The sequence below is a fragment of the Sphingobium sp. 15-1 genome, assembly GCF_013375535.1.
Taxonomy (GTDB): domain Bacteria; phylum Pseudomonadota; class Alphaproteobacteria; order Sphingomonadales; family Sphingomonadaceae; genus Sphingobium; species Sphingobium aromaticivastans.
Window position 1 is genome coordinate 1,594,691 of sequence record NZ_JABXJG010000001.1, and the last position, 56,141, is coordinate 1,650,831.

The 56,141-nt window shown below is 66.4% G+C and carries 52 protein-coding genes, 1 tRNA gene and 1 riboswitch (2 of these 54 running past the window's edge); of the genes, 29 read left to right on the top strand and 24 right to left on the bottom strand.

Going from position 1 to position 56,141, the window contains the following annotated elements; genetic code table 11:
- From HUK72_RS07535 to HUK72_RS07575, 9 genes are all read left to right on the top strand, one after another.
- Window positions 1–1,461: the 3' portion of an NAD(P)/FAD-dependent oxidoreductase gene (locus HUK72_RS07535; RefSeq protein WP_176596236.1), read on the top strand. Its footprint begins 150 nt before the window's first position; the window shows 1,461 of its 1,611 coding nt (coding positions 151–1,611); its start codon lies beyond the left edge, outside the window; its stop codon occupies window positions 1,459–1,461.
- A gap of 42 nt (window positions 1,462–1,503) precedes the next feature.
- Window positions 1,504–2,514, top strand: a complete 1,011-nt coding sequence (locus HUK72_RS07540; RefSeq protein ID WP_255325643.1) for an aspartate carbamoyltransferase catalytic subunit — start codon at window positions 1,504–1,506, stop codon at window positions 2,512–2,514.
- A gap of 127 nt (window positions 2,515–2,641) precedes the next feature.
- Complete coding sequence (locus HUK72_RS07545; protein ID WP_176596237.1) at window positions 2,642–3,865, top strand: dihydroorotase family protein; 1,224 nt, start codon at window positions 2,642–2,644, stop codon at window positions 3,863–3,865.
- A 66-nt stretch (window positions 3,866–3,931) separates the two neighbouring features.
- Window positions 3,932–4,007 (top strand) — tRNA-Trp (locus HUK72_RS07550).
- Between the two features lie 170 nt (window positions 4,008–4,177).
- Window positions 4,178–4,384, top strand: coding sequence for a preprotein translocase subunit SecE (gene secE, locus HUK72_RS07555; protein WP_176596238.1), 207 nt, complete (start codon window positions 4,178–4,180; stop codon window positions 4,382–4,384).
- A gap of 27 nt (window positions 4,385–4,411) precedes the next feature.
- Entirely contained in the window at window positions 4,412–4,948 is a 537-nt protein-coding gene (gene nusG / locus HUK72_RS07560) for a transcription termination/antitermination protein NusG (RefSeq protein ID WP_133654610.1), read from the top strand.
- Between the two features lie 245 nt (window positions 4,949–5,193).
- On the top strand, window positions 5,194–5,625 hold the full coding sequence (rplK, locus tag HUK72_RS07565; RefSeq protein WP_007709087.1) for a 50S ribosomal protein L11: 432 nt from the start codon (window positions 5,194–5,196) through the stop codon (window positions 5,623–5,625).
- A gap of 4 nt (window positions 5,626–5,629) precedes the next feature.
- Complete coding sequence (gene rplA / locus HUK72_RS07570) at window positions 5,630–6,328, top strand: 50S ribosomal protein L1 (protein ID WP_176596239.1); 699 nt, start codon at window positions 5,630–5,632, stop codon at window positions 6,326–6,328.
- A gap of 307 nt (window positions 6,329–6,635) precedes the next feature.
- Window positions 6,636–8,384 carry a DEAD/DEAH box helicase gene (locus HUK72_RS07575; RefSeq protein ID WP_176596240.1) on the top strand — a complete coding sequence of 583 codons (1,749 nt, stop codon included), beginning with the start codon at window positions 6,636–6,638 and terminating at the stop codon, window positions 8,382–8,384.
- 141 nt (window positions 8,385–8,525) lie between these two features.
- Here the strand turns inward: HUK72_RS07575 and ybaL are convergent, their stop codons facing one another.
- From ybaL to HUK72_RS07590, 3 genes are all read right to left on the bottom strand, one after another.
- Complete coding sequence (gene ybaL, locus HUK72_RS07580; RefSeq protein ID WP_176596241.1) at window positions 8,526–10,160, bottom strand: YbaL family putative K(+) efflux transporter; 1,635 nt, start codon at window positions 10,158–10,160, stop codon at window positions 8,526–8,528.
- Window positions 10,161–10,227: 67 nt separating this feature from the next.
- The gene (locus HUK72_RS07585; protein WP_176596242.1) at window positions 10,228–10,365 is read right to left on the bottom strand and encodes a hypothetical protein; all 138 of its coding nucleotides are present in this window, start codon (window positions 10,363–10,365) and stop codon (window positions 10,228–10,230) included.
- Between the two features lie 56 nt (window positions 10,366–10,421).
- On the bottom strand, window positions 10,422–10,820 hold the full coding sequence (locus tag HUK72_RS07590; protein ID WP_176596243.1) for a hypothetical protein: 399 nt from the start codon (window positions 10,818–10,820) through the stop codon (window positions 10,422–10,424).
- A gap of 188 nt (window positions 10,821–11,008) precedes the next feature.
- Here HUK72_RS07590 and rplU point away from each other — a divergent pair, with 188 nt between their 5' ends.
- The 6 genes from rplU (at window position 11,009) to HUK72_RS07620 (ending at window position 15,769) form a co-directional block, all read left to right on the top strand.
- Window positions 11,009–11,305 carry a 50S ribosomal protein L21 gene (rplU, locus tag HUK72_RS07595; protein ID WP_176596244.1) on the top strand — a complete coding sequence of 99 codons (297 nt, stop codon included), beginning with the start codon at window positions 11,009–11,011 and terminating at the stop codon, window positions 11,303–11,305.
- Between the two features lie 28 nt (window positions 11,306–11,333).
- Window positions 11,334–11,603, top strand: coding sequence for a 50S ribosomal protein L27 (gene rpmA / locus HUK72_RS07600; RefSeq protein WP_022683124.1), 270 nt, complete (start codon window positions 11,334–11,336; stop codon window positions 11,601–11,603).
- A gap of 275 nt (window positions 11,604–11,878) precedes the next feature.
- Window positions 11,879–12,469, top strand: coding sequence for a GNAT family N-acetyltransferase (locus HUK72_RS07605; protein WP_176596245.1), 591 nt, complete (start codon window positions 11,879–11,881; stop codon window positions 12,467–12,469).
- Between the two features lie 115 nt (window positions 12,470–12,584).
- A complete protein-coding gene (gene obgE / locus HUK72_RS07610) occupies window positions 12,585–13,679 on the top strand; it encodes a GTPase ObgE (RefSeq protein ID WP_176596246.1) in 1,095 nt (364 codons plus the stop codon).
- A 38-nt stretch (window positions 13,680–13,717) separates the two neighbouring features.
- Window positions 13,718–14,848 carry a glutamate 5-kinase gene (gene proB, locus HUK72_RS07615; protein ID WP_176596247.1) on the top strand — a complete coding sequence of 377 codons (1,131 nt, stop codon included), beginning with the start codon at window positions 13,718–13,720 and terminating at the stop codon, window positions 14,846–14,848.
- Window positions 14,849–14,851: 3 nt separating this feature from the next.
- Window positions 14,852–15,769 (top strand): NAD(P)-dependent oxidoreductase, encoded by a 918-nt coding sequence (locus tag HUK72_RS07620; RefSeq protein WP_176596248.1) that lies wholly within the window; start codon window positions 14,852–14,854, stop codon window positions 15,767–15,769.
- Window positions 15,770–15,966: 197 nt separating this feature from the next.
- Here HUK72_RS07620 and HUK72_RS07625 read toward each other — a convergent pair whose 3' ends face one another.
- From HUK72_RS07625 to radA, 5 genes are all read right to left on the bottom strand, one after another.
- Entirely contained in the window at window positions 15,967–19,443 is a 3,477-nt protein-coding gene (locus tag HUK72_RS07625; protein WP_176596249.1) for an error-prone DNA polymerase, read from the bottom strand.
- Entirely contained in the window at window positions 19,440–21,032 is a 1,593-nt protein-coding gene (locus HUK72_RS07630; RefSeq protein WP_176596250.1) for a DNA polymerase Y family protein, read from the bottom strand. Before HUK72_RS07630 ends, HUK72_RS07625 begins: the two co-directional genes overlap by 4 nt.
- Complete coding sequence (locus HUK72_RS07635) at window positions 20,929–21,789, bottom strand: ImuA family protein (RefSeq protein ID WP_176596251.1); 861 nt, start codon at window positions 21,787–21,789, stop codon at window positions 20,929–20,931. Before HUK72_RS07635 ends, HUK72_RS07630 begins: the two co-directional genes overlap by 104 nt.
- A 274-nt stretch (window positions 21,790–22,063) precedes the next feature.
- Complete coding sequence (locus tag HUK72_RS07640; protein WP_176596252.1) at window positions 22,064–22,579, bottom strand: CvpA family protein; 516 nt, start codon at window positions 22,577–22,579, stop codon at window positions 22,064–22,066.
- Window positions 22,580–22,590: 11 nt separating this feature from the next.
- Window positions 22,591–23,958: a DNA repair protein RadA gene (gene radA / locus HUK72_RS07645; protein WP_176596253.1), complete on the bottom strand. Its 1,368-nt coding sequence runs from the start codon at window positions 23,956–23,958 to the stop codon at window positions 22,591–22,593.
- Between the two features lie 88 nt (window positions 23,959–24,046).
- Between radA and HUK72_RS07650 the strand changes: the two genes are divergently transcribed.
- From HUK72_RS07650 to HUK72_RS07660, 3 genes are all read left to right on the top strand, one after another.
- Entirely contained in the window at window positions 24,047–24,745 is a 699-nt protein-coding gene (locus tag HUK72_RS07650; RefSeq protein WP_176596254.1) for an endonuclease/exonuclease/phosphatase family protein, read from the top strand.
- Window positions 24,746–24,915: 170 nt separating this feature from the next.
- Window positions 24,916–27,261: a patatin-like protein gene (locus tag HUK72_RS07655; protein ID WP_176596255.1), complete on the top strand. Its 2,346-nt coding sequence runs from the start codon at window positions 24,916–24,918 to the stop codon at window positions 27,259–27,261.
- Complete coding sequence (locus HUK72_RS07660) at window positions 27,258–27,860, top strand: hypothetical protein (RefSeq protein ID WP_176596256.1); 603 nt, start codon at window positions 27,258–27,260, stop codon at window positions 27,858–27,860. The genes HUK72_RS07655 and HUK72_RS07660 overlap by 4 nt, the downstream gene beginning before the upstream one ends.
- Here the strand turns inward: HUK72_RS07660 and HUK72_RS07665 are convergent.
- Window positions 27,852–28,139 carry a 4a-hydroxytetrahydrobiopterin dehydratase gene (locus HUK72_RS07665; RefSeq protein ID WP_176596257.1) on the bottom strand — a complete coding sequence of 96 codons (288 nt, stop codon included), beginning with the start codon at window positions 28,137–28,139 and terminating at the stop codon, window positions 27,852–27,854. The genes HUK72_RS07660 and HUK72_RS07665 overlap by 9 nt on opposite strands.
- Window positions 28,140–28,243: 104 nt before the next feature.
- Here HUK72_RS07665 and HUK72_RS07670 point away from each other — a divergent pair, with 104 nt between their 5' ends.
- The 4 genes from HUK72_RS07670 (at window position 28,244) to HUK72_RS07685 (ending at window position 30,991) form a co-directional block, all read left to right on the top strand.
- Complete coding sequence (locus HUK72_RS07670) at window positions 28,244–28,651, top strand: metallopeptidase family protein (RefSeq protein ID WP_176597782.1); 408 nt, start codon at window positions 28,244–28,246, stop codon at window positions 28,649–28,651.
- On the top strand, window positions 28,648–29,256 hold the full coding sequence (gene ccmA, locus HUK72_RS07675; RefSeq protein ID WP_176596258.1) for a heme ABC exporter ATP-binding protein CcmA: 609 nt from the start codon (window positions 28,648–28,650) through the stop codon (window positions 29,254–29,256). Before HUK72_RS07670 ends, ccmA begins: the two co-directional genes overlap by 4 nt.
- The gene (locus tag HUK72_RS07680; protein ID WP_066559326.1) at window positions 29,253–29,900 is read left to right on the top strand and encodes a heme exporter protein CcmB; all 648 of its coding nucleotides are present in this window, start codon (window positions 29,253–29,255) and stop codon (window positions 29,898–29,900) included. Before ccmA ends, HUK72_RS07680 begins: the two co-directional genes overlap by 4 nt.
- A 194-nt stretch (window positions 29,901–30,094) precedes the next feature.
- Entirely contained in the window at window positions 30,095–30,991 is an 897-nt protein-coding gene (locus tag HUK72_RS07685; protein ID WP_176596259.1) for a DMT family transporter, read from the top strand.
- Between the two features lie 2 nt (window positions 30,992–30,993).
- Here HUK72_RS07685 and HUK72_RS07690 read toward each other — a convergent pair whose 3' ends face one another.
- Window positions 30,994–31,278: a chorismate mutase gene (locus HUK72_RS07690; RefSeq protein WP_176596260.1), complete on the bottom strand. Its 285-nt coding sequence runs from the start codon at window positions 31,276–31,278 to the stop codon at window positions 30,994–30,996.
- 103 nt (window positions 31,279–31,381) lie between these two features.
- On the opposite strand from HUK72_RS07690, the gene HUK72_RS07695 reads away from it, so the two are divergent.
- The 4 genes from HUK72_RS07695 (at window position 31,382) to HUK72_RS07710 (ending at window position 36,241) form a co-directional block, all read left to right on the top strand.
- On the top strand, window positions 31,382–32,410 hold the full coding sequence (locus HUK72_RS07695) for a polyprenyl synthetase family protein (protein WP_176596261.1): 1,029 nt from the start codon (window positions 31,382–31,384) through the stop codon (window positions 32,408–32,410).
- 133 nt (window positions 32,411–32,543) lie between these two features.
- Window positions 32,544–33,323, top strand: coding sequence for a TSUP family transporter (locus tag HUK72_RS07700; RefSeq protein ID WP_176596262.1), 780 nt, complete (start codon window positions 32,544–32,546; stop codon window positions 33,321–33,323).
- A gap of 20 nt (window positions 33,324–33,343) precedes the next feature.
- Window positions 33,344–35,842 carry an ATP-dependent helicase HrpB gene (hrpB, locus tag HUK72_RS07705; protein ID WP_176596263.1) on the top strand — a complete coding sequence of 833 codons (2,499 nt, stop codon included), beginning with the start codon at window positions 33,344–33,346 and terminating at the stop codon, window positions 35,840–35,842.
- A gap of 120 nt (window positions 35,843–35,962) precedes the next feature.
- Window positions 35,963–36,241, top strand: coding sequence for an ETC complex I subunit (locus HUK72_RS07710; protein WP_176596264.1), 279 nt, complete (start codon window positions 35,963–35,965; stop codon window positions 36,239–36,241).
- Window positions 36,242–36,331: 90 nt separating this feature from the next.
- Here the strand turns inward: HUK72_RS07710 and HUK72_RS07715 are convergent, their stop codons facing one another.
- On the bottom strand, window positions 36,332–36,886 hold the full coding sequence (locus HUK72_RS07715) for a Pycsar system effector family protein (protein ID WP_176596265.1): 555 nt from the start codon (window positions 36,884–36,886) through the stop codon (window positions 36,332–36,334).
- Window positions 36,887–36,967: 81 nt separating this feature from the next.
- Between HUK72_RS07715 and HUK72_RS07720 the strand changes: the two genes are divergently transcribed.
- From HUK72_RS07720 to HUK72_RS07730, 3 genes are all read left to right on the top strand, one after another.
- Window positions 36,968–37,210, top strand: coding sequence for an acyl carrier protein (locus tag HUK72_RS07720; protein ID WP_176596266.1), 243 nt, complete (start codon window positions 36,968–36,970; stop codon window positions 37,208–37,210).
- A 141-nt stretch (window positions 37,211–37,351) separates the two neighbouring features.
- Window positions 37,352–38,575, top strand: a complete 1,224-nt coding sequence (locus tag HUK72_RS07725) for an aminotransferase class I/II-fold pyridoxal phosphate-dependent enzyme (protein ID WP_176596267.1) — start codon at window positions 37,352–37,354, stop codon at window positions 38,573–38,575.
- 140 nt (window positions 38,576–38,715) lie between these two features.
- Window positions 38,716–40,689 (top strand): ATP-binding protein, encoded by a 1,974-nt coding sequence (locus HUK72_RS07730; protein WP_369805931.1) that lies wholly within the window; start codon window positions 38,716–38,718, stop codon window positions 40,687–40,689.
- On the opposite strand, the gene HUK72_RS07735 is transcribed toward HUK72_RS07730, so the two are convergent.
- The 13 genes from HUK72_RS07735 to murB form a co-directional block, all read right to left on the bottom strand.
- Complete coding sequence (locus HUK72_RS07735; RefSeq protein ID WP_176596269.1) at window positions 40,646–41,527, bottom strand: hypothetical protein; 882 nt, start codon at window positions 41,525–41,527, stop codon at window positions 40,646–40,648. The two genes, HUK72_RS07730 and HUK72_RS07735, sit on opposite strands and share 44 nt — an antisense overlap.
- A gap of 40 nt (window positions 41,528–41,567) precedes the next feature.
- On the bottom strand, window positions 41,568–42,212 hold the full coding sequence (locus tag HUK72_RS07740) for a DUF938 domain-containing protein (protein ID WP_176596270.1): 645 nt from the start codon (window positions 42,210–42,212) through the stop codon (window positions 41,568–41,570).
- A complete protein-coding gene (gcvPB, locus tag HUK72_RS07745) occupies window positions 42,209–43,780 on the bottom strand; it encodes an aminomethyl-transferring glycine dehydrogenase subunit GcvPB (protein ID WP_176596271.1) in 1,572 nt (523 codons plus the stop codon). Before gcvPB ends, HUK72_RS07740 begins: the two co-directional genes overlap by 4 nt.
- A gap of 154 nt (window positions 43,781–43,934) precedes the next feature.
- The gene (gene gcvPA / locus HUK72_RS07750; RefSeq protein ID WP_176596272.1) at window positions 43,935–45,293 is read right to left on the bottom strand and encodes an aminomethyl-transferring glycine dehydrogenase subunit GcvPA; all 1,359 of its coding nucleotides are present in this window, start codon (window positions 45,291–45,293) and stop codon (window positions 43,935–43,937) included.
- A 53-nt stretch (window positions 45,294–45,346) separates the two neighbouring features.
- On the bottom strand, window positions 45,347–45,718 hold the full coding sequence (gcvH, locus tag HUK72_RS07755) for a glycine cleavage system protein GcvH (protein ID WP_066559365.1): 372 nt from the start codon (window positions 45,716–45,718) through the stop codon (window positions 45,347–45,349).
- 59 nt (window positions 45,719–45,777) lie between these two features.
- Window positions 45,778–46,944 (bottom strand): glycine cleavage system aminomethyltransferase GcvT, encoded by a 1,167-nt coding sequence (gcvT, locus tag HUK72_RS07760; RefSeq protein ID WP_176596273.1) that lies wholly within the window; start codon window positions 46,942–46,944, stop codon window positions 45,778–45,780.
- A 179-nt stretch (window positions 46,945–47,123) separates the two neighbouring features.
- A riboswitch (glycine riboswitch) is annotated at window positions 47,124–47,223 on the bottom strand.
- A gap of 71 nt (window positions 47,224–47,294) precedes the next feature.
- Complete coding sequence (locus HUK72_RS07765) at window positions 47,295–48,452, bottom strand: deoxyguanosinetriphosphate triphosphohydrolase (RefSeq protein ID WP_176596274.1); 1,158 nt, start codon at window positions 48,450–48,452, stop codon at window positions 47,295–47,297.
- Between the two features lie 68 nt (window positions 48,453–48,520).
- Window positions 48,521–50,419, bottom strand: coding sequence for a tetratricopeptide repeat protein (locus HUK72_RS07770; RefSeq protein ID WP_176596275.1), 1,899 nt, complete (start codon window positions 50,417–50,419; stop codon window positions 48,521–48,523).
- Window positions 50,420–50,542: 123 nt separating this feature from the next.
- Window positions 50,543–51,997, bottom strand: a complete 1,455-nt coding sequence (gene ftsZ / locus HUK72_RS07775) for a cell division protein FtsZ (protein WP_176596276.1) — start codon at window positions 51,995–51,997, stop codon at window positions 50,543–50,545.
- 110 nt (window positions 51,998–52,107) lie between these two features.
- A complete protein-coding gene (gene ftsA / locus HUK72_RS07780) occupies window positions 52,108–53,394 on the bottom strand; it encodes a cell division protein FtsA (protein WP_176596277.1) in 1,287 nt (428 codons plus the stop codon).
- Between the two features lie 5 nt (window positions 53,395–53,399).
- Complete coding sequence (locus HUK72_RS07785; protein WP_176596278.1) at window positions 53,400–54,350, bottom strand: cell division protein FtsQ/DivIB; 951 nt, start codon at window positions 54,348–54,350, stop codon at window positions 53,400–53,402.
- Window positions 54,343–55,308 carry a D-alanine--D-alanine ligase gene (locus tag HUK72_RS07790; RefSeq protein WP_176596279.1) on the bottom strand — a complete coding sequence of 322 codons (966 nt, stop codon included), beginning with the start codon at window positions 55,306–55,308 and terminating at the stop codon, window positions 54,343–54,345. Before HUK72_RS07790 ends, HUK72_RS07785 begins: the two co-directional genes overlap by 8 nt.
- On the bottom strand, window positions 55,305–56,141 hold the 3' portion of the coding sequence (gene murB / locus HUK72_RS07795; RefSeq protein ID WP_176596280.1) for a UDP-N-acetylmuramate dehydrogenase. The gene runs 105 nt beyond the window's last position; only the last 837 of its 942 coding nucleotides appear in the window; its start codon lies off the right edge, out of view — the gene reads right to left on this strand; the stop codon is at window positions 55,305–55,307. The genes HUK72_RS07790 and murB overlap by 4 nt, the downstream gene beginning before the upstream one ends.

Below are 56,141 nucleotides of genomic sequence, written 5' to 3' on the forward strand. Positions count from 1 at the left end.
GGTTTCCGCAATTCGACGGCAAGCTATACCGTCAGCCTGCTCCACCCCCGGGTGATCCGCGACATGGCGCTGGCCGACCATGGCTATCGCGTGCTGGAACGGCCGATCAGCAATTTCCTGCCGCAGCCCGACGGACGCTATCTGAAGCTGGGCGGCGGGATCGAGCGGACGCAGGCCGAATTCGCCAAGTTCAGCGCGAAGGACGCCGCCACCCTGCCCGCTTATTATGACGCGCTGGAGGTGGTCGCGGACGTGCTGCGCGACATGACCCTGAAGGCGCCGCCCAATGCGGGGGACGGGCTGGCGATGGTCGTGGCCGCGCTGCGGCAGGGGCGGCGGATCGGCGGGCTCTCGCTGGAACAGCAGCGCGACGTGCTGGACCTGTTCACCAAATCGGTGCGCGGCTTCCTCGACGGCTGGTTCGAGAGCGAGGCGGTGAAGGCCGCCTTCGGCTTCGACGCGGTGGTGGGCAATTATGCCTCGCCCGATGCGCCTGGCAGCGCCTATGTGCTGCTGCACCATGTCTTCGGAGAGGTGAACGGGAAGAAAGGCGTCTGGGGCCATAGCGTCGGCGGCATGGGGTCGATCACCCGGATCATGGCGCAGGTGGTGCGCGCCATGGGGGTGGAGATCAGCCTGGAGGCGCCCGTCGCGTCGGTGCTGGTCGACGGAAAGCGCGCCGTCGGCGTCCGGCTGGAAAGCGGCGAGGAAGTGATGGGCAAGACCATCATCGCCAATGTCGGGCCGAAGCTGCTCTACGAGCGGCTGATGGACCCCGGCGACCTGCCGGACGATTTCCTGAAGCGCATCCGGGGGTTCAAGACGGCGTCCGGCACCTTCCGGATGAATGTGGCGCTGTCGGCGCTGCCGGACTTCACCTGCCTGCCGGGCGCGGGCGAGCATCACCAGTCCGGGATCATCATCGCCCCCACGCTGGACTATATGGACCGCGCCTTCATGGACGCGAAGCGGGATGGCTGGTCGAAGGAACCGATCGTCGAGATGCTGATCCCCTCGACCGTGGACGAAAGTCTGGCGCCGGCGGGTTCCCATGTGGCAAGCCTCTTCTGCCAGCAATTCGCGCCCGAACTGCCCGACGGGCGAAGCTGGGACGAGGAGCGCGAGGCGGCGGCGGACCACATCATCGCCACGGTCGACGCCTATGCGCCGGGCTTCGCGCAATCGGTGATCGCCCGCGACATCCTCTCCCCACTCGACCTGGAACGGAAATTCGGCCTGATCGGCGGCGACATCATGCATGGCAATATGACGCTGGACCAGCTCTGGGCGGCGCGGCCGGTGCTGGGCCATGGGGCCTATCGCGGACCGCTCAAGGGGCTGTACATGTGCGGCGCGGGCACCCATCCGGGCGGCGGCGTGACCGGCGCGCCGGGGCATAATGCAGCGCGGGAGATAATGAAGGACGGCGCGCTGCTGGGGCGGTTGTTCGGACGGGGTTAGCATACTTGCCCTCCCCCTTGCGCTCGCCTAAAGGGTCGGTTCATGCCCGACATCACCGTTCCACCCGCCCAGTCCGATCTTAAAGGGGGCGACCTGACCGGCCGGGCGCTGTTTCCGCATCGGCATCTGCTGTCCATCGCTGACCTGAAGCCCTGGGAAATCCGCTTCCTGCTCGATGAGGCCGAACATTGGGCGAAGAGCAACCGCAACGGCGCGCGCAAGCATGACGATCGCCTCGCGGGCATGACCCAGATCAACGCCTTTTTCGAGAACAGCACGCGCACGCTGCTGTCCTTCGAGATCGCGGGCAAGCGCCTCGGCGCCGACGTGGTCAACATGCACGCGGGCCAGTCCAGCGTGAAGAAGGGCGAAACGCTGATCGACACCGCCATGACGCTGAACGCCATGGCCGCCGACGTGATCGTCATCCGCCACGCCAGCTCCGGCGCGGTGGCGCTGATCGCGGACAAGGTGGACTGCCCCGTCCTGAACGCAGGCGACGGCTGGCACCAGCATCCGACGCAAGCCTTGCTCGACGCTCTCACCATCCGGCGGCGCAAGGGCGGATTCGAGGGGCTGATCGTGGCCATCTGCGGCGACGTGCTGCACAGCCGGGTGGCGCGCTCGAACATGCTGTGCCTGGCCGCCCTGGGCGCGCAGGTGCGGGCGGTGGCCCCGCCGACGCTGATGCCGCCCGAGGTCGAGATGCTGGGCGCGACGCCCTACACCCGCATGGATGAAGGACTGGACGGCGCCGACGTCGTGATGATGCTGCGGCTCCAGAATGAGCGGATGGACGGGGCGTTCATCCCTTCCCCGCGCGAATATCACATGCTCTACGGGCTGACGCCGGAGCGGCTCGCCATCGCCAAGCCCGACGCGCTGGTGATGCACCCCGGCCCGATGAACCGGGGCGTCGAGATTTCGAGCGTGGTGGCCGATCACCCGGAGCGCTCCGCCATCACCGAGCAGGTGGAAATGGGCGTCGCCATCCGCATGGCCTGCCTGGACGTGCTGACCAGAGGCGCGCGCGGCGTGGAGGGCTGGGCATGACGAGCCCCTCTCTCGTCACCCCCGCCCCCTCCCCCGTCATCCCCGCGAAGGCGGGGACCCATCTCCCGCCCCATCCCAAAACGCAAGGCAGGGGGATTGACGGCATTGGCCGCAAGGTGAATCCGAAATGACCAAACTCGCCATCATCAACGGAAAGCTGGCCGACCCCGCGGGCAATGGCCTCGCCACCGGCATCATCCTGATCGAAGACGACCGCATCGTCGCAGCAGGCGACGTCGCCGTGCCGCAAGACGCCGAAACCATCGACGCAAACGGCCTGGTCGTCGCCCCCGGCCTGATCGACCTGGGCGTCTTCGCCACCGACAAGCCCGCCTTCCACTTCGGCGGCATCACCCGCGCAGCGCTGATGCCCGACCAATCCTCCCCGCTGGACGACGCAGGCCTCATCCGTCAGGCGACGCGGGCGGGGAAGCCGGATTTCTGGGTCCATCCGATCGCGGCGGCGACACGCGGCCTCAAGGGCGCGGAACTGGCCGAGATCGGCATGATGCAGGCCGCAGGCGCCAGGGCCGTTGGCACCGGCCGCCAATGGATCGCGGATTCGGGCGTGATGATGCGCGTCCTGTCCTACGCCTCCGGCCTCGGTCTCACCGTCATCACCCATGCGGAGGATAGCGGCCTCACCGGCAAGGCCGTCGCGACCAGCGGCGAAACCGCCACCCGCCTCGGCCTCCCCCACGCGCCTGCCTGCGCGGAAGCCATGGCCATCGCCCGCGACATCATGCTGGTCCGCGCCACCGGGGCGGCGATCCACTTCCGGCTGGTCACCACCAAAGCGGGCTTCGACCTGATCCGCACCGCCAAGGCGGAGGGGCTGAAGGTGACGTGCGGCATCAGCCCGGCCTATCTGTTCCTCTCCGACAATGCGGTGACGGATTTCCGCACCTTCGCGCGCCTCTCCCCGCCCCTGCGGTCGGAGGATGACCGCAAGGCGTCGATCGCCGCGGTGGCGGACGGCACGGTCGACGTCATCACCTCCAGCCACGATCCTCGCGGGCCGGAGGACAAGCGCCTGCCCTTCGCGGACGCCGCGCCGGGCATGGCGGGGGCGGAAACGCTGCTGGCGCTCTCGCTCAACCTCGTACGCGAAGGACATGTGTCGCTGAACCGGCTGATGACGTTGCTCAGCGCCAATCCGGCGAAGATATTGGGCGTCGACGCAGGCAGCTTCGCGCCGGGCAGCGCGGCGGACCTCATCTTCATCGATCCCGACACGCCCTGGGTCGTCGATTCGACGAAAATGGCGGCCCAGGCCGGAAACACGCCCTTCAATCGCGTGCCCGTGCAGGGCCGGGCCCGGCGGATCATGAAGGGCGGCAATTTCCTGTAAGTTTCCCGCTTGCTCTCCCCGGCGGGCCACGCTAAAGCGCCCTCCTTCGCTGGCCCCGGCCAGTGCAGGAGTGTAGCTCAGTTGGTAGAGCGTCGGTCTCCAAAACCGAATGCCGGGGGTTCGAGTCCCTCCACTCCTGCCAAGCGAACTGGCCGCGAACCCTTGAAATATCGGGGTTTCGCGGCTAGCTGTGCTTGACGAAGTATGGGTCGCGGAGCGCGGCCGCACCCCCGGACGCCGAACAGGGCGGGATCGGGAGGGCGGACTGTTGCTTCGCGCTTTGGTGTTTGTTCGAAGGATTTGGTACGGGCGATGGCGAAGGTTTCTCCAAGCGAATTCGTCAATCAGGTGAAGACCGAAGCGTCGAAGATCGTGTGGCCCACCGGCCGCGAAACGATCATGACCGGCGTGATGGTGGTCATCATGACCTCGCTGCTGGGCCTGTTCTTCTTCGGCATCGACACCTTCTTCGGCGCGATCGTCCAGTGGCTGCTGGCGTTCGCCGCCGGACAGGCCTGAGCGTAACTGGGAGTTTGAAACGGTAACATGGCGCGCTGGTACATCATCCACGCCTATTCGGGCTTCGAGAACAAGGTCAAGGAATCGATCCTGTCCGAAGCCGAGCGCATGGGCCTCTCCCAGTTGGTCGAACAGGTGGAAGTCCCCACCGAGACCGTGACCGAGGTGAAGCGCGGCAAGAAGGTGCAGGTCGAGCGCAAGTTCATGCCCGGCTATGTCCTCGCCAAGCTGGCGATGAACGACGACATCTACCACCTCGTCAAGAATACGCCGAAGGTGACGGGTTTCCTGGGTTCCTCCGGCAAGCCGCAGGCGATCAGCGAGGCGGACGCCGCCCGCTATTTCGGCGCGCAGAAGGCCGCCGAGGCCGCGCCCAAGCACAAGATCAACGTCGATTACGAGATCGGGGACAGCGTCAAGGTGCTGGACGGCCCCTTCGCCAGCTTCAACGGCACGGTCGAGGAACTGGATTTCGAAAAGAACCGGGTCAAGGTGTCCGTGTCGATCTTCGGCCGCGCCACCCCGGTCGAGCTGGACTTCGAACAGGTCGAACTGTCGAAGTAACCTATTCCCCCTCGCCCCATCGGGGAGAGGGCAGCGAGACTTGGCGGCTTTGCCGCCTAGTCGCAGCGGGAGAGGGGGCAGCCCCCTCTCCAAATCGGTCTGGGCAAGCCGCCAAGACCTCCTATCCTCTCCCCGATGGGGCAAGGATAAATGCAGTGCGGGAGGCGGATTTTAAGTCCGCTGCTTGACCGCTAAACTTGAACCGGGCGAGCCTTCGGGCACGCCCAGCAACAGAGTGAGTGAAAATGGCCAAGAAGATTACGGGCTATATCAAGCTCCAGGTGCCCGCTGGAGCCGCCAACCCCTCGCCGCCGATCGGTCCGGCGCTGGGTCAGCGCGGTGTGAACATCATGGAATTCTGCAAGGCGTTCAACGCCTCGACGGAGAAGATGGAAAAGGGCACCCCGCTGCCGACCATCATCACCGTCTATGCGGACCGTTCGTTCAGCTTCGTCACGAAGCAGCCGCCCGCCACCTATCTGATCAAGAAGGCCGTCAACCTGAAGTCGGGTTCCAAGGAACCGGGCAAGGTCGTCGCCGGCAAGATCACCCGCGCCCAGCTCGCTGAAATCGCCCAGGCCAAGATGGTTGACCTGAACGCGAACGACATCGACGCGGCGACGAAGATCATCGAAGGCTCCGCTCGCGCGATGGGCCTCGAAGTGGTGGAGGGCTAAGACCATGGCAAAGCTGACGAAGAAGGCCAAGGTTCTGGCCGCCGCCATCAACAAGGAAAAGCTGCACGGCGTCGATGAAGCGCTGGGCCTGATCAAGACCCACGCGACCGCCAAGTTCGACGAAAGCGTCGAAATCGCGATCAACCTGGGCGTCGATCCGCGTCACGCCGACCAGATGGTCCGTGGCGTCGTCACCCTGCCCGCCGGCACCGGCAAGGACGTCCGCGTCGCCGTGTTCGCCCGTGGCGACAAGGCTGAAGCCGCGACCGCCGCTGGCGCCGACATTGTGGGCGCCGAGGACCTGCTGGAATCGATCCAGGCCGGCAACATCGACTTCCAGCGCGTGATCGCGACTCCCGACATGATGGGTCTGGTCGGCCGTCTGGGCAAGGTTCTGGGTCCCAAGGGCCTGATGCCGAACCCGAAGCTGGGCACCGTCACCCCGAACGTCGCTGAAGCGGTCAAGGCCGCCAAGGGCGGTCAGATCGAATTCCGCGTCGAAAAGGCTGGCATCATCCACGCCGGTCTGGGCAAGGCGAGCTTCTCGGCCGCCGATCTGCGCAAGAATTTCGACGCCTTCGTCGACGCGATCGTCAAGGCGAAGCCGTCGGGTTCGAAGGGCAAGTATGTTCGCAAGATCGCCCTGTCGTCCTCGATGGGTCCGGGCGTGAAGGTCGACGTGGCGGAAGTCGCCTCGGTCTGATCTGACGGATTAAACTGATAGGGGAGCCTCCTTCCTCCACGCGGGGAAGGAGGCTTTCTTCTTTTGTGCTACATAGCCTGAACCACAACGTGCTCCTGCGCAGGCAGGAGCCCAGTTCAGAGCATGGGACTGGGCTCCTGCCTGCGCAGGAGCACGGCATTTCAAACACCGCCGGGCACTCGTCCAGCAACGGTGTGAACTTCGGGGTGTGTGACCTTGCACCCCGGCTCCCGCAGCAGCCGGAGCACATCAGGTCATCCAGTATCCGTCGGGAATGGCGGGTCGCCTTTTACCGATGGAAAATATAATGTCTTTCGAACACCTCCCCCCTCTCCTCTCCGACGCGCTGACGCGGAAAGGCTATGAAAGCCTGACCCCCGTCCAGGCCGAAGTCACCCAGCCGGAAGCCGAAGGCCGCGACCTCATCGTCTCGGCGCAGACCGGCTCGGGCAAGACCGTCGCCTTCGGCCTGGCCATGGCGGGCGAATTGCTGGGCGACAGCAGCCGCCTTCCCGCTCCCGGCCTGCCGCTGGCGCTGGCCATCGCGCCGACCCGCGAACTGGCGCTGCAAGTCGCGCGCGAGCTGGAATGGCTCTATGGCGAGGCCCGCGCGCGCATCGCGACCTGCGTCGGCGGCATGGACGCCGCCAAGGAACGCCGGGCGCTTTCCCACGGCGCGCATATCGTCGTCGGTACGCCGGGGCGCCTGCGCGACCATCTGGAACGCGGCGCGCTGGACCTGTCGGGCCTGAAGACCGTGGTGCTGGACGAAGCCGACGAGATGCTCGACATGGGCTTCCGCGAGGATCTGGAGGAGATACTGGACGGCGCGCCCGAGGATCGCCGTACTTTGCTCTTCTCCGCCACCATGCCCAAGCCGATCGTGGCGCTCGCCAAGCGCTACCAGAAGGACGCGCTACGCATCTCCACCGTCAGCGACGAGCGCGGCCATGGCGACATCAGCTATCAGGCCGTCACCGTCGCCCCCGCCGACATCGAGAACGCCGTGGTCAACCTGCTGCGCTATCATGAGGCGGAGACAGCGATCCTCTTCTGCGCCACCCGCGACAATGTCCGCCACCTCCACGCCAGCCTCACCGAGCGTGGTTTCGCCGCCGTGGCGCTGTCGGGCGAGCATAGCCAGAATGAGCGCAACCACGCCCTGCAAGCCCTGCGCGACCGCCGGGCACGGGTCTGCGTGGCGACCGACGTGGCGGCACGCGGCATCGACCTGCCCAACCTCAGCCTCGTCGTCCATGTCGAGCTGCCCCGCGATGCGGAAACGATGCAGCACCGCTCAGGTCGCACCGGTCGCGCCGGCAAGAAGGGCACGGCGGTTCTCATCGTCCCCTATCCGCGCCGTCGCCGGGTCGAATCCATGCTGCGCGGCGCAAAGATCCCGGTCGAATGGGGCACCCCGCCGAGCAAGGAAGCGATCCAGGAACAGGATAATGCCCGCCTGCGCGAAAAGCTGATGGAGCGGGCCGAACTGGACGAGCAGGACTGGGCGCTGGGCGCGGAACTGCTGGAGAGCAAGTCCGCCAAGGAAATCGCCGCGATGCTGGTGAGGAGCGCCCGCGCCGCCCTCCCCGCGCCGGAGGAGCTGCTGGACGCCAGCGAAGCCCCCGCCCGCCGCGACGGGCCGCGTCCGGGCTTTGAGGACACGGTCTGGTTCCGCATGGACATCGGACGACGGCAAAATGCCGATCCGCGCTGGATACTCCCGCTGATCTGCCGTCGCGGCCATGTGTCGCGGCAGGACATCGGTGCGATCCGGATTGCCGCCAATGAGACTCTGTTCGAGATTCCGAGCACCATCGCCTCCCGCTTCGTCAGCGCGTTGAAACGGACCGGAGAAGCGTCCGACGAGGGAGCGGAAGTCGCTTTCGAGCAGGTCGAAGGTACGCCGCGTGAGGCAGCTCGCGACAATCGCCGCGAGGGTGGACCGCACGGCAAGGGCCGCCCCAATGGCGATCGCGGTCCGCGCCCGCCCGCACATGCGCCGCGCCCGTTTAAGGGCGGCCCCAAGCGGGGCGGGCCTCGCAAGCCTCGGTGATTTGGAGAGGGCCGTTCTATCAAAGAACGGCCCTTATTATAACACAACGCGCTCCTGCGCAGGCAGGAACCCAGTTTAGACGGCGGAGCTGGGCTCCTGCCTTCGCAGGAGCACCTCGCTCTTCAGTCAAAGCGGAACACCCTACCCCGCGCCGCAGAGTGCCAGCATCTTCGCCGCCAGTTCGCGTTCGCCCATGACGATATGGGGCACGCCCAGCCCCTCCAGATGGGCGACTTCGGCGTCCGAATGGGCGCGGGCGATGACCTGGATGTTCGGGTTCAGATAGCGCGCATGTCCGTGGATGGCGCCGCCCTCGAAACCCTCCGGCACGGCGATCAGCAACCGGCGGGCTTCGCACAGGCCCGCGGCGAGCAGGTGGCGGTCCTCCAATGCGCTGCCGCGCACGACTGACAGCCCGGCTTCTTCCGCTTCCGCAGCCCGGTCGGCATTGCCCTCCACCACCACGAAATGGACCTGCCGTTCGGCCAAGCGGGTAGCGATCAGCTTGCCGACACGCCCATAGCCGACCAGGATGACATGGCCGATGAGGGGTTTGGGCGGCGCCTTTTCGGCCTCTTCCTCATCCTCCTCCGGCTTGTGGCTGTGCACGATCAGGGAAAAGATCAGAGGATTGAGGAAGATCGACACGATCGCGCCCGCCAGGATCAGGTCGCGCGCTTCGGCGGGCAGCACGCCCAATCCCGTGCCCAGGGAAGCGAGGATGAAGGAGAATTCCCCGATCTGCGCCAGGCTGGCCGCGATGGTCAGCGCCGTGTCGCCGGGATGGCCGAAGGCACGGACGATGGCGAAGGCGGCGATGGATTTGCCGATGATGATGATCGCCACAGTGGCGAGCAGCGGCAGCGGCTGTTCGATCAGCACCGACGGATTGAACAGCATGCCCACGGAAACGAAGAAAAGCACCGCGAAAGCATCCCGCAGGGGCAGCGTTTCCTCCGTGGCGCGGCGGCTGAGCGGCGTCTCGCCCAGGATCATGCCCGCGAAGAAGGCGCCCAGCGCGAAGGAGACGTCGAAAGCGATCGCAGCCCCGAAAGCGACGCCCAGCGCGATGGCGAGGACGGCGAGGCGGAACAGCTCCCGCGAACCGCTATGGACGACCCAGTGCAGCGCCCAGGGGATGACGCGGCGGCCGACCACCAGCATCAGCGCGACGAAGCCCGCGACCTTGAGGAAGGTGCTGAGCAGCGGCGCCAGCAAGGCCCCTGCCCCGCCGGCCGCGTCGGCATTGTTCATGACCCCGGCCAGGGCCGGCAACAGCACCAGCGCGAGGACCATCACCAGATCCTCCACGATCAGCCAGCCCACCGCGATCCGGCCGCGGTGGGTTTCGACCAAGTCCGCCCCCTGCAACGCCCGCAGCAGGACGACCGTGCTTGCCACGGAGAGCGCCAGGCCGAAGACCAGCCCGCCCATCAGCGGCCAGCCCATATAATGCGCCAGTCCCATGCCCATCAGCGTCGCCACGGCGATCTGCCCGATGGCGCCGGGCACCGCGATATTCCGGACCGACAGCAGGTCGCGCAGGGAAAAGTGCAGGCCAACGCCGAACATCAGCAATATGACGCCGATTTCCGCCAGCTCATTGGCCAGCCCGGCATTGGCGACGAAGCCGGGCGTGAAGGGACCGACGATGATCCCCGCGATCAGATAGCCGACCAGCGGCGACAATTTCAGGCGATGGGCGATGGCGCCCATGATGAAGGCAACGACGAGGCCCGCGACGATCGTTCCGATCAGGGGCGTGTGATGGGGCATGGAGTGTCTTTCCCTGGCCGCCGGCGGTCCCCGATAGCGGGCTTCCCACCGGCAGCTTATCATATTTTCATTCAGCGACAGCCAGCATGGCCGCCGACAGCAGCGCGCCGGCCGCGCCCAGTCCCGCCAGGACGGCGGGCATGAACCACCAGGGCGGGCGGCGCCGGGGCGAACCCGGGCTGCCTCGCGATCTTCCGCGAGTCATGAGGAGGCTCCTTTTTCCTGACGGCGGCCCCCAAGGGGCCGCCAGAGAGTGATGCGTCAGGAAAAGGCAGGCGGCGCGCGAGCGCGTTGGCGGGAAAGCAGGTGGAAGGATGCCGAGGATAGAGAGGACGCAGAGAATCGATCGAGGGGCCGAAGCAACAAGGGCGCCAGCAGCAACGCCATGGGCCATAGCCAGATCACGGCGGGCACCGATAACGGCGCCCGCCCATCGCCATCCGGCTCCGTCACTCGCAGGGCAACCGGATTTGCGTCGGCGCGGACCTTCAGCACGACGCTGGTGGTCGCGGGATTGAAGGCAGAACCGGTGAGTCTGCTGGACGGAGGCCCCAGCGGCGCCAGCGCGCTGAGCAACGCCACGCTGAGCGACAACCACAAGGACAAGATGAAAAGCAGGCGTCCTTGCCCCGCTTCACTCCTGGCTGGTGGTGGCGTCATGCGTGCTGCTATCCCTTCGGTGGAACAAGATAGGGACGGACATCGCCAAAAACCAGCCCCGAAAGCGGGTGTTCGCGGTTGACAGGAGCGAGTCATTCCAGTAGCGGGCCACATTCCCGCGCGGGTCGGTAAGGACTTCTGTCCTCGACGATCTGCGTAAAGCAGATTTGAACGAGAAGAGAAGAGCCATGTTCGCAATCGTGCGCACGGGCGGCAAGCAATATCGCGTCGCCGCCGGAGACAAGATCGTCGTAGAGAAGCTGGCCGGTGAGGCTGGCGACAAGGTGACCCTGGACGACGTCCTGTTCGCCGGTGAAGGCAGCGACGTGAAGGACGCAGCCAAGCTGACCGTCGCCGCCGAAATCGTCGCGCAGGCGAAGGGCGAGAAGGTCATCGTTTTCAAGAAGCGCCGCCGGCACAACTATCGTCGCCGCAACGGCCACCGCCAGAATCACACGATCCTCAAGATCGTGTCGATCGCCTGAGCCGCAGCACATTCTAGGAGTTTGAGTCATGGCACATAAGAAAGCTGGCGGTTCGTCGCGCAACGGTCGCGATTCGGAATCGAAGCGCCTTGGCGTGAAGAAGTTCGGCGGTCAGGAAGTGATCGGCGGCAACATCATCATTCGCCAGCGCGGCACCCGCGTCTATCCGGGCCGCAATGTCGGCATGGGCAAGGACCATACGCTGTTCGCGCTGGGTGAAGGCCGCGTGGTATTCCACACCGGCAAGCTCGGCCGCAAATATGTGTCGGTCGACGCACTGGCCGAAGCAGCCGAATAACGGACGATCAATGACGGATCGTCCCTCGCAATCGGGGCGATCCTCCTGGCGGAACGGCTTTTAAGTCCACCGTCAGAGTTCGAGGGAAACAAGGGGCGCCCCATCCGGGAGCGCCCCTTTTCCATTTGCGCGGATGTCTCCCCCTTCAATTCCCTCAAGTCGCTGGAACCGCTCGCTTTCTCACGCGTCATGCGGGCGGGCCCCAGCCACAGAAGACCGTCGTCAAGCCGTAACTTTTTGCGGTCATTGGCGCGCCGGAGATTAGGAGACTTTCGATGTTCGCCCGTACCCCCCGTCTGTTGCTGCGGCCCGGCTGGATGGAAGACGCCCCTGCCCTGGCTGCGGCGATCGGTGATGCAGCCGTCCTGCGCAACCTGACCCGCGCTCCGGCCGACTATGGCCTGGCCGATGCGGAGACGTTTCTCGCCCGGCCGCAGGACCCCCGCCTGCCGAACCTGCTGGCCTTCACCCGCACCAAGGGCGCGCCGCGCCTGGTGGGCGGCTGCGGCATGCATGCGGCGGAGGATGGCGCGGTGGAGCTGGGCTATTGGATCGCCCGCCCCTATTGGGGCCTGGGCTTCGCGACCGAAGCCGCCCGCGCCGTCATGCACATGGCCCGGGCATCCGGCGTGCGCAATGTCCGCGCGCTCCATTTCGCGGACAATCCGGCGTCGGGCAATGTCCTGCGCAAGATCGGCTTCCGCCATAACGGGCGGATCGAAAGGCGTTTCAGCCTGGGCCGGGGCGCAGCGGCGGACTGCCTGGTGTTCGAGGAAGGCGTCTTTGGAGAAAAGGGCGCTGCCCGCATGGTGGCGGATTCGTCGATGGACCTTTACGGGGATGCCGCGCCCGCCCTCGCGGCCTGATCAGGGCGATCGGGAAGCGGCATGGGCGCCGCTTCCCGATGCGCTCTCGACCCTCTTGCAAATCACCGTCGGGCGCCGGGTTTAACTTCGCCGCATAAACCGCTATGGGCGCGCGATGCATTTTCTTGATCAAGCGAAGATTTTCATCAAGTCCGGCTGGGGCGGTCCCGGCGCGGTCAGTTTCCGGCGTGAGAAATATGTCGAATATGGCGGTCCCGACGGCGGCAATGGCGGCAAGGGCGGCGACATCATTTTCGAGGCGGTGGCGGGGCTGAACACCCTGATCGACTTCCGCTACACCCAGCATTTCAAGGCGCAGCGTGGCGGTGGCGGGGCGGGCAAGAACCGCTATGGCGCCGGCGGCGAAGACCTTGTCATCAAGGTGCCCGTGGGCACGCAGATCCTGTCCGACCCCACGCCCATAGAGGGCACGGAGGATGAGGACGGGACCATGGAATATGAGCAGGAACTGCTGGCCGACTTCACCGAGGTCGGGCAGCGCATCGTCCTCCTGCGCGGCGGCGACGGCGGACGCGGCAACCTGTCCTACAAGACCAGCACCAACCGCGCCCCGCGCCAGCACGGCACAGGCTGGCCGGGGCAGGAAATGTGGGTGTGGCTGCGGCTGAAGCTGCTGGCCGATGTGGGCCTGGTGGGCATGCCCAATGCGGGCAAGTCGACCTTCATCAACCAGGTCACCAACACCAAGGCGAAGGTCGGGGCCTATGCCTTCACCACCACCAAGCCGCAGCTTGGCGTGGTGCTGCATCGCGACCGGGAATTCGTGCTGGCGGATATTCCGGGACTGATCGAGGGCGCGGCCGAGGGCGCGGGAATCGGGGATCGCTTCCTGGGGCATATCGAGCGGTGCCGCGTGCTGCTGCATTTGATCGACGCGACCGGCGACGATCCGGTCGAGCAGTTCCGCATCGTGCAGGATGAGCTGGCGGCCTATGGCGGCGGGCTGGACGAAAAGCCGCAGATCGTGGCGCTCAACAAGGGCGACCTGCTGGGGCAGGAGTTGATGGAGGACATTGCCGAACAGCTTCGGGACGAGGCGGGGGTGGAGGATGTGTTCATCATTTCCGGCGCGACCGGCGAGGGCGTGCCGGCTCTGCTGGACGCGGTGCTGCCGCTGCTGGATCAGCCGGGCAGCGATGAGGAGGATGAGGCGGGCGAGGAAGGCGACGCGCCGTGGTCGCCCCTATGATTTCTCTCTCCCGCAGGCGGGAGGGGAGGAATAAATAGATGACCCCTTCCCTTTCCGGCTTCCCACCTTCCCAAATCCGCCGCCTGGTCATCAAGATCGGCTCCGCACTGCTGGTCGACTCGCACGGACAGGTGCGAGAGGCGTGGTTGCGTACGCTGGTAGCCGATGTCGCAGCGCGCAAGGCTGCGGGGCAGCAGATCATCATCGTCTCCTCCGGCGCGATCGCGCTGGGCGCGCGGCGGCTGAAGCTGCCCAAGGGCGGACGCGGTTCGCTGGAGGACGCGCAGGCCGCCGCCGCGACGGGCCAGATCGCGCTATCGCAATGCTGGGCAAGCCTGCTGCACGAAAAGGGCATCACCGCCGCACAGATGCTGGTGACGCTGGACGATCTGGAGAATCGCCGCCGCTATCTCAACGCCTCCGCCACGCTGGAGCGGCTAATGGCGCTGGACGTCGTGCCGGTGGTGAATGAGAATGACAGCGTCGCCACGGCCGAGATCCGCTTTGGCGACAATGACCGGCTGGCGGCGCGCATCGGACAGGCGGCACGGGCTGACGCAGTTGTGCTGTTGTCGGACGTCGACGGGCTTTACACCGCCAACCCGCATGTCGATGCGAACGCCATGCTGATAGAGACAATCGAGCGCATCGACGCGCGCATTGCCGGGATGGCGGACAGCGGCTCCGCCTCGGGCATGGGATCGGGGGGCATGACCTCCAAGATCGAGGCGGCGCGCATCGCGACCGGGGCTGGCGCGCATCTGGCGATCATCTCCGGCAAGGTCGATTCGCCGCTGTCGCTTTGGACGAACGGCGGGAAAGGCTCCATCTTCCTCGCCGCACCGGCCAAGGGTGCGCGCAAGGGCTGGCTGGCCGGGCGCCTGACGGTACGCGGGCGGATTGTGGTCGATGCGGGCGCGGAGGCGGCGCTGGGGCGCGGCAACAGCCTGCTCCCCGCCGGCGTGGCGCGGATAGAGGGCATCTTCGCCCGCGGCGACGTGGTCGACATATTGGCCGAAGACGGACGGGTGATCGCGCGCGGCCTGATCGAATATGACAGCGAGGAAGCGACGCGCATCGCGGGCAAGCGCAGCGAGGATATTGCGGCGCTGCTGGGGCACCTCCCCCGCTCCGTGCTGGTCCACCGCGACCATATGGCGATGGTCTGATCCATGTCGCTGCGCATTGCCATGACGGGCGCGACGGGTTTCGTCGGCGCCGAGACGCTGAATCAGGCTTTAGCGGCAGGGCATCATGTCTCCGCCATCACGCGCCGGGCACAACCGCCCCGCGCCCATCTGAAATGGGTGCCGGGCGCGCTGGAGGATCGGGCGGCGCTCAACACGCTGGTGCGGGACGCCGATGTGGTGATCCATATCGCAGGCGTGGTGAATGCGCCGGACCGCGAGGGCTTTGAGACCGGCAATGCGCGGGGCACCATGGCGGTGGTCGACGCCATGCGGCAGCGCGGGGTCAAGCGGCTGATCCATGTGTCCTCGCTTTCGGCGCGAGAACCGGGGCTTTCGGACTATGGCTGGTCGAAGGAGCTGGCCGAGCGGCATGTGAAGGCGAGCGGTCTCGACTGGACCATCATCCGCCCGCCCGCCATCTACGGGCCGGGCGACCGGGAGATGCTGGAGCTGTTCCGCATGGCCAAGCGCGGCATCATGCTGATGCCGCCGGGTGGTCGGCTGTCGGTGATCGAGGTGAGCGACCTCGCCCGGCTGTTCCTGACCCTAGCGGTCGAGAAGGACATGAAAAGCCTGACCCATGTCTATGAGGTCGATGACGGCACGCCGGGCGGCTGGGACCATCTGGACTTCGCGCAGGCGATCGGGCGCGCGGTCGGGCGGCCGGTGCGGACCTTCGCGACGCCGAGCTGGGCGCTGGGACTGGGCGCCCGGCTGGACCGGATGGTGCGCGGCAGGAATGCCAAGCTGACGCTCGACCGGGTGAGCTATTTCTGCCATCCCGACTGGGTGGTGAAGAAGCGCAAGCAGCCGCCCAAGAAGCTGTGGGTGCCGAAAGTGACGACCGAGGACGGGCTGAAGGCGACGGTTGAGGCCTATCGGGCGAAGGGCTGGTTGTAGCAAGGCTGGCGGGTTTGGGTGGATTCCCGCCATAAAAATCCTCCCTGCGCGAAGCGTGGGGAGGGGGACCAGCCGAAGGCTGGTGGAGGGGAAATGGGCGAACAGTGCGCATTTTCCCCTCCGTCAGCGCTGCGCGCTGCCACCTCCCCATCTACCGATGGGGAGGATTTGATGTCAGCCACTGGCCATTTCCATCCTCAATGGAAATCCCGCGATTGCGGCAATATCCGCACATTCCTCGGATGCCCTGACGCCCGCGCATGACGCATGCGGGAAGGCTCCACCCCCCCTGCCTCGGAAAGCCGCGACAATTCCGCTGTCCGGTCATGCACCCGGGCGGCCATCAGGTGGACGACGCCCTCCTTGCTGCGCTGCACTTCCCCTTCGACCACCATCAGCCGCGACGCCATGACCGGCCGCCGCTGCATTTCGAACAATCGCGCCCAGAGCAGGATGTTGGTGATGCCCGTCTCATCCTCGATCGTGATGAAGACCGCATTGCCCTTGCCCGGCCGCTGCCGCACCAGCACCACACCGGCCGTCTTCACCAGCGTCCCGTTCTTCGCCGCCGATGTCTGCGCGCAGCTCAACACCCCCTCCGCCGCGAAGACCGGCCGCAGGAACTGCATCGGATGTCCCTTGAGCGACAGCCGCGTCACCAGATAATCCGCCTCGACATGCTCCGACAAAGCCATGGCGGGCAGCATCGCATCCGGCTCCTCGCCCAGTTCCCGTGCCTTGGCGGCGGCGAACAGGGGCAATTCGTCCGAAGGCGTCCGCCGCGCTTCCCAGAGAGCCGCGCGCCGATCCTGCCCCAGCGACCGACAGGCGTCGGCATCCGCCAGCAGGCGCAAGGCCCGCGCCGGCAATCCCGCCCGCCGCGCCAGTTCCTCCATGCTGGCGAACAGCCCGTCCGCCCGGGCCGCGACCAGTTGCATCGCCCAATCCTCGCGGAAACCGTCGATTTGCCGCAATCCCAGCCGCAGCGCCAAGGCCCGCCCGCGCCCCTCGCCCCGCTTGCCGTCCCGCGATCGCAGCAGCGGTTCCAGCGCATTGTCCCACCCGCTCATATTCACATCGACATCATGCACGGTGACGCCATGCTCCCGCGCATCCCGCACGAGTTGCGCCGGGGCATAGAAACCCATGGGCTGCGAATTCAGCAGCGCGCAGGCGAACACGGCGGGCTGGTGGCATTTGATCCAGGCCGACACATAGACCAGCCGCGCGAAGGACAGCGCATGGCTCTCCGGAAAGCCATAGCTGCCGAAGCCCTCGATCTGCTTGAAGCAGCGCTGGGCGAACTCCGCCTCATAGCCGCGTTCGACCATGCCCCTGATCATCTTCTCGCGGAAATGATGGATGGTGCCGACATTGCGGAATGTCGCCATGGCGCGGCGCAGGGCATCGGCCTCCGCCGGCTTGAAACCCGCCGCCGTGATGGCAAGCTTCATCGCCTGCTCCTGGAACAGCGGCACGCCATAAGTCTCGCCCAGCAATTTCACCAATTCATCGGCAGGTCCGTGATGCGGCGAAGGCCGGGGATATTCGACCTTCTCCTCCCCGCATCGCCGCCGCAAATAGGGGTGCACCATATTGCCTTCGATCGGTCCCGGCCGGACGATCGCGACCTGGACGGTAAGGTCGTAAATCTTGCGCGGCTTCAGCCTTGGCAGCATGTTGATCTGCGCCCGGCTTTCCACTTGGAACACGCCGATGCTGTCGCCCTTGCACAGCATGTCATAGACGGCCTCGTCCTCCGCCTCCATATCGACCGTCAGTTGATGGTCGCCCAGCCCCTGTTCCCGCATCAGGTCGAACGCCCGGCGGATGCAGCTCAGCATCCCCAGCGCCAGCACGTCGACCTTCATCAAGCCGAGGGCGTCGATGTCATCCTTGTCCCACTCGATGAAGCTGCGTTCCTTCATCGCCGCGTGATGCAGCGGCACCGTCTCGTCGAGCCGGTTCTGCGTCAGTACGAAGCCGCCCACATGCTGCGACAGGTGACGTGGAAAGGGCTGAGACAGCAACTGGTCGACAATGGCCTTCAACTGCACGATCTGCGGATTGTCGAGCGCAAAGCCCGCCTCCACGATCCGCGCATCGCCCATATCGCCGGAATAGCTGCCCCAAACCGTGCTGGACAGACGCGTCGCCACATCATCGCTGAGGCCCAGCACCTTCGCCACTTCGCGCACGGCGCTGCGCGAGCGATAATGAATGACGGTCGCGGCGATCCCGGCGCGGTGGCGGCCATAGCGCTCATAGATATATTGCATGACCTCCTCACGCCGCTCATGCTCGAAATCCACGTCGATGTCGGGCGGTTCGTTGCGCTCCTCGGACACGAAGCGAGAAAAGAGCAGGTCGTGCCGACGCGGATCGACGGAGGTCACGCCGAGCAGGAAACAGACCATGCTGTTCGCCGCCGAACCCCGGCCCTGGCAGAGTATTCCCTTCGTCCGGGCAAAGGCCACGATGTCGTGAACGGTCAGGAAATAATAGGCATAGTTGCGCTTGGCGATCAGGTCGAATTCTTCCTTCAGCAACGTGCGCACCTTCAGGGGAAGGCGCGCCCCATAACGGGCATGGGCGGCCGACCAGGTCAGTTCCTCCAGCCATTGCTGCGCCGTCCAGCCCTCCGGCACGGGTTCATGGGGATATTCATAGGCAAGCTGGTCGAGCGTGAAATGCACCTGGCTCAAGAAACGCCCGCTTTCCGCCACCGCCTCCGGACAATCTCGGAACAGACGGGCGATCTCGGCAGGGCTGTGGACATGTCTTTCCGCATTCGCCTCCAGCAGACGTCCCGCCTTGGCGATGCCGGCGCCTTCGCGGATGCAGCTCAACACGTCCTGCAAGGGGCGCTGCTCCGGACTGGCGTAAAGCGCATCCATGGTCGCGAGCAAAGGCACGCCCGCCGCCGCCGCAAGCGCCTTGAACCGCGCCAGCCGCCGCGCATCCCGCCCATTCCGGCCCAGCGCGGCGGCGAGCCAGACACGACCCGGCGCCAGGCGCGACAATCGCGCCAGAAGCTCTTCCAGGTCGGAGGGAGCCGGCGGCGGCACAAGGCTGAGATGGCCCTGCCTGATCGCTTCCTTCGGCGGCCGGTCATCATAATCATAGTCCACCGGGTTGCGATGCGCGATCTGCTCGGTGGCGGTGGAACAGGGCATCACGATCAACAGCAGATCGTCAAGATAGGCGGTCAGATCCTCATAATGCAGGATGCAGTCGCCCTTGACCGACCGGAGATTGCCGACGGTCAGCAATTTGGTGAGTTCGCCCCAGCCCCGCCGCGTCGCCGGATAGGCGACGATGTCCGGCGTGCCGTCGGCAAAGACCAGCCGCGCACCGACGATCAGGCGCAAATCGGTCCGGCAAGCGCACTCCTCCTCCTCGCTGAGTTGCAGCGGCGCGCCCGCTTCCTTGCGCGCCTCCAGCAGAGCCTCGCGCATCCGTTCGGGCCAACGCTTGCGCGCGACATGAGCGCGGACCACCCCAGCAACCGTGTTGCGGTCGGCTATGCCCAGCCCCTCAAGGTCCAGGGCGATGGCCCGCGTCACCATATCCTGCGCATGGGACGCGCCGCGCAGGAAGGAGAAATTGGTCGCGGCCACCAGTTCGGCAAAAGGTGGGACACTGGCCGGATCGGGTCCGCCGTTCCGTTTCATGCGAACAGGCCATGGATATACCAACCCGGATGCACCACTTCGGTCCCGTAAAGCCCGTGGCGAAAAATCCAGTAGCGCCGCCCCCGCGCATCCTCGACCCGGTAATAGTCGCGCGTCAGCCCGACGCTTTCCCCCTCCAGCGCGCCGTCCTTGGCCTTCCACCATTCGGGCGCAATGCGTTCGGGGCCTTCGTAACGCGTCACTTCATGCAAAGCCCGCCGCCAGCGGAAACGATGCGGCGGACCGTCGGGCACCTCCGCCACCACATCGATCGGCTGGGGCGGATCGAACAGATGCAGCGGGCGCATCGGCGGATCGCCCGGCTCCTGGCCGTGCGGCCAGCTCATGGGGACGCGGCTTTCCACGGCGGGAAGAGCAAGCTGGGCCTGTTCGGGAATATGGCTGTCGCTCGGGTGAAGCCGCTGGATGCGCGCCCGTCCCGCCCGGATCGACAGCCGGTCGACCAGCGCCGCAACGCTTTCCTCCTTGCGCGCCTCGCCCCCTTCCAACGCCAATTGCGTCGGCGCCATCGGCTCGGCATGGGGCACGGAAAGGCGCAGCATGTCAAAGCCGAAGCCCGGATCGAGCGGATCGGACAACGCATCGATCCGTTCCTGCACCAGCCGCATGATCGCAGGCGCATCGCGCACCGGCAGGCTGGTCTCGACCCGCAACGGAAAGGCCAAGCCGTCGCTGCGGAAGAACAGCGCCTCGAACCGCCGGCCGCCTTGGCCGCGCTCCCCCAGCCGCTCCCCCGCCTCGGCCGCCATTTCTTTCAGCATTTTCAGGGCAAAGGCGGTGCTGCCCATCGGTTCGGCAAAGCGCCGTTCGATCCGGATCGCCGGACGCGGCCGCCGGGGGGCGAGCGGCCGCCGCCCCAGCCCAAGCAAGGCATGCAGCGCGTCCACCGCTTCCGCGCCGAAGCGCGAGGCCAGGACCGCCGCCGGACGCGCCGCCAGATCGCCCACGGTCCGCAACCCCGCCCGGCGCAACGCCACCCCGCTTTCCTCCTCCAGCCGCAATGCCTCGACCGGCAGGCGTCGCAGGGCCGCCTCCTCATCCGCCGCCGCGCCCACGGGAAAGCGGCACAGCGCGTGCGCGCCCTCCGCCGTCCCGGCAAGGGCATGGCGCACCCGCATGCCATGGCGCTCCAGCCGTTCGGCCGCCTCGCGCGCCAACATCTCCTCCCCGCCCCAGAGATGCGCGCAGCCCGTAATGTCGAGCATCAGGCCGAAGGGCGAATCGAGCGCCGCGACCGGCGTATAGCGGGCGCAGCCATCGCACAGCCGCTCCAACCAGTCCTGATCGCCATGGGGATCGGCATCGAACACGCGCAGATCGGGCTCCCGCGCGCGGGCGTCGGCCAGCGTCATGCCCGGCGTCAGGCCCAGCGCCACGGCATCGGCGTCCAACGTCGCCAGCCGCATCGCGCCGCGCACCTGCTCAACGACGACCGCCGGACCTTCGCCCTGCGCCGCCCAGAGATCAGGCCGCGCGATCCGCAGCCGGTCGATCGGCAGAAACGGAAACCACAGCGCCAGATAGCGGCGCTTGCCGGTCGCGTCCTCCGCCATCCCGTCTCCTGCCATTCTGTTCCCCGCCACTCCGGCCAAGGTCATGGCGTTCATCGCGCCCATCTCCACTCTCTTCGAACATGCCCCGGCCATTGTCCCAGACCAGCCGCCAGGCGAGCCCATCCCGCCCCGCCCGCCGCCGCAACAGGCTGAGGTCGAAGGCGCTCATGCCCGGCCCGTTTCCCGGCACGGGCAGCGAAGGCGCCGCCGCCACCCGCCAGCGCGTGTCCGCCGCGCTCGGCGCAGGATCGCCGCCTATCCGCAGCATGAAGGCCGTCACGCCCGACGCCTCCGCCGCCAGCGCCAGGCGCCGGCTGGCCGTCAGGTCGAGCAAGGGCGCCGCGCCGCGCAGCTCCACCACCAGCGCGCCCAGGGCCGGACAACGCAACGCATCCACCGCGGCGCGCAGCAGCGTGCCGTCATCGGCCATCAGGCCGATCACCAGCCGTTCGGGATCAATGCCCAATGCCGCCAATCCGGGACCGTAGAGCATGCCTCCGGCTCGGCCCGCCGCCAGCGTTCGCAGCCAGAGCAGGGGCGCTTCCCCTGCAGCCAGCCGCCCGAGAATCAGTGCCAGCCCCGCTCCCGCCGCAGCTTCCTCCGTCGCGGCGAAGAATTCATGCACCCGGCCCCGCGCCAAACCGCCATCCAGCGCATGGTCGAGCGGCGCATGGCCGGTTTCCACCCGCGCATGGGACTGCGCGGCTGGAACGCCCTCCAGCGATGCGATATGCCGCCTCAAGGCAGCGAGGCTGTTCACCGACTCGGCCATATATTTGTTCCTGATTTGTTCTTTTCGCGGGAATGCGACGCGCTGTCAATCGCGTCATCCCTCGCTTCGCCCTCATGCTTCAACGAGCAAGACCGCGTCTGTCGTGAAGTCTCTCCGAAGCCGCTGGAAAGCGGTGGTGATGGGGAAGATCAGACGCCCCCATTGCCCAAGCCTGAAATTTGTCCTGTTCAGGCTACCTCATCGGACAGGCAGTCCAGATCGGTGGCCGAGTAACCCGCTTCCCGGCCAGCATCAGGGCAAGCCAGCCCCGCCCTTACTCCGTCTCGACAGGCTTGCGCGCCCGGCGTTCCGCGACGAACTCGCTGATCGCCTGACCGCTGGCGTTGAGCAGCGGATAGGTGCGCGCGTCGGACAGCCAGTCCGGGCGACGGGCACCGCTGCCATAGAAAGTGTCGTAGACCAGGCTGAACGCCAGAAACACCAGCGTCGCGCCGATCAGCCCCTTGACCGCGCCGAAGCCCGCGCCCAGCACCCGGTCGACGGGACCGAGGACCGACTGGCGCGTGCGACGGCCGATCGCATGGGCAAGCAGCTTGCCCGCGCCGAAGGTGATGCCGAAGACCAGAGCAAAGGCGAGCACCGCCGCGCCGCTGGTGGTCCCGACGAAACCATCGAGCAATTCGGTGGCCGAAGCATGGAACAGCCGGATCGCGAAGATCCCCAGCACCCATGCGATCAGCGACAGCGTTTCCTGCACGAAACCGCGTATCAGGCCGAAGATCGCGCAGCCGCCGATCAGAAGGAGGACGAGAATATCGATCGCGTTCATCGCAGTGCTGGCTATCCGCGACCAAGCATCTGGTCAACAAGTTGCGCGAGGGCGCGGTAGCCGCTCACCGAAATGCCCTTGACCCCATCGGCCACGGCGGCGGGGACGAAGGCGCGATTGAAGCCCAGCTTGGCCGCTTCGCGCAATCGCAGCGGCGAATGCGCGACGGGGCGCAATTCCCCCGACAGCGCAATCTCACCGAACAGAACGACGTCGGCGGGCACCGGACGCTCGGATAAGGCGGACATGAGCGCCGCCGCGACGGCCAGGTCGGCGGCCGGGTCCGACAGGCGATAACCGCCCGCGACATTGAGATAGACTTCGCAGGTCGAAAAACTGAGGCCGCAGCGCGCCTCCAGCACGGCAAGCACCATGGCAAGCCGCCCGCTGTCCCAGCCGACCACGGCGCGGCGTGGCGTCGCGCCGCTGGAAAGGCGGACGACCAGCGCCTGAATCTCGACCAGCACCGGGCGCGTGCCCTCCAGCGCGGGGAAGACCGTCGCCCCGGTCACATTCTCGTCGCGATGGGTGAGGAAGAGCGCGGAGGGATTGGCGACTTCCTCCAGCCCCTCCGCCACCATGGCGAAGACGCCGATCTCGTCCGTGCCGCCGAAGCGGTTCTTGATGGCGCGCAGGATGCGATATTGATGGCTCCGCTCGCCCTCGAAGCTCAGCACCGTGTCGACCATATGCTCCAGCACGCGGGGACCGGCGATGCTGCCGTCCTTGGTGACATGGCCCACCAGGATCAGCGCCGTGCCGCGCTGCTTGGCGAAGCGGATCAACTCCTGCGAAGAGGCGCGAACCTGACTGACCGTGCCGGGCGCGCCTTCGATCAGGTCGCTGTGCATCGTCTGGATCGAATCGATAATGAGCAGCGCGGGCGGCGCGCCCTCCCCCAGCGTCGTCAATATGTCGCGGACGGAGGTGGCGCTGGCGAGCTGCACGGGCGCATTGCCCAGGCCCAGGCGCTGCGCGCGCAGGCGGACCTGATCCGACGCTTCCTCGCCGCTGATATAGGCGACGCTGTGGCCGGCCGTGGCGATACGAGCGGCGGCCTGAAGCAGCAGCGTCGACTTGCCGATGCCGGGATCGCCGCCGATCAGCGTGGCGGAGCCGGTCACGATGCCGCCGCCCAGCGCGCGGTCGAATTCCGCGATACCGGTGGTGGTGCGCGGCGGCAGTTCGACCTTGTCGTCCAGGCCCACCAGCGTCAGCGCGCGGCCGCCGGCATGAAGGTCGTGGCGGGCGGAAAAGACCGTCTCCGCCGCTTCCTCGACGATGCTGTTCCATTCGCCGCAGTCGTCGCACTGCCCCTGCCACCGGCTGGATACCGTGCCGCATTGCTGACAGACGAATTTTCGCTTTGCCTTGGCCATGAGGCACGCATATCAGAACATATGTGGAACACAATGCTCTTTGCATCTTCCCATGGAAACCGGGCGCGGAGTGGCGCATTGTTTCGCCATGAAGACCTTTCGCGTCGCGAGCTACAATATCCGCAAGGCCATAGGCACCGACCGCCGCCGCGTTCCCGAGCGGGTGATCGAGGTGCTGAACGAACTCGACGCCGACATCATCGCCCTGCAGGAAGCGGACCGACGCTTCGGCGGGCGGTCGGCGGCGCTGCCCCCCTGGCTGCTGGAGAGCATCAGCCCCTACAAGCCGGTGCCGCTCAACGTGCATGTCGATTCCATGGGCTGGCACGGCAATGCGATATTGGTGCGCAAGGATGTGGAGATCGGAACGCATGACGTTCTGCACCTGCCCTGCCTGGAACCGCGCGGCGCGACCATGGCGGAAGTGACGCTGGGCAAGGCGTCGATGCGCATCTTCGGCATGCATCTCGACCTGTCGGGGCTGTGGCGGCGCAAGCAGGCGTCGGCGGTGATCCACGCGGCGGGCCTGCGCGACACCATGCCGACAGTGCTGATGGGCGACCTCAACGAATGGAGCGCGGAACGGGGATGCCTGGCGGATTTTGCGCGGCATTACAGCTTCGCGCCCTGCGGCCGGTCCTTCCATGCGCGACGGCCGGTGGCGCGGCTCGACCGGATCATGCATTGCGGGCAGTTGAAGCTGGTCGATTGCGGCGTGCATGAAAGCGCGGGGGCGCGGAAGGCGTCGGATCATCTGCCGATCTGGGCAGAGTTTAAGCTGAGGTGAGGCCGAAAGAACCGGCCCACGCCCATTCGTCATGCTAAACTTGTTTCAGCATCCATTTCGCCCCATGCGCGGCGGTTCCAAGAGGCACGATGGATGCTGAAACAAGTTCAGCATGACAGGATGTTAACGCCCCCTCGACAAGCCTCCCCTGCTCTGCGACTCTCAACCCCATGAAAGAGCGGGAACTCAGGCTCGCACTGGTCTGCTATGGCGGGATCAGCCTGGCCGTCTACATGCACGGCATCACCAAGGAAATCTGGCATCTGGCCCGCGCCAGCCGGGCCTTTCACGACGGCGTACCGTCGGGCAACAGCAGCGAGGCGGTCTATCGCAGGCTGCTGGGGGATCTGGAAAAGGCCTGCGGCGTCAGATTGCGGGTGATGCCGGACATCATCGCCGGGGCCAGCGCGGGCGGCATCAACGGCATCTTCCTGGCGCAGGCGATAGAGACCGGCCAGTCGCTCGACCCGCTGACCGACATGTGGCTGGACAATGCCGACGTCGAAAAGCTGCTGGACCCCGACGCCCGCCCGGCGCGGCGGCTCACCAAATTCTGGGCGACGCCGCTCGTCTGGATGGCGGCGCGGCATCCGGGCGATACGGTCGAGCGCACCGTCGCCCCCGACACGCGGGAGGAGGTGCGGCACAAGCTGTCGCACTTCATCCGCTCCCGCTGGTTCGAGCCGCCCTTTGGCGGCGAAGTGTTCACCGCCATGATTCTGGATGCCTTCGACGCGATGGAGGCGACCGGGCGCGGCCCGGCGCTGCTGCCCGCCGGTCATCCGCTGGACCTGTTCGTCACCGTCACCGATTTCGAGGGGCACCCGCAGAGCCTGAACCTCAACAGCCCGCCGCAGGTGGTGGAAACGGAGCATCGCCTGTCCATCGGCTTTCGCGCGCGCGGGCGAAGCGGGCGCAGTCTTGCCGATCCGGCCGAGCTGGTCTTCGCCGCCCGCGCCACTGCCAGCTTCCCCGGCGCCTTCCCTCCCTTCACCGTGCGCGAGCTGGACCGGGTACTGAAGCGCCGTCATCGCGCCTGGCCGACGCGGGACGCCTTTCTGGCGCGGACCCTGCCCCGCCACGCCGCCCAGGGACGCGCCGAGGATGCGGTGCTGATCGACGGATCGGTGCTGGCCAACGCCCCCTTCGCGCAGGCCATCGGCGCGCTCAAGAATCGGCCCTCCCGGCGGGAGGTCGACCGGCGATTCGTCTATATCGATCCCAAGCCCGGCCACCGGTCGATCCAGCTCAACCGGCAGGGCGAGGCGGAGGAGGCCCCTTCGGGCGAGGAGGCGCCGCTGCCCGGCTTCTTCCGCACCATCTTCGGCGCGCTGAGCGACATTCCCCGAGAACAGCCGATCCGCGACAATCTGGAGGCGATCGACCGGCACAGCGCCCGCATCCGGCGCATGGTGCGCATATTGAACGCCTTGCGGCCGGGGATCGAGGCGGAGGTGGAGAACACCATCGGCGGCATGCTGTTCCTCGACCGGCCCACGCCTGCCCGGCTTTCGGCCTGGCGCAGCAAGGCACAGCAGCGGGCGGCCAATTCCGCCGGTTTCGCCTTTCCCGCTTATGGACATCTGAAGCTCTCCGGCATCGTCGAGGATTTGGCCGACCTGCTGTTCCGCCTGAGCGGGGAGGAAAGCCCGTTGATGCGCGAAAGCTACCGCCAGGCGCTGTGGAGCCATGTGCGCGCGATCGGCGCGGACCGATTGACCGAGGATGTCGGCCCAGCCTCCGCCCCGGTCGGCTTCTTCCGCCAGCACGACCTGCCCTTCCGCATCCGCCGCCTGCGCTTCCTGGCGCGGCGACTGGCCGATACGCTGGAGGTGGAGGCGGCGGCGGACGATGCCGCCGTCCAGAAGATGCACGACGCCATCTACGCCGCCCTGTCCCATTATACCGAATGCGAGGGCATCGATTTCTACAATAATGGTACCGGGGGCGAGATCAAGGCCGCGGCGCGGGAAGTGCCCAGCGATCCCGGCGCCGCGCTGGAGGCGGTGGCGCGGTTGCGCGGCCTGCGCGAACGCGACGAAGCCGCCGACATGATGCTGGCCGATGCTTTGGCGGCGCTGCCCAAGGCGGCGCGGCGGACGATGCTGCTCGCCTATCTCGGCTTTCCTTTCTACGACATCGCCACCCTGCCGCTGCTGCAAGGCCATGGTATGGACGAATATGATCCGGTCAAGGTCGACCGGATTTCGCCGGAAGATTGCGGCGCGATCCGGCCCGGCGGGGCGGAAGCGACGCTGAAAGGCATTGAATTCAACAATTTCGGCGCCTTTTTCAGCCGCGCCTATCGCGAGAATGATTATCTCTGGGGGCGGCTCCATGGGGTGGAGCGGCTTCTGGATATCGTGATTTCGGCATTGCCCGCGGCAAGCCGTCTTTCGCAGGAGGCGGTGCATCAGTATAGGCGAACCGCTTTTCTGGCGATCCTCGATGAAGAAGAAGAGCGGCTGGACCATGTCGCTGATCTGATCGCCAGCTTGCGAGAGGAGATCGGGTGAGGGCAGGCCAGACGCTGTTTCCGATGATGCTGTTGGCGCTGCTGGCCGGTTGTGCCCCCGCGCCCGGCAAGCGGGCGAACGCGGAGGAAGGCACCACTCGGCAGCCCACCCTGTCCGATTCGTCCATGACGCAGGATGCGCCGCCGCCCCGCGAAGCGGCGGCCACGGCATCGGCACCCGCGATTCTGCCCGACATTGATCCCGCCCTTGCCGATATGCAGGCAGCGCGGGAGAAAGAACCAAAAGCCCCGCGTCCGGCATCCTCCGACCCGGTCCGGACCGCGCCGATCAAGCCCTCTCCCGTCGACATGCCGGCCCCTGTCCCGGACCTGCCGCCCGCCGACGGCGCGGCCGACGCCCGGCCTTTCCCCGATGAGGTGACCCGCTACATGGTCGACCGCGACAGTTGCGACCATTTCCGCGGCGAGGAAGCCTATGATGCCGAGCGGCTCGCCTATTTGCAGGAGAATATCGCGGAGCTGTGCACGGGCACCGACACCCGGCTGGCGCTGCTGCGGCAACTTTATGCCCATGATCCGGCGGTCATCTCCGCGCTCAGCGGCTATGACGAGCGGATCGAGGGGAATGCGTCACAATAGCGCGTCGATCTTGGCGGCAAGGTCGATGTCGCGGCGCGACAGGCCGCCTGCGTCATGGGTGGTCAGCGTGATGTCGACCCGGTTGTAGACGTTCGACCATTCGGGATGGTGATCCGCCTTTTCCGCGAGCAGCGCCACCTGCGTCATGAAGCCGAAGGCGGCAGTGAAGTCCCTGAAGGTGAAAAGGCGCCGGATGCCGTCCGGTTCCTGGACGGCCGCCCATTCGGGCAAATCCTTGAGCGCCAAAGCCCGTTCCTCTCCATCCAGTTTCGCGATCATCGTCTTTCCTGCCTTTGTCTCCGCCCTCATTCCAGCGGCATTAACCCATTTTCCGGTGCGTCGAGAGTTTGCAGACGATTCGGAACATGCTTTATGTCCTCCCTATGGACGATGCCGGTCAACCACCCCGATTTGCGCCGACGCGCGAGGATATTGAAAGCTTGGCGCTGAAGGCGCTGTCGCGCCTGCCCGAACCGTTCCGGTCGCATCTTGCGAACGTCGTGCTGTTCGTGGAGGAATTTGCCGATCCGGCCATCCTCAAGGAGATGGAGATCGACGACCCCTTCGGCCTTACCGGCCTTTATTCCGGTCGGCCGGTGGGCGAAGCGGCGCAGACCGGCGACCTGCCGCCGACCGTGCATTTGTTCCGCCGCCCGCTGCTGGACGAATGGGTGGAAACCGGCGTGCCGCTCGACATGCTGATCACCCATGTGGTGGTGCATGAGATCGGCCATCATTTCGGCCTGTCCGACCTCGACATGCATGTGCTGGAGGACATGGTCACCCTATGAGCCGGGTGGGATTGCACCTGTCGGGCGTCGCCTGCGCGCGCGGCGGGCGGTTGCTGTTCCGCGGCGTCGACCTGGCGATGGAGCCGGGCGGCAGCGCGCTGCTGAAGGGGCCGAACGGCATCGGCAAGTCCAGCCTGATGCGCATCTGCGCAGGGCTGCTGCGCGCGTCGGCGGGGATGGTGGAGCGCCATGGCCAGGTCGCGCTGACCGACGAACGGCTGGCGCTGGACATGGAACAGCCGCTCGGCGCGGCGCTCGGTTTCTGGGCACGGCTGGATGCGGCGGCGCCAGGCGCGGTGGACGCGGCTTTGGCGGCAATGGCGCTGGAGCCGCTTCGCCAGGTGCCGGTGCGCATGCTGTCGACCGGGCAGCGCAAGCGGGCGGCGCTAGCGCGAGTGATGGCGGGCGGCGCGCCGATCTGGCTGCTGGACGAACCGGGCAATGGCCTGGACGACGCGGCGCTGGGACTGCTGGGCGAAGCGGTGGCGGCGCATCTGGAACGCGGCGGCATCGTGGTGGCGGCGTCGCACCAGCCGCTGCCGCTGGCAACGCCGGTGGTGCTTGCGATGCAGGACTATGTCGCGGCGGCGGAGGAGGAGGCGTGAACATCCTCCTGACGCTGGCGAGCCGGGATTTGCGGCAGGCCTGGCAATCCGCCGGACTGTGGCTGCCCGTCGCCTTCCTGCTGCTGGTCGCCAGCCTCTATCCCTTTGCCGTGGGGCCGGATGCGGCGCTGCTGCGGCGGACCGGCGGGGGGATGCTGTGGATCGCGGCGCTGCTCGCCAGCCTTTTGCCGGTCGACCGGCTGGTGGCGCCGGACCGGGACGCAGGCGTGCTCGACCAGATCGCCCTGCGCGGGATCGGGGAAGAGATGGTCGTGCTGGCGCGGCTGATCGCGCATTGGCTGGGCTTCGGCCCTGCGCTCATGATCGCCACCTTGCCCGCCGCCGCCCTGCTGAAGCTCGACGGGGCGACCATCGGCTTGCTGGAGGCGGGATTGCTGATCGGCACGCCCGCTTTGGCGGCGCTGGGGCTGCTGGTGGCGACGCTGACGGCGGGATTGCGATCGAGCGGGGCGTTGGCGGGATTGTTGGCGCTGCCGCTGGCGGTGCCGCTGCTGATCTTCGGCGCGGGGACATTAGGCGACGGCAGCGGCGCGGCGCTCAAATTTCTGGGGGCGGCATCGCTGCTGCTGGTCGCGATCACGCCCTTTGCCGGAGGCGCGGCGATCCGGGCGGGACGGGAATAAGCGAGACGTGCGGACACGCCCGCCGGAGACATAAGACGCACCGTGCTCCTGCGCAGGCAGGAGCCCAGTTCAAAACGGTGCATTGACCCACAGGCGGTGGGACTGGGCTCCTGCCTGCGCAGGAGCACGGTGCGTCAATTGGCAGCCATGGCCAAACCTCGACAGCCGGGCGCCGATAGGCCAAAGGCGCGACCATGATCGCCGCTGTCGCCGCCCTTCTCTTCGTCCTCATCTGGTCGACCGGCTTCATCGTGGCGCGAGCCATGGTGCCGCATGCCGCGCCGGAGCTGATCCTTGCCATCCGACTGTCGCTGACGACGCTACTGTTGGCCGGAGCCGCGCTCTATGCGCAGCAGGCCCTGCCGCGCGGACGGCGGCTGGCGCTTCACCTCGCGGCGGGCGCGATGCTGCATGGCTTCTATCTGACGCTCAGTTGGTGGGCGGTGAACAACGGCATGCCCGCCGGGATCATGGCTCTGCTGGGCGCGCTCCAGCCGCTGGCGGTGGCGGTGGCGAGCGTCGCTTTCCTGGGCGACCGGTTGCCGACGCGCGCCTGGGGCGGGTTGGGAATCGCGATCATGGGGGTCGGCTGCGTGCTGCTTCCCGCGATCGAACGGTCGGGCGCGGGGTCGATCGCGCTGTGGCCTGCATTTGCCGGAATGGTGGCCGTGCTGGGCATGGCGGGCGGCACGCTGATCCAGCGGGGCGCGATCGCCGGGGACGGCATCGCGGTTTCAGGCGCGGTGCAGAATGCGGGCGGCGCGCTGGTCGCGCTGACAGCGGCGCTGATCGTGGGTGAATATCGTTGGGACGGGAATCCCATCCTCTGGCTCGGCCTGGCCTGGTCCGTGCTGGTGCTGTCGGCGGGCGGGCTGTCGCTGCTGGTGTGGCTGGTGCGGCATCAGGGGCCGACGCGCATGTCGATGCTGTTGCTGCTGGTGCCGCCGCTCGCCGCCATCGAGGCTTGGGCCCTGTTCGGGGAGCGGCTGGGGCCGGTGCAGCTCATCGGCTTCGCGCTGGCGCTGGGCGGGGTGATGCTGGGGCGCTCCACCCGGCCGGCGCGCAATCAGGAAATCGCGGAACCGGCCTGACCTCAAGCCTGATTTTCGCGCAACCTTTCATGGTGGCGGATCACCTCATCGATGATGAAGCGCAGGAATTTTTCCGTGAAATCGGGGTCCAGATTGGCGTCGGTCGCAAGTTGGCGCAGACGCGCGATCTGGCGTTCCTCGCGCCCCGGATCGGCGGGCGGCAGATCGTGGGTCGCCTTGTGCTCCCCCACCGCCTGGGTGATCTTGAACCGCTCCGCCAGCATGAAGACCAGCGCCGCGTCGATATTGTCGATGCTCTCGCGATAGCGCTTCAAAGTCTCGTCCACTATGGTCCTCCGGTTATTCGAGGCGCTTTTTGCCGCTTCCGGGCGCCCGCGCAAGCTATTCCCGCTTGCCTTTAGCATTTCCCGCCGCCACATGGCGCTTGTCATGACAGCATCCGCCACCGGCAATGTCCATCCCATCGGCCGCGCCAGCAGCGCGCCTTCGCTCGCCCCCATGATGGCGCTGGTCGCTGAGGGCATGAACCAGGTGAATGCCGTTATCCTGGACCGGATGCAGTCGCGCATTCCGCTGATCCCGGAACTGGCCGGCCATCTGATCGCGGGCGGCGGCAAGCGGATGCGACCGATGCTGACCCTCGCCTGCGCCGATCTGGTGGGTTATGCCGGGTCGCGCCACTACAAGCTGGCCGCCGCGGTCGAATTCATCCACACCGCGACCCTGCTGCATGACGATGTGGTCGACGGGTCGGGGCTGCGCCGCGGCCGCAAGACCGCCAACATCATCTGGGGCAACAGCGCCAGCGTGCTGGTAGGCGATTTCCTCTTCTCCTGCTCTTTCGAGCTGATGGTGGAGGCGGAGTCGCTCAAGGTGCTGAAGATCCTCTCCAACGCCTCCGCCGTGATCGCGGAGGGCGAGGTCAACCAGCTCACCGCCCAGCGCAAGATCGACACCAGCGAAGAGCAATATCTCGACATCATCGGCGCCAAAACCGCCGCCCTGTTTGCCGCCGCGTGCCGGATTTCCGCCGTGGTGGCCGACCGCAACGAGGCGGAGGAGCAGGCGCTCGACGTCTATGGCCGCAATCTGGGCATCGCCTTCCAGCTCATCGACGACGCCATCGACTATGAGTCGGACGGCGCGACCATGGGCAAGGATGCGGGCGACGATTTCCGCGACGGCAAGGTGACGCTGCCGGTGATCCTGGCCTATGCGCGCGGTTCGGACGAGGAACGCAGCTTCTGGAAGCAGGCAATCGCGGGCAACCGGGTGAGCGACGAAGACCTCGCTCATGCGACCGGCCTGCTGCGCAAGACCGGCGCGATTGCCGATACGCTGGCGCGGGCCCGGCATTACGGCCAGCGGGCGATCGACGCGCTCGGCATGTTCGACAATGGCAAGGCCAAGGCAGCGCTGACCGAAGGGGTCGAGTTCGCGATTGCGCGAGCCTATTGAGGGTTTTGGCAGGCCAGTTCGTTTCAATTGTCGTGTTCCTGCGTAGGCAGGAACCCAGTCCCACCGCCTGAACTGGGCTCCTGCCTACGCAGGAGTACGGTGCGCTTCATTCCGCCAAGACTGCCCGCCACCCATGATCCCCTCCCCTGAAACCATCGCCTTCCTCATGGCCGCCGCGCTGATGGCGGGATGCATCGACGCGATGGCGGGCGGCGGCGGGCTGATCGCCCTGCCCGCCTTGCTCGCCGCCGGGATCCCGCCCGTACCAGCCGTCGCGACCAACAAGCTGCAATCCTCGCTCGGCACGTTCGGCGCCTGCATCGCCTATGCGCGGGCGGGACATATGGACCTCAAGGCCTATCGCTGGCCGCTGATCGCCGCCTTTGTCGGCTCGGCGGGCGGGGCATGGCTGTTGCAGCGGGTCGACCCGTCCATCCTCGCCGGACTGATGCCCGCGCTGCTGATCGCGCTGGCGGCCTATTTCACCTTTTCGCCCAAGATCAGCGAAATGGACCGGCACCAGCGGGTCGGCATCGTGATCCTCAGCCTGCTGATCGGCGCGATCGGCTTTTATGACGGCTTTTTCGGGCCGGGCGCTGGGGCGTTCTACACCACTATATTCATCGCTTTAGGTGGCCTTGGCCTTGTCCGCGCAACGGCACAGACGAAGGCGGCCAATTTCGCCAGCAACCTGGCCGGGCTGCTCATCATGATCGTGGGCGAGCATGTGATCTGGATCGTCGGCCTCGCCATGGCGGTGGGCAGCATCACCGGCGGGCAGATCGGATCGCGCCTGGCGATGCGCTTCGGCAGCCGGTTGATCCGGCCGCTGCTGATCGTCATGTCGCTGGCGCTCACCGCCAAGATGCTGCTGGATCCCAAGAACCCGATCCACGCGCTGCTGTTCGGCTGAATCATTGCGTTGAGGCGCGAATGGCGCGAGAGGGGGCAGCGATGACCGCCCTGCCGATCCCCTTGCCGATCCATGCCGTCCTGCCCGACCTGCTCGCCACCTTGCGCAAAGGCAGCAATGCCGTACTGGTGGCGCCGCCGGGCGCGGGCAAGACGACGGCCGTGGCCCCCGCCCTGCTGAACGAGCCATGGTGCACGGGCCAGCTTCTGCTGCTTTCCCCCCGGCGGCTGGCGGCACGGGCGGCGGCGGAGCGGATTGCCGAGTTGATGGGCGAGAATGTGGGCGGCACGGTCGGCTATGCGACGCGCCTGGATTCGAAAACCTCCAAGGCCACAAGGCTACTGGTGCTGACCGAAGGCATTTTCGTCCGGCGGATTCAGGATGATCCCGAGCTTTCGGGCGTGTCCGCCGTCCTTTTCGACGAAGTGCATGAGCGCAGCCTGGACGGCGATTTCGGGCTGGCCTTGGCCCTTGATGCCCAGGGCGCGCTGCGGCCCGACCTGCGGATCGTGCCCATGTCCGCAACGCTGGACGGGGCGCGCTTTGCCGCGCTGTTGGACGGCGCTCCGGTCGTGGAGAGCGAAGGCCGCATCCAGCCGCTGGCGCTGCGCCATGTCGGGCGCGCCGCGGAAAAGCGGATCGAGGATGAGATGGCGGCGACCATCCGCCGGGCGCTGAGCGAGGAAGCCGAGGGCGATCTGCTCGCCTTCCTGCCCGGCGTGGCGGAGATCGAGCGGACGGCGGATCGGCTGGAAGGCGCAGGCGTGGAAGTCCACAAGCTGCACGGGTCGCTCGATCCGGCGGCGCAGCGGGCGGCGATCCGGCCTTCGCGGGAAGGGCGGCGGAAAGTGATCCTCGCCACCTCCATTGCGGAAACCAGCCTGACCATCGACGGCGTACGGATCGTGGTCGATAGCGGGCTGGCGCGGCGGCCGCGCTATGACCGGGCGGCTGGGGTGACGCGGCTGGTGACGGAGCGGGCGAGCCAGGCGGCGACGACCCAGCGCGCCGGTCGCGCTGCGCGGCAACGGCCCGGCGTCGCCTATCGCCTGTGGGAAGCGGCGGCGACGGCGGGCATGCCGCCCTTCGACCCGCCGGAGATATTGGAGAGCGACCTTTCCAGCCTGATCCTCGACTGCGCGCTCTGGGGGGTGAGCGATCCGGCTGAGCTGCGCTGGCTGGACGCGCCGCCGGGCGCTGCGGTGGCGGAAGCGCGCAAAAGGCTGACCGTGCTGGAGGCGTTGGACGCGGACGGGCGAATCACCGCGCATGGCAAGGCGCTGGCGAAGCTGCCGCTGGAGCCGCGCATCGGCCATATGCTGGTGCGGGCGGGCGAAATGGGGCTGGCGGACATCGCGGCGGAGGTCGCCGTGCTGCTGGGCGAGCGGGGAGTTGGCGGACAGGACGTCGACCTGTCGCAGCGGCGCATGCGCTGGCGGCGGGAAAGCGGGAAACGGGCCGACGCGGCGCGGGCCATGGCAAAGCGCTGGAGCAAATTAGCGCCCCTCCCGCTTGCGGGAGGGGTCGGGGGAGGGAATGTCGGCGTGGGAGAGGGCCATGAAACCGGCCTCGCGCTTGCCCTCGCCTTCCCCGACCGCGTGTCCAAGCGCCGGTCCGCAGACGGCGCGGATTGGGCCAGCGTCGGCGGGCGCGGTTTCCGGCTCGATCCGCTCAACCCGCTTGCCCGAGAGGAATGGCTGGCGGTCGGAGAAGTCCAGGGCAGCGCAGCAGGCGCCCGCATCCTGTCCGCCGCGCCGATCAGCGAGGCGGAGGTCATCGCCCTGTTCGGCGCTCGCATCGCGGAGCATCGCACGGTGCGCTTCCGCCCGGCCAATGGCGGGATCGAGGCGCTGCGGGAACGGCGGTTGGGGGCGGTCAGGCTATCCTCCGGCTCCGACGACCGCCCCGATCCGGAGGCGGTAGTCACCGCCCTGACCGAAGGCGTGCGGCAAGGCGGGCTGGACCTGCTCCCCTGGTCCGAAGCGGCGCGCTCGCTCAGAATGCGGGCGGATTTTGCCGGAGTGGAGGCGCTGTCCGACGCCGCGCTGATGGAGACGCTGGACGAATGGTTGCCGCCGCTGCTGCAAGGCAAGCGCCGTCTGTCCGACATCGACCGGTCACAGCTTTCCGGCGTCCTCGAAGGGCTGATCGGCTGGGACGGCAAGCAGCAGGTCGATCGGCTCGCTCCGCCCGACTTCCGCTCGCCTGCGGGCAGCAACCATGAAATCGACTATGCCGCCGAGGGAGGCCCCCGCGTCGAGCTGCGCGTGCAGGCGCTGTTCGGGCTGGCCGAGCATCCAGTGGTCGGCAGCCAGCGCATTCCGCTGGTCCTTTCGCTCACCTCGCCCGCCGGGCGGCCCATTCAGACGACCCGCGACCTGCCCGGCTTCTGGGCGGGTAGCTGGAGCGCGGTGGCTAAGGAAATGCGCGGGCGCTATCCCAAGCATCCCTGGCCCGACGATCCGGCGGCGGCCAACGCCACTTTGCGCACGAAACGCGCCGACAGGGATTTCAAGTGAAATGGAACATTTCACGGCTCTGAAATCCCGGCGTATAAAGGATTGCCAAGGGGAAGCCTTGACTTCCGCTCGCCCGCTGGTGCAACGCAGCACCAAATTCCCTCAGGAGTCCTTATCGCGATGAGCGCGCGCATCTATCAGATCCAGAAGAACGCCCTGCAGTCCGGCAAGGCGCTGACCCATAAATGGGTGCTGGAATATGCGCCCGCCGAAGCGAAGAAGGCCGATCCGCTGACCGGCTGGGCCGGTTCGGGCGACATGAAGCAGCAGATCAAGCTGAGCTTCTCTTCCGAAGAAGCGGCGCGGGCCTATGCGGAGCGGGAGAGGATTGCCTATACGGTGATCCCGACGGCGCCCAAGACGTTGAAGATTCAGGCCTACGCGGACAATTTCCGGTAATTTGCCGGGGTCGCTCGAAGGCTGCCTCTCAATCCCCCGTCATGCTGAAACAAGTTCAGCATGACGTTCAGTGTTGATGCCCCACTCTGTTCAGCGCCACCCCAGCCCCAGATCGACCACCAGCGCCGCGAAACTCATCACCACACCTGTCAGAAACAACCGATACGCATAGCCCAGCCAGCGATATTTCCGCCGCTGGAGCACCTGCCCATTCTGATACATGTCGCGCAGCATCGCCCGGTACAGCGCGTCGTCATCCGATACCAGCGCCATCATCCGGTCGCTGAACTCGGCTTCGCTGAGGCTGGTGAAGATGCCGAAGAACAGCAGATTGTCGCCATCCCCCACACCTCCCCGCGACTGGCTGACGCTGGGCAGCACCGCCAGGATCGCGCAGGTCGCAGCCAGGAACACGCCCACCGCCAGCGCCGCCACCGGCCAGACCAGCGCCCCCGAGCGCAATTGCGCGACGCAAAGGGTGAAGATCACCATCGACGCGCCGATCAGCATGTTCGCCTTCTGATCGGCCATCTGGCTCAATTGCATATTGGTCTGCACCGCCGTGCGCAGCAGGTGGATCGCATTGGGCACCGGAACATTCGTCGCGTCCATCTTTTCCCCCTCCCCCTTTTTCGCGACACTCATGCCCGATTGCCGCCTTATTCCCTTGCCAAAGAGCGACGCTTGAGGGCAAAAGCCGCTCTTTCACGGAAAGCACCACGGATAATGACGGATCGCCAGCCAATTTTCGACAGCGTTTTGAGCCAGATCGCTCCCTTCAATAAAAAGGGCGTGGAACTGACCGAGGCCACGACCTTCGCGGGCGATCTGGAATGGGACAGCCTGACCGTGATGGACTTCGTCGCCGCGATCGAGGATGAATTCGACATCATCATCACCATGAACATGCAGGCCGAGATCGAGAGCATCGGCCAGCTCGTGGATGCCGTGGCGAAGCTGAAGGGCTGACGCTGCCTGAGAATTTAACTGCCGTTCGGGCTGAGCGAAGTCGAAACCCTTTGCTGAGCCAAGGCGAAGCATGAGCCTCGGCTCCGCTCGGCAAGAGGCTTCGACTTCGCTCAGCCCGAACGGTTTTGGGACGATTGAGACATGACCGACGCCACGCAAACCCGCGACCTTTTCTCCAAATTCGACCCTTTGATCGCTGAGCGCGAGGCGCTGCTGGCGACCGGCGTGCGCGATCCCTTCGCCATCGTCATGGACGAGGTGAAATCCCCCACCCAGGCGGTGATCAAGGGCAAGGACACCATCCTGCTCGGCACCTATAATTATATGGGCATGACCTTCGACCCGGACGTGGTCGCGGCGGGCAAGAAGGCGCTGGACGATTTCGGCGCCGGCACCACCGGTAGCCGCGTGCTGAACGGCACCTATCAGGGCCATAAGGAAGTCGAGGAAGCGCTCAAGGAGTTTTACGGAACCTCCGGCGCGATGGTCTTCTCGACCGGCTATCAGGCCAATCTGGGCATGATCTCCACGCTGGCGGGCAAGGGCGACTATGTCATTCTCGACGCCGACAGCCACGCCTCCATCTATGACGGTTGCTTCCTGGGCGATGCGGAGATCGTCCGTTTCCGCCACAACAGCGTCGAGGATCTGGACAAGCGCCTTGGCCGCCTGCCCGCCGACGCACTGAAGCTGGTGGTGCTGGAGGGCGTCTATTCGATGCTGGGTGACGTCGCGCCGCTGCCGGACATGGTGGCCGCCGTGCGCAAGCATCCCAATTGCATGATCCTGGTCGACGAAGCCCATGGCATGGGCTTTTTCGGCCCCAATGGCCGTGGCGTCTACGAAGAACAGGGCGTGGAAAAGGACGTCGATTTCGTCGTCGGCACCTTCTCCAAATCGGTCGGTACGGTCGGCGGCTTCTGCGTCTCCAACCACCCGAAGTTCGAGGTGCTGCGCCTCGTCTGCCGTCCCTATGTCTTCACCGCGTCGCTGCCGCCCAGCGTCGTCGCCACCGCCGCGACCTCGATCCGCAAGCTGATGCATGCGGGCGAGAAGCGCGCCCATCTGTGGAAGAACAGCCAGCGGCTGCACAAGGGCCTCACCGATCTCGGCTTCAAGCTGGGTACGGAAACGCCGCAATCCGCGATCATCGCCGTCATCCTGACCGACCAGACGCAAGCCGTGGCCATGTGGCAGGCGCTGCTTGAACTCGGCCTATACGTCAACATGGCCCGTCCCCCGGCGACCCCGGCGGGCACCTTCCTGCTGCGCTGCTCGCTTTGCGCCGAACATAGCGACGAGCAGGTCGAGCAGATCATCGCCATGTTCGAAGCGGCGGGCAAGGCGACGGGCGCGATCGGCTGATCGCGCCCCCGTCTCGACCCCACGACCGGGCGGGCATTTAACGCGACGGAATCCCACGCAAAATCGGAACTTTCCACCTGCGGCATTTCTCGCTTAATGTTGTTCGTCTAGTGTAACTGTCGATGGCGGACGGGTTTTTCATGGATGAACATGCGACCGGGTGGCGAGCAATCATAGCGCGCTTCCTGCCGCTGGTGCTGGTCGTCCTGCTGATGGGGTCGCTTGGCACGCTGCTGTACAGCGCCAGCCATGCGGCGCGCGACCATGAGCGGGCGCTGAAGGAACAGCGCCGCAGTTTCGAGGTCATCGCCCTTGCCCGCGCCTTCGAAGCCAAGACCGCCCGCGCCGAAGTGACGCTGGCCCGCTATGTCATCAGCCTCGACCCCGATACCGGCCGGCTGTTCCAGGACCAGTGGCGCACCGCCGCCAGCCAGCTCAAGACGCTGACCTATTCGACCCGCCATTCGGACTGGCAGCGGGGCAATGTGCTGGCGCTGCAAGCCGCCTTCGATCAGCGGGGCAAGACGCTGAGCGAGATCGGGCTGCGCACCACCTACGACCAGAAGATGGGCGCGCTCGCCCAGTTCCATCAGGCGGGCAAGTCCCGCGACCTGATGCGCATCACGGCCCTGCTGGACCGGGTTATCCAGGCGGAAAATGCCCGGCTGCGGGAACGCAGCGAAGCCGTGTCGCTGGCCGGGGACCGCAATGAATGGTTCGGCAAGACATCCCAGCTTTTCGGCCTGGTGCTGCTGGTCTGCGTGCTGTTCGCGCTGTGGTTCGCCAACGCCGCCTATAGCGAGCGGCGCAACGCGCGGCGGCAGGCGGAAAATGAGGGCGAGCGGGCCGACCGGCTGGAGACGGCGGTGGCGGAACGCACAGCCGAACTGTCGGACGCCTATGAGCGGCTCAAGAAGGAAACCGCCGAACGCGCCGCTGCCGAGGAAAATCTGCGCCAGATGCAGAAGATGGACGCCGTGGGCCAGCTTACCGGCGGCATCGCCCATGATTTCAACAATATGCTGGCGGTGGTGGTCGGCGGGCTTGAACTGGCCAAGCGCAAGCTGCGCCTGAAACCGCAGGAGGCGAGCCGCCACCTCGACAATGCGATGGAGGGGGCCAATCGCGCCGCCGCCCTCACCCGCCGCCTGCTGGCTTTCGCCCGGTCCGAACCGCTCTTGCCCAATGCGGTCGATCCCGATGCGCTGGTGGCGGGCCTTTCGGACCTGATCGACCGGTCGATCGGGGACCAGATCAGCATGGCCTTCGAGAAGGAAGCGCAGGGCTGGCGGATATTCGTCGACCAGCATCAGATGGAAAATGCGATATTGAACCTGTGCGTCAATGCGCGGGATGCGATGGACGGGCGCGGCCGCCTGATCATCCGGACGGCTCAGGCCCGGCTTGCCCCGCAGGAGATCGGGGAATGCGCCGGCGGCGAATATGTCACGCTGAGCGTCGTCGACGATGGCTGCGGCATGACGCCCGAAATCCTTTCCCGCGTGTTCGAACCCTTTTTCACGACCAAGCCGGTCGGCAAGGGAACGGGCCTCGGCCTCAGCCAGATTTTCGGCTTCGTGCATCAGAGCGAGGGCGAAATCCGCATCGAATCCGAAACCGGCAAGGGCACGAGCGTCCATATCTACCTCCCCCGCCATATCAGCGCGGAAGGAGAGGATGTGGCCGACGCGCATGCGCCCGACCGGGAACCGGTGCTGCATCCGCCGACGCGCATCCTAGTGGTGGAGGATGATCCCCGCGTCCTCAACCAGACCATGGCGGCGCTGGCGGAGCTAGGCCATCTGCCGGTCGCCTGCGACCATCCGTCCAAGGCGGCAAAGCTGCTGAGCAGTCATCGCGACATCGGCCTGATCATGAGCGACGTGCTGATGCCCGACATGACCGGGCCGGAAATGATCCGCACCCTGCCCGCCGCCCACGCCCATCTGCCGGTGCTGTTCGTCACCGGCTATGCGGGCGACACCGCCGGAAGCGCGGATTTCGCGGGCCATGAAGTGCTGCGCAAGCCCTATACGCTGACGGGGCTCGCCCAGGCGCTGTCCCATGCGCTCAACGGATCGCACCACCCCGGAACAGCCGCGGCAGCAGAGTAAGCGCGCCGATCAGCGGCCAGCGGCGCTGCCAGGGCTTGATCTCGATCGCCGTGCCGGCGTGGCGGTTGATCTTCCAGGCGAGATAATCAATGCCGCCCGCATAGGTGAAGCTGGCCTTGGCGAGACGGATGACGGAGAGCCATTTGCCCCGCCTTTGCAACCGCCGCCAGCGGGCAGCCGCTTGTTCGGGGGCAAGCGACGGCGGCAGCCCCTGCGCCAGCGCGGCTTCCCCGAAGCGGCGATAGCGGTCGGGGTCGGCGTCGACGATGGAGAGGGAACGGCCCTTCCGCTCGGCGCGCAGTTCCGCGCCATAAGTCAGGGTGAAGCCGGTCCGCCAGAGCGCCAGCGCATCCTTCTCCTCCGCCATCGGCCGGGCAAGCGACAGCAAGGTCGGCGTGGCGCTGGCGACGGCAGCGATGGCGCGCTGGCGGGCAAGGTCATCTGCCGCCCAAAGCAGCCGCGCCGGTTGGGCAAAGCGCGCCCAGACCGAGACATTATCGGCGGCGGTGCTGCTGAGGCGGGCAAAATCCGCCTCCGACAGCACGGCATATTTGGCGAGCAGGCCGTTATGCTCGAACGGGAAGACATTGGGCGGGATCAGCCGGTTGGCGGTCGCGAGCCAGCTTTTTCCATAAGCGGCGCGATAGTCCGACACGATCAGGTAGAAATCCAGCATCAGCCCGTCGAGATTCTTCTCCCGCAGGCAGGAGCCATAGAAAAGCACGGCCCGCGAGGCATCGGGATATTGGGCGGCCAGCGCGCCCGCCATGGCCGCCGCCCGAGGATCGGCCGGTGCGGCAAGTTCGGCGGTGACGAGGGAGAGGAGAGTGTGAGGCATTGGTCCTGTCTGCAGCGCACCGTGCGAGCATGGCGGTCTATCAATCCCGCTGCCGGAATATCAACGATAGATTGTTCGCGGGCATCTCAACCAGACGCCGAAATGCGAGCCCCTCCCCCTCGGCAATGGCGATCACATCTTCCAGCCGACGCAAGCCCCATTGCGGATCGCGTGCCTTGAGGGATGCGTCGAAGGCCAGATTGCTCGGCGCGGTTTCGACATTATCCCGGAGATAAGGACCATAGAGGTAGAGCAGGCCGCCCGGCGGCAGCACGGCCCCCGCTCCCCTCGTCAACCCGAGCGTCGCTTCCCAGGGGCTGATGTGGACCATATTAATACACAGCACCGCATCCGCCTTTCCCACCGGCCAGTCAGCGCTCGCATCGAGCCTGACCGGCGGGCTCACATTGGGTAATCCCGCTTCCACGCGCCATGCCTCGATGGAAGCCAGCGCCACAGGATCGGGGTCGCTCGGCTGCCAATCGAGCATGCGCAGCGCAGCGGCGAAATGGATCGCATGCTCGCCGCTGCCGCTCGCCACCTCCAGCACAAGGCCGGAGGACGGCAGTTCCTGACGCAACACCGACAATATGGCGTCACGGTTGCGCTCCGTCGCGGCGGCGTGGCGCTTCCCCGCCGCAACGGGGCCGGAACCGGGTTCCCACGGCTCCGGCCGATCCGTCATTCGGCGGCTTCCGCCAGCGCGGGATCGGTCCAGGTCAGGACTGGCTTGCGCGCAGCCAGCGTCTCGTCCAGGCGGCGGCGCGGGGCGAAATAGGGCGCGCCCTTCAGCGCCTCGTCACCCGCCTTGGCGCGTTCGGCCAGACTGCGCAGCGCCAGGATGAACTGGTCGAGCGCCGCCTTGCTTTCCGTCTCGGTCGGTTCGACCAGCATCGCGCCATGGACGACCAGCGGGAAATACATGGTCATCGGGTGGAAGCCCTCGTCGATCAGCCCCTTAGCGATGTCGAGCGTGGTGAAGCCTTCCGCCAGCCCCTTGTCGCTGAACAGCGCCTCATGCATGCAGGGGCCGCTGCCGCCAAAGGGTGCGTCCAGCACATCGTCCAGGCTGCGCAGGATATAATTGGCGTTCAGCACCGCGTCGCTCGCCACCTGCCGCAATCCGTCCGCGCCGTGGCTGAGGATATAGGTCAGGGCGCGGGTGAACATGCCCATCTGGCCGTGGAAGGCGACCATGCGGCCGAAGCTGCTGGCATGATGTTCGTCCGCCGTCTCTTCCTCGACCAGCACGAACTTGTCGCCCTGCTTTTCGACGAAGGGCAGCGGCGCGAAGGGGGCAAGCGCTTCGGACAACACCACCGGACCCGAACCCGGCCCGCCGCCGCCATGGGGCGTGGAGAAGGTCTTGTGCAGGTTGATGTGCATCGCGTCGACGCCCAGGTCGCCGGGGCGGACCCGGCCGACGATGGCGTTGAAGTTCGCGCCGTCGCAATAGACAAAGGCTCCGGCGGTGTGCACCGCGTCGGAGATCGTCTTCATGTCGCGCTCGAACAGGCCACAGGTATTGGGGTTGGTGATCATCACCGCCGCGACATCGGGGCCGAGGCGGGCCTTGAGGGCCTCCAGATCGACGCGACCGTCCGGGGTCGCGGGGATGTCCTCGACCTTATAGCCGCAGAAAGCCGCCGTGGCGGGATTGGTGCCATGGGCGCTTTCCGGCACGAGGATGACGCTGCGCGCATCGCCCCGGGCTTCGAGCGCGGCGCGGATCGCCAGCAGGCCGCACAGCTCGCCATGCGCGCCCGCCTTGGGACTCATCGCGACCGAATGCATGCCGGTCAGCGTCACCAGCCACTGCGCCAGCTCATGGATCACCGCCAACGCGCCCTGCACCGTCGATTGCGGCGCGAGCGGGTGGAGATCCGCGAAACCGGGCATCCGCGCCACCTTCTCATTGAGGCGCGGGTTATGCTTCATCGTGCAGGAGCCGAGCGGGAACAGGCCCAGGTCGATGGCGTAGTTCTGGCGGCTGAGGCGCGTGTAATGGCGCACCGTCTCCTGCTCCGACAGGCCGGGCAGGCCGATCCCGTCGGTGCGGGCGAGATTGCCGAGGCGACTGGCGACCTTGGGCGCTTCGGCAAAGTCGACGCCGGTGGTATCCGTCGAGCCGATCTCGAAGATCAGCGCTTCCTCCAGCATCAGCGCGCGGTTGCCGGTGGCGGTCGCGGGGGCGCCGCCGGCTTCGATGACGGCTTGCGGCGCGGTGGGGCGGCCTTCCTTCAACATGGTCATGCCGCAATCTCCTGAATCCAGAGGCCGTTCGCTTCGAGCGAAGTCGAGAAGCGGCAAGCGCACACGCATCGTTTCTCGACCTTGGCCTGTCCTGAGCGCCTGCCTTGGCAGGCAGTCGAAGGGCTCGAAACGAACGGAGGTTGGTTGCTATGCGTCATGCCAGTTCCTCCTCAAGCACCTTGGCAAAGGCTTCGATGTCCTCCGGCGTCACGGTTTCGGTGACGGCGACGACCAAGCCGTTGCCGATCTCCGGCGCGTCCGGGAACAGGCGGCCCAGCGATACGCCGCCCAGCACGCCCCTGTCGGCCAGGGTGCGGACGACTTCGCGGGCGTCCTTCGACAGCACCAGCGTGAATTCGTTGAAGAAGCTGTCGTTGAGCAACTTCACACCCGGCACCTTGGCGAGACGGTCAGCCGCCTGACAGGCAAGCGCATGGTTGAGGCCCGCCAGTTCGCGCAGCCCCTTTTCGCCCAGCAGGGTCATATGGATGCTGAACGCCAGCGCGCAGAGGCCCGAATTGGTGCAGATGTTCGACGTCGCCTTTTCGCGGCGGATATGCTGCTCGCGGGTCGAAAGGGTCAGCACGAAGCCGCGCTTGCCCGCCGCGTCCACCGTCTCGCCGCACAGGCGGCCCGGCATCTGGCGGACATATTTCTGCTTGCACCCGAACAGGCCCAGATAGGGACCGCCGAATTGCAAGCCGACGCCGATGGACTGGCCTTCCCCGACGACGATGTCCGCGCCCATGTGGCCCGGCGCCCGACAAGCGCCCAGCGCAACCGGCTCCGTCACGACGGCAACCAGCAGCGCGCCCGCCGCATGGGCAGCGTCCGCGAGCGGGGTCAGGTCAGCGATGCGGCCGAGAATGTCGGGATATTGGACGACGACGCAGCTCGTATCCTTGTCGATCCTGGCGATCAGCGCGTCGATGTCCGTGGCAGCGTCCAGGGTCGGCGCTTCATGCACCAGCGCGTCGCCGGTGAACTTCGCCATGGTGTTGGCGACCGAGACATAATGGGGATGCAGGCCGGAGGAGAGGATCGCCTTGTCCCGCTTGGTGATGCGGCGGGCCATGCCGATCGCCTCCCAGCAGGCGGTCGAGCCGTCATACATGGAGGCGTTGGCGACATCGCAGCCGAGCAGGCGCGCCACCTGCGTCTGGAATTCGAACAGCACCTGGAGCGTGCCCTGCGCGATTTCCGGCTGATAGGGCGTATAGGCGGTCAAGAACTCGCCGCGCTGGATCAGATGATCGACGCTGGCGGGGACATGATGCCTGTAGGCGCCTGCGCCCAGGAAGAAGGGCGCCTCCCCTGCCGACAGATTTTTCCGCGCCAAAGCCGCCATATGGCGCTCGACCGCCAGCTCGCTGGCATGATCGGGTAGGCCTGCGATCTTGTCGGAAAGCCGGGCTTCGGCGGGGACGTCCACGAACAGGTCATCGATGGAGGTCGCGCCGATGACAGACAGCATCTCCTGCCGGTCGGTGTCTGTAAGGGGTAGGTAGCGCATGATGTTTTCCTGCGGGCGTCATCCCCGCCTTCGCGGGGATGACGATGATAAGATCAGAGCGAGGCCACGAACTTCTTGTAGGCGGCTTCGTTCATCAGGCCTTCCAGCTCGCTCGCATCGGCAATGCGCAGCTTGAAGAACCAGCCGTCTTCCTCGGCGTCGCTGTTCACCAGCGCGGGTTCATCCTCCAGCGCGCCGTTGGTCTCGACGACTTCGCCGGAGATCGGCGCATAGACGTCCGAAGCGGCCTTGACCGACTCCACGACGGCGGCGTCGTCGCCCTTTTCGAAGCTGGTGCCTTCGGCGGGCAGTTCGACGAACACGATGTCGCCCAACTGTTCCTGCGCATAGTCGGTGATGCCGACGGTGGCGATTTCGCCCTCGACATCGATCCATTCATGTTCGTCGGTGAAATAACGGCTCATGGATTTACTCCCCACGGAATGATTTTCTTGAAAATCATGACCAACAAAAACCAGGAAAATTACGCCTTGCGGCGGTAACGATGCGGCACGAACGGCATCGGCGCGACGGTGGCGGCGATACGCTTGCCACGCACCTCGATCTCCAGCGCCTCGCCCAGCCCGGCATGCGGCAGGCTGACCCAGCCCATGGCGATCGGCGCGCCCACGGTCGGCGCGAAGCCGCCCGAAGTGACCTCTCCCACCAGCACGTCGCCCGCATAGATGGCCGCGCCTTCGCGGGCCGGCAGCCGGCCTTCGATCTTAAGTCCCACCCGCTTGGACCCCGGCCCGTCGGCCAGTTCCTTCATCACGCGGGCATGGCCGATGAAGCCGCCTTCCTCGCGGCGGCGCTTCTGGATGGCGAAGCCCAGATCGGCGCCGATGGTGCTGACGGCGGGCGTCAGATCATGGCCATAGAGCGGCAGCCCCGCCTCAAGGCGCAGCGAATCCCGCGCGCCAAGGCCGATCGGCTTCACCTGCGGCAGTTCGCAGAGCGCGTCCGCCAGCAACGTCACGTCCCCGGCCGGAACGCTGATTTCAAAGCCATCCTCGCCGGTATAGCCCGAACGGCTGATCCACAGCGGCACGCCGCGCCAGACGAACGGCCCGGACTGCATGAAGACCAGATCGGCGGTTTCGGGGATCAGGCTGGCAAGCGCCTCGCCCGCTTTCGGACCTTGCAGGGCGAGCAGGGCCTGCTCGTCCATATGGTTCATCACGACCTCATCGGGCAGATGCTCGATCATCCAGCCGATGTCGTCATATTTGGTCGCGCCGTTGACGACCATATAGACATCCGCGCCGTCAAACGCGCCCCCCTCTTCGTCTTTGGCGCCAAGACGCGACACCATCAGGTCGTCAAGAATGCCGCCCTCTTCATCGAGCAGCATCGAATAGCGCTGGCGGAACGGCTTCAACCCCTTGATGTCGCTCGGCAGAAGCATTTCCAGCGCCTCGTCCACGCCCTCGCCGGAGAAGGTCAACTGCCCCATATGGCTGACATCGAACAGCCCCGCATGCTCGCGGGTCCAGGCATGCTCGGCCATGATGCCTTCATATTGGATCGGCATATGATAGCCCGCAAAGCCGACCATGCGCGCGCCCTTCGCCCGATGCCAGGCGTCAAGCGGCAAGTCCTGCAGCGGCAATTCTTCTTCGATATGGGCGATGTCGTCATTGCCGGACATAGGGGCGGCCTTTCCATGCGAGGGTCGTTGGCGACAAACGCGCCTGCCCGGAATCGGACCGCAAGCGCCTGCCACCCCCTCTGTCACGGAACCTGAGAGCTTTGACCACCGATCATTCGACCGGACGGCTTACCCCTTCGGTGGGACGGCGATCAAACCGTCCGCTTTCCAGAGTGCCTGCCCATGATGCGGTCCTTTGGCCTGAGAGATTCCGGGGCGGTTGCTCCTTCGGCGACGGGGTGGCCTGAAAGGCTTCCCATGCTCTCCCGCATCAAGTCCGGAGTCGAATCCTCAACGCCGGAGACCTCTTCGCATTGCGTCAAACGCGGCCCGCCGTCAATCGGGCAATATCAGGCCATTTCCAGCGGGCCGAAGATTTCGGCATGGCGCTTCTCCGCATAGCGATCGGTCATGCCGGCGATGAAATCCGCGATATGGCGGCTGCGCTGCGGTTCGGACGAGACGCAATCGGCGCGCCATTCCTCAGGCATCAGCTTCGGATCGGCCTGATAGGCGCGGAAGAGATCGATCACGATCACCCTCGCCCGGTCGGCCGCCGCAAGCTGCGAGGGATGGTGGTAGAGCGTCGCATACATGAAGCGCTTGAGTTCGCGCTCCTGCGCCGCCAGTTCGGGCGAGAAGGCGACCAGCGTGCGCCCCGCGGCACGAACATCGTCGACCGTTTTCACGCCCGATTCCGCGATATTGGCGCGGGTGGCGGCGATCAGGTCGTTCGCCATGACGCCGATCTGCTCGCGCACCAGTTCGCGCAGCAGCCGATCCTGAGGCACGTCGGGATAACGGCCGCGCACCCGATCCCAGCATGTCTTGACCAGGGGGATGGTCAGCAACTGTTCCAGGCTCAGCAATCCGGCGCGCAGGCCGTCGTCGATGTCGTGATTGTCATAGGCGATGTCGTCCGCGATCGCGGCCAACTGCGCCTCCAGCGAGGCATGGCTCGGCAGGTCGAGCGGAAACAGCCCGTCCACCTCCCGCATCGCCCAGCCGGGGCGGATGACCGGACCATTATGCTTGGCCAGCCCCTCCAGCATCTCCCAGCTCAAATTCAGCCCCCGGAACAAGGGATAGGGGCTTTCGAGCAGCATCAGCGTGCGCAGCGTGTGCGCATTGTGATCGAAGCCGCCATGCTCCTCCAGCGCCGCCTCCAGCGCATCCTCGCCCGCATGGCCGAAGGGCGGATGGCCGATGTCATGGGCCAGGCAGAGCGCTTCGGTGAGATCTTCGTTCAGGCCCAGCGTCCGCGCCGTGGTGCGGCCGATCTGCGCCACCTCCAGACTGTGGGTCAGGCGCACGCGGAAATGATCGCCGTCGGGCGAGACGAACACCTGCGTCTTGTGCCGCAGGCGGCGGAAGGCGATGGAGTGGATGATCCGGTCGCGATCACGCTGAAACATGTCGCGGGGGCCGCGCATCTCGCCGCCGGGTTCGGCGTGGAGGCGGCCGCGACTCCTGTCGGGATGCGAGGCGTAGGAAGCAAGCAGCGTCATGCTGCGCCCTTTAGAGCTGTTTTCTGCAATTTTCGACTCGTCAGATAATCCATCCGACTCGAATCGCCCTATTTGGCCGGGAGCCGTTCGACCACCTCCCCGGCATCGCTTTTCCAGGCGAACACGTCCGCGCCCGCCGATTTTAGCTTGTCCTCCAGCGCCTTGGCGCGGGTGAAGCTGCTGAACGGGCCGACCAGCAGGCGGTTGGTCCGGCCCCAGCCCGCCACCCAGGCGTCCTGGGGCTCGAGCGAATCATATTTTTTGCGCAGCCCCTTCATGGTGAAGGCCAGCGCGCCCTTATTCGCGCCCGTACCCACCTGAAGCCAGTTGCGCGAGGGATTGGCGGCCAAGCGCGCCTTTTCCTCGGCGGCCTTCTTCTTTTCCTCAGCCAATTGCTTCGCCTTGGCGTCGGCTTCGGCCTTTGCCTTGGCGGCGGCGGCCTTCTTCGCCTTTTCCGCGGCAGCGGCGGCGGCCGTTTCGCGTTGGGCGCGGCGGGCGGCCTGCATCTGCGCGATTTCGGACAGGTCGACCGCGACGACGCTCGATTGACGCTCCGATTCCGGGACATCGATGGCGTGGATGATGTCGGCCAGCGACCGGGTCACGGCGGGATCGATCTGCGCGGTTGATGCAGGCGCGGCTTCAGCCACGGTGGCGGGAGGAGCAGCGGGCGGCGCGGCGGGAGGCGCGGCAGTGAACGCCGGCTCCGGCGCGCTCTGTGGTTGCGGTTGCGGTTGGGGTTGCGGTTGGGGCTGGGACTGCGGCTGGGATTGGGGCACGGGCGAACGAGGCGCGGACGCCTGCGCCAGCGTGATCGCGTTGAGCTGGCTGGCCGGCGGGTTGGCGGGCGTTGTGGGCTGGGCCGGGACGGACTCGAAGCCGGGCGCGGGCGGCCCCTGCACATTCGCGGCGGGAACCGTGGTCTGGGGAGCCGGACGGGGCGCGGCTTGAGGCGCGGATGCGGGGGGCTGCGCCGGTCCGGCGACGGCTTCCCGCCTTGGCTGCGGCTGATAGGAAGGTTGCGCCGCGGCCACGCGGGGCGGCCCTTCCGCTTGGGCAAGCGTGGCGCTGCCCGTCCCATTGCGGCGCGAACGGCGATCCTGCCGCGCCGTCCGGGCAGGTTGCGGGGTCTCGGCAACCGGCGGCCTGACGGTGGGCGCGGCCGATGCGAAAGCCGGGGGCGTCGGCGTCACGGCGACGATGGTCGTGCCGACATTGGCCGGGAAATGCCCGAAATGCACCGCCGCCGCTTTCTGGGCTGCCGTCAGATAGGGCATTTTCTGCATATAGGGCAGGATCGCGGTGGCGAGCTGCGACGGCATGGTCTGCTCCGCGATCTTCTTCGCGTCCGCCTGGCGGTTGTTCATCGCCAGGATGAAGGCGCGGTACCGCCAGGCGGCGCGGTCGCTCTTGTAGAGCAGCGGTTTCAGCACCCGTTCCGCCGCATCGACCTGGCCCGATATGCCAAGGGACGCCGCGTAGCGATGGGTCAGTTCCACATCGTCGGGCGTTCGCTGGAGCGCGGCCTGATAATCGCGCTGCGCCCCGGCCTGATCGCCGGTCATGTCCCTGGCAAGACCGCGATCGGACAGCAGCGTCGCTTCGGGATAGCCCAGCCGGACCGCCTGATCGAACAGGCGCAAGGCTTCACCCGGATTCTGGTTCTTGAGCATGACCCGCGCCAGCCCGGCCTTCACCTTGCCGTTATTGGGCTGGAGCGTGTCGGCGCGCGCGAAAAAGCCAGCCGCCGCCCGCGCATCGTCCATGTCGAGCGCCGCCTCGCCCGCGCCGATCAATGCCGCCACGTCCCGCGGATTGGACGCCAGCCGGGCGAGATTATTGTTGAGATTCTCGCCGCTGGAAGGGCGGATCGCCTGCACCTGAGCGGGTTGCGCCAAAAGGGGCCGTTCCAAGGCGGTGCCCGCTAGAAGCAGCCCGCCGAGAATCCATATGTCATAACGTCTCACAGACAGCCCTTTAGCGGAAGGAGGCGGGGCAAGGGAATATGCGACAAGAAAAAGCGCGCCCGGTTGCCCATGGCAGCCGATGGCGCGCTTGTTCTGGCGGGCGGGGCCGAAACCCGCGCCGGATTATTGGTTGCTCTGACGGTTCAGGAAGCGCGGAATGTCCGGAGACGCCCCGCCCTCATCGCTGGCGGCGGCGCCCTTGTCCGCGCCGCGGGTCAGGCCCGCCATGCGTTCGAACAGCGTGCCGCCGGTGGCGACGCGGGGAGCGGCCTGCGGCGCGGGGGCCGGAGCGGGCTTGGCTTCGGCCTCCTCGGCGCCCAGCAGCAGTTCGTCCTGCGACGGGTCTTCGTCCGAAAAGACGGCAGCCGGGCGCGACGGCGCGAAGGGCGCGGGCTTGGGCTGTTCCGCGACCGGCGGGGTCAGCGGCGCAGGCGCGGGCGCGGCGGGCACGTCCAGTTCCAGCGTCTCGGGTTCCGGTTCCGGCGCGGCAACCGGCGCAGGGGCCGGAGCAGCCGCAGGCGCGGGTTTGGCAGCGGCGGACTGCGGAACCGCGACGGCTGGGCGGCTGGCGAAGCTGAACGGCTGCGTCAGCGGTGCGGCGGCGGCGCCACTATCGCTGTCGATGCCCGTTGCGACCACCGATACGCGGATCTTGCCGTTCAGATTGTCGTTGAAGGCCGAACCCCAGATGATGTTCGCGTCCGGATCGACCAGCTCGCGGATATGGTTGGCCGCTTCATCGACTTCCATCAGGCGCATGTCGTCGCCGCCGACGATGGAGACGATCACGCCCTTGGCGCCGCGCATCGACACGCCGTCGAGCAGCGGGTTGGCGATCGCCTTCTCCGCCGCCTGGAGCGCGCGGCCGTCGCCTTCGGCTTCGCCGGTGCCCATCATCGCCTTGCCCATCTCGCCCATCACTGAGCGGACGTCCGCGAAGTCGAGGTTGATGAGGCCCGGCATGACCATCAGGTCGGTGATGCCGCGAACGCCCTGCTGCAACACCTCGTCCGCCATCTGGAAGGCTTCCTTGAAGGTGGTGTTGGGGTTGGCGATCAGGAACAGATTCTGGTTCGGAATGACGATGAGGGTATCGACATGCTTTTGCAGTTCTTCGATGCCGCTTTCGGCCGACTTCATGCGGCGATTGCCCTCGAAGGTGAAGGGCTTGGTCACCACGCCGACCGTCAATATGCCGCGATCACGCGCCGCCTTGGCGATGACGGGAGCAGCGCCGGTGCCCGTGCCGCCGCCCATGCCGGCCGCGATGAAGCACATATGCGCGCCGTCCAGCGCCTGCTCGACCGAGGCGATGGTTTCTTCAGCGGCGGCCTTGCCGATTTCGGGGCGGGAGCCTGCGCCCAGGCCTTCGGTGATTTGCGGACCAAGCTGGATGCGCCGTTCCGCCGGCGAGGCGTTCAGCGCCTGCGCGTCGGTATTGGCGACGATGAAATCCACACCCTCGACCGAAGCGGCGATCATGTTCGCGATGGCGTTGCCGCCCGCGCCGCCGACGCCGATCACCGCGATGCGTGGCTTCAACTCGTCCACATGCGGCGGGCTGATTTCAATGCTCATAAATATTAGCTCCCTCCAGCTTCGGTGACGTGAGCGAAACTGTCATCGAAGGTTAATGCAACAGATAATGGCGTAATTCACCAGTAAATTTCGTCTGACTTCACTTTATTTCAATAGTTGGTCTTCATCGCCTTGACCATTCTCTGCCACCATGCAGGCGCTCCGATACGATGGACCGTCTGAGGAGCGGGCGCTATCGTTCTAAGATCAACCGGGTTTGAAGCGCCGTAAAGCGCAAGACCAGCCAAGGTTGCAAAGGCCGGACCGCTATGCGCCTCAGGCAACGCGGCCAATCCGCGAGGCCGCCCGATGCGCACGGCGCGCCCTAGAGCACCTTGCGCATAGTCGGCAATGCCCTTCATTTCCGCGCCGCCGCCGGTCAGCACCACCTGCCGCCCGGTGGGCGTATTGAAGCCCATGCCCGCGAGCGCCGCATTAACCTCAACCATGATCTGGTTGAGCCGCTCGCAGATCACCGCCACCAGCGCGGCGCGGGTGATCTTGCCGCCATCGGCATTGGGACCGGCGCTCTGCCCCGGAATGGCGACATCGCCATGGGGCGCGGCGATCTCGATCATGTCGCGGAAGTCGCGGCGGTTCTGCATGGCGGAACCGTAGAAACATTTGATCCGCTCCGCCTGGCTGCGGCGGATACCGAAGGCCGACGCGATGTCGTCGGTGATGTCCGACGCGCCGATGGGGATGCTGTGCAGGCCGACCAGCATGCCGCCCGCGTAAAGCGAGACATTGGTGACCCCCGCGCCCAGTTCGACCAGCGCAACGCCCAGATCCCGCTCCTCTTCCGACAGGCAGGCAAGACCCGTCGCGATCGGGGACGCGACGATGGAGTTGACGTTGAGATAGGCCCCGCGCACGCAGAGGTCGAGATTGGCCAGCGGCGCGCCGTCGGCCAGCACCACATGGATGTCGACGCCCAGCAGGTCGGCATGCATGCCAAGCGGCTTCTTCACCGGCACCCGGCCATTGATGGTGAAGCAGGTCGGCTGCGCATGCAGCACCACCCGGCCCTCGGGGTCGATCCCCTGCTGGCCGGTCGTCAGAAGATCGTCAATATCCGCCTGCTCGACGCGATAGCCGCCCATGTCGCGCTCGACCGTCACGACATCGCTGACCAGGCTGCCACCCGAGAAACTGACCCAGACATCCTCGATATTCGTGCCGGCGACCCGTTCGGCCTGTTCGACCGTCTCGCGCACGGCAAGTTCGGTGCGCTCCATGTCGGCAATGAAGCCGCGCCGCACGCCCCGGCTTTCGCGCTGGCCCGTCCCCAAAATCGCCAGTTCACCATTGTCGGCGCGCCCCGCGATCAGCGCGGACACCTTCCACGACCCGATGTCGATCGCGGTGATGAACTTTTCGACCTTGGGTTGGGCCATCGGGCTTAGCCTTCCTCACCCTTGGCGGGCGCGTCGGCGCTCGCCGCAGGCTTTTCATCGGATGCGCCGGTTCCTTGACCCTGCGGCAAACGGAGCACGAACCGGTCGGGATCGCGCATGTCGAACTTGACGATGCCCCGGCCCAGCAGCCGGTTCACGCCGTCCATCCGCGCGAAATTGACCAGCGCCGTGGCCGATGGCTTGTCACCTTCCGGCAGGGAGAGCGTCTCTCCCGACTGAAAGCGCAGATCCCAGCGGCGGTTCCCGACCCAGGTCGCCCCCGCCAGCATCGGCTTCAATGCGGGCGCATTTTCCATCAGCTTGTTGAGGCCCGCCGTCTGAAGATTGGCGTTCGGCCCCACCACCAGCGGGAGATCAGGCATGGACCCCGACGATACCGATTGCAGCACCACGCCCTGCACGTCGATCAGGTGGAGCTGCCCGTCATGCTGCCACACCGCGACCGGATCGCGCTCGACAATGTCGACCACCAGCGTATCGGGCAGGCGGCGGGAAATGCGCGCATCCTTGACCCAGCCAAGCTTCAGCATGTCGCCGCGCACCTTGGGCAGATCGAGCGAGAGCATGGAACGGCTCACCTGCCCCAGCGCGATATTATAGATGGGCAGCTCGTCCATCCGCTCGACGCCGCGCACTTCGACCTTCTCGACCTCGAACCCGGCGCTGGCGGCCAGTTCGGAGGCTTTCTGCCCGGCCATGGCAGGCAGGCCCATCAATATCGCAATGCCCAGCACCGCCGCCAGCACGATGCCGACGATCGCCCAGCTTGCCATGCGCTGAAGCGTCTCTTCGCTGAAGGGCAGCAAGTCGAGCAAGCTGTCCACCCAGCTCCGGCGCTTGACCGAACGGCCCCGCCCTCCGCTGCGGCCGCGCGCGCCGGCGGTGCGCGTCGTCAGCCGCGCCGTCCCGCCACGCCGGATGCGTGCTTCAGCCATATGCAGCCCCCTTTTTCGGCCCCTTTTGCGCTCCCTCCAGCGCGTCCTCGACAATACGCTCCACCAGCTCGGCATAGTCAATGCCCAGCTTCGCCGCCTGTTCGGGAACGAGGCTCAAAGGGGTCATGCCCGGCTGGGTATTCACCTCCAGCAGAAACAGCCCCTCTACGCCCAAATTGTCGTCCCAGCGGAAATCGGAGCGCGACGCGCCCTTGCAGCCCAGCAGTTGATGGGCGCGCAGAGCGATCGACTTGCAGGCTTCCGCAATCTCGTTGGGAATCTCCGCCGGGCAGACATGTTCGGTCATGCCGTCGGTATATTTGGCGTCGAAGTCGTAGAAGCCGCTTTTCGGGCGCAGTTCCGTCACCAGCAGCGCCTCATCGCCCAGCACGGCGGTCGTCAGTTCCCGGCCGCGAATATAGGGTTCGGCCAGCAACTCATCGAAATGCAGCCACGGCCCCTCGACATCCCGGCCGATGGGCGAGCCATAATTGCCGTCCTGCGTCACGATGGCGACGCCGACCGAGCTGCCCTCATTGACCGGCTTCACCACATAGGGGCGCGGCAGCGGATCGGCTTCGAACAGGCTCTCGCTGGACACGATATGGCCGCCGGGCATGGGGATGCCATGGGGCACCAGCGCCTGCTTGGTAAGCTGTTTGTCGATGGCGATGACGGATGTGGCGAGGCCCGAATGGGTGTAGGTAAGGCCCATCAGGTCCATCATGCCCTGCACCGTGCCATCCTCACCGGGGACGCCATGGAGGGCGTTGAAGACGACATCCGGCTTGGTTTCTGAAAGGCGCAGGGCGACGTCGCGGTCCATATCAATGCGCGTAACCTTATGGCCGCGCGATTCCAGCGCCTTGGCGACGCCCTCGCCCGACGACAGCGAAACGGGCCGCTCGGCGGACCAGCCACCCATCAGGACGGCAACATGCCAGGGGCCACGGCTCACTTCTTCACTCCCACAAGATTTTCAACTTTGGCGTCGTCGGCGGACAGGCCGACACGCTGAATTTCCCATTCGAGGTCAATGCCGCTCTTTGCCTTCACCCGGCGGCGGACTTCTTCGCCCAAAGCCTCGATGTCCGCGCTTGTCGCGTCGCCAAGGTTGAGCAGGAAATTGGTGTGCTTCTCCGAAACCTGCGCGCCGCCCAGTTGCAGGCCACGGCAACCGGCTTCGTCCACAAGCTGCCAAGCCTTGTGCCCATCGGGATTCTTGAAGGTCGAACCGCCGGTCTTGCTGCGGAGCGGCTGACTTTCCTCGCGAGCGGCGGCGATGCGGTCCATCTCCGCCTGAATGGCAGCCGGTTCGCCCGCCACGCCCCGGAACACGGCGCTCACCACCACCGCGCCCTCGGGCAAAGTGCTATGACGATAGGTGTAGCCCAGCGCATCGAGCGGCAACGTGACCCGCTCGCCCGAGCGCAGCACGACCTCGCACTCCACCAATATGTTGCAGGTCTCACGCCCATAAGCGCCGCCATTCATCCGCACGAAGCCGCCGACCGTGCCGGGGATCGAGCGCAGGAACTCCAGCCCCGCGATCCCCGCATCCCGCGCCGTCGAGGACACGAGAATGCCCGAAGCCCCTCCCCCGCAACGCAGCGACGTCGCGTCCACCTGCTCGACCTTGGCGAAGGGCTTGCCGAGGCGCACGACCACGCCCGGAACGCCGCCATCGCGCACGATCAGGTTGGAACCCAGCCCCAGCCCCATCACCGGGATCGCCGGATCGAGTTCACGCAGAAGATCGGAAAGGTCTTCCACATCCTTCGGCTCGAACAG

What these genes read in the sequence shown, in the direction of transcription:
- gcvH (WP_066559365.1), bottom strand. Translation starts at nt 45,718, where the DNA reads ATGAGCCGTTATTTCACCGACGAACATGAATGGATCGATGTCGAGGGC.
- HUK72_RS07605 (WP_176596245.1), top strand. Translation starts at nt 11,879, where the DNA reads ATGTTCGCCCGTACCCCCCGTCTGTTGCTGCGGCCCGGCTGGATGGAA.
- HUK72_RS07700 (WP_176596262.1), top strand. Translation starts at nt 32,544, where the DNA reads ATGATCCCCTCCCCTGAAACCATCGCCTTCCTCATGGCCGCCGCGCTG.
- rplK (WP_007709087.1), top strand. Translation starts at nt 5,194, where the DNA reads ATGGCCAAGAAGATTACGGGCTATATCAAGCTCCAGGTGCCCGCTGGA.
- HUK72_RS07545 (WP_176596237.1), top strand. Translation starts at nt 2,642, where the DNA reads ATGACCAAACTCGCCATCATCAACGGAAAGCTGGCCGACCCCGCGGGC.
- nusG (WP_133654610.1), top strand. Translation starts at nt 4,412, where the DNA reads ATGGCGCGCTGGTACATCATCCACGCCTATTCGGGCTTCGAGAACAAG.
- HUK72_RS07695 (WP_176596261.1), top strand. Translation starts at nt 31,382, where the DNA reads ATGACAGCATCCGCCACCGGCAATGTCCATCCCATCGGCCGCGCCAGC.
- HUK72_RS07710 (WP_176596264.1), top strand. Translation starts at nt 35,963, where the DNA reads ATGAGCGCGCGCATCTATCAGATCCAGAAGAACGCCCTGCAGTCCGGC.
- HUK72_RS07585 (WP_176596242.1), bottom strand. Translation starts at nt 10,365, where the DNA reads ATGACTCGCGGAAGATCGCGAGGCAGCCCGGGTTCGCCCCGGCGCCGC.
- HUK72_RS07635 (WP_176596251.1), bottom strand. Translation starts at nt 21,789, where the DNA reads ATGGCCGAGTCGGTGAACAGCCTCGCTGCCTTGAGGCGGCATATCGCA.
- proB (WP_176596247.1), top strand. Translation starts at nt 13,718, where the DNA reads ATGACCCCTTCCCTTTCCGGCTTCCCACCTTCCCAAATCCGCCGCCTG.
- obgE (WP_176596246.1), top strand. Translation starts at nt 12,585, where the DNA reads ATGCATTTTCTTGATCAAGCGAAGATTTTCATCAAGTCCGGCTGGGGC.
- gcvT (WP_176596273.1), bottom strand. Translation starts at nt 46,944, where the DNA reads ATGTCCGGCAATGACGACATCGCCCATATCGAAGAAGAATTGCCGCTG.
- gcvPA (WP_176596272.1), bottom strand. Translation starts at nt 45,293, where the DNA reads ATGCGCTACCTACCCCTTACAGACACCGACCGGCAGGAGATGCTGTCT.
- rpmA (WP_022683124.1), top strand. Translation starts at nt 11,334, where the DNA reads ATGGCACATAAGAAAGCTGGCGGTTCGTCGCGCAACGGTCGCGATTCG.
- HUK72_RS07650 (WP_176596254.1), top strand. Translation starts at nt 24,047, where the DNA reads ATGAAGACCTTTCGCGTCGCGAGCTACAATATCCGCAAGGCCATAGGC.
- radA (WP_176596253.1), bottom strand. Translation starts at nt 23,958, where the DNA reads ATGGCCAAGGCAAAGCGAAAATTCGTCTGTCAGCAATGCGGCACGGTA.
- HUK72_RS07740 (WP_176596270.1), bottom strand. Translation starts at nt 42,212, where the DNA reads ATGACGGATCGGCCGGAGCCGTGGGAACCCGGTTCCGGCCCCGTTGCG.
- HUK72_RS07785 (WP_176596278.1), bottom strand. Translation starts at nt 54,350, where the DNA reads ATGGCTGAAGCACGCATCCGGCGTGGCGGGACGGCGCGGCTGACGACG.
- gcvPB (WP_176596271.1), bottom strand. Translation starts at nt 43,780, where the DNA reads ATGACCATGTTGAAGGAAGGCCGCCCCACCGCGCCGCAAGCCGTCATC.
- HUK72_RS07720 (WP_176596266.1), top strand. Translation starts at nt 36,968, where the DNA reads ATGACGGATCGCCAGCCAATTTTCGACAGCGTTTTGAGCCAGATCGCT.
- HUK72_RS07540 (WP_255325643.1), top strand. Translation starts at nt 1,504, where the DNA reads ATGCCCGACATCACCGTTCCACCCGCCCAGTCCGATCTTAAAGGGGGC.
- ybaL (WP_176596241.1), bottom strand. Translation starts at nt 10,160, where the DNA reads ATGCCCCATCACACGCCCCTGATCGGAACGATCGTCGCGGGCCTCGTC.
- rplU (WP_176596244.1), top strand. Translation starts at nt 11,009, where the DNA reads ATGTTCGCAATCGTGCGCACGGGCGGCAAGCAATATCGCGTCGCCGCC.
- ftsA (WP_176596277.1), bottom strand. Translation starts at nt 53,394, where the DNA reads ATGGCCCAACCCAAGGTCGAAAAGTTCATCACCGCGATCGACATCGGG.
- HUK72_RS07575 (WP_176596240.1), top strand. Translation starts at nt 6,636, where the DNA reads ATGTCTTTCGAACACCTCCCCCCTCTCCTCTCCGACGCGCTGACGCGG.
- rplA (WP_176596239.1), top strand. Translation starts at nt 5,630, where the DNA reads ATGGCAAAGCTGACGAAGAAGGCCAAGGTTCTGGCCGCCGCCATCAAC.
- HUK72_RS07765 (WP_176596274.1), bottom strand. Translation starts at nt 48,452, where the DNA reads ATGACGCTGCTTGCTTCCTACGCCTCGCATCCCGACAGGAGTCGCGGC.
- HUK72_RS07590 (WP_176596243.1), bottom strand. Translation starts at nt 10,820, where the DNA reads ATGACGCCACCACCAGCCAGGAGTGAAGCGGGGCAAGGACGCCTGCTT.
- HUK72_RS07670 (WP_176597782.1), top strand. Translation starts at nt 28,244, where the DNA reads ATGGACGATGCCGGTCAACCACCCCGATTTGCGCCGACGCGCGAGGAT.
- HUK72_RS07630 (WP_176596250.1), bottom strand. Translation starts at nt 21,032, where the DNA reads ATGGCAGGAGACGGGATGGCGGAGGACGCGACCGGCAAGCGCCGCTAT.
- HUK72_RS07620 (WP_176596248.1), top strand. Translation starts at nt 14,852, where the DNA reads ATGTCGCTGCGCATTGCCATGACGGGCGCGACGGGTTTCGTCGGCGCC.
- HUK72_RS07655 (WP_176596255.1), top strand. Translation starts at nt 24,916, where the DNA reads ATGAAAGAGCGGGAACTCAGGCTCGCACTGGTCTGCTATGGCGGGATC.
- secE (WP_176596238.1), top strand. Translation starts at nt 4,178, where the DNA reads ATGGCGAAGGTTTCTCCAAGCGAATTCGTCAATCAGGTGAAGACCGAA.
- HUK72_RS07725 (WP_176596267.1), top strand. Translation starts at nt 37,352, where the DNA reads ATGACCGACGCCACGCAAACCCGCGACCTTTTCTCCAAATTCGACCCT.
- HUK72_RS07640 (WP_176596252.1), bottom strand. Translation starts at nt 22,579, where the DNA reads ATGAACGCGATCGATATTCTCGTCCTCCTTCTGATCGGCGGCTGCGCG.
- hrpB (WP_176596263.1), top strand. Translation starts at nt 33,344, where the DNA reads ATGGCGCGAGAGGGGGCAGCGATGACCGCCCTGCCGATCCCCTTGCCG.
- HUK72_RS07625 (WP_176596249.1), bottom strand. Translation starts at nt 19,443, where the DNA reads ATGAAACGGAACGGCGGACCCGATCCGGCCAGTGTCCCACCTTTTGCC.
- HUK72_RS07735 (WP_176596269.1), bottom strand. Translation starts at nt 41,527, where the DNA reads ATGCCTCACACTCTCCTCTCCCTCGTCACCGCCGAACTTGCCGCACCG.
- HUK72_RS07665 (WP_176596257.1), bottom strand. Translation starts at nt 28,139, where the DNA reads ATGATCGCGAAACTGGATGGAGAGGAACGGGCTTTGGCGCTCAAGGAT.
- HUK72_RS07730 (WP_369805931.1), top strand. Translation starts at nt 38,716, where the DNA reads ATGGATGAACATGCGACCGGGTGGCGAGCAATCATAGCGCGCTTCCTG.
- HUK72_RS07715 (WP_176596265.1), bottom strand. Translation starts at nt 36,886, where the DNA reads ATGAGTGTCGCGAAAAAGGGGGAGGGGGAAAAGATGGACGCGACGAAT.
- ftsZ (WP_176596276.1), bottom strand. Translation starts at nt 51,997, where the DNA reads ATGAGCATTGAAATCAGCCCGCCGCATGTGGACGAGTTGAAGCCACGC.
- HUK72_RS07685 (WP_176596259.1), top strand. Translation starts at nt 30,095, where the DNA reads ATGATCGCCGCTGTCGCCGCCCTTCTCTTCGTCCTCATCTGGTCGACC.
- ccmA (WP_176596258.1), top strand. Translation starts at nt 28,648, where the DNA reads ATGAGCCGGGTGGGATTGCACCTGTCGGGCGTCGCCTGCGCGCGCGGC.